The organism is Siccirubricoccus deserti (assembly GCF_014283215.1).
Taxonomy (GTDB): Bacteria; Pseudomonadota; Alphaproteobacteria; order Acetobacterales; family Acetobacteraceae; genus Siccirubricoccus; species Siccirubricoccus deserti.
In genome coordinates, this window is sequence record NZ_JACOMF010000032.1 from 1 (window position 1) to 54,170 (window position 54,170).

58 protein-coding genes, 1 tRNA gene and 3 pseudogenes (1 of these 62 running past the window's edge) are annotated in these 54,170 nt (G+C 69.6%); 41 read left to right on the forward strand and 21 right to left on the reverse strand.

Annotated elements, in window-relative coordinates; genetic code table 11:
• A pseudogene (locus H7965_RS32285) lies at positions 1-155 on the reverse strand (IS256 family transposase); the annotation flags it as partial.
• Positions 156-316: 161 nt separating this feature from the next.
• The gene (locus tag H7965_RS20175; RefSeq protein ID WP_229682661.1) at positions 317-1,261 is read right to left on the reverse strand and encodes an NAD(P)/FAD-dependent oxidoreductase; all 945 of its coding nucleotides are present in this window, start codon (positions 1,259-1,261) and stop codon (positions 317-319) included.
• 826 nt (positions 1,262-2,087) lie between these two features.
• Here H7965_RS20175 and H7965_RS20180 point away from each other — a divergent pair.
• Positions 2,088-2,285 (forward strand): con-10 family general stress protein, encoded by a 198-nt coding sequence (locus H7965_RS20180; protein WP_186772393.1) that lies wholly within the window; start codon positions 2,088-2,090, stop codon positions 2,283-2,285.
• A gap of 197 nt (positions 2,286-2,482) precedes the next feature.
• Complete coding sequence (locus H7965_RS20185) at positions 2,483-2,824, forward strand: DUF4267 domain-containing protein (RefSeq protein ID WP_186772394.1); 342 nt, start codon at positions 2,483-2,485, stop codon at positions 2,822-2,824.
• 88 nt (positions 2,825-2,912) lie between these two features.
• On the opposite strand, the gene H7965_RS20190 is transcribed toward H7965_RS20185, so the two are convergent.
• Both H7965_RS20190 and H7965_RS20195 read right to left on the reverse strand, forming a co-directional pair.
• Positions 2,913-3,137, reverse strand: a complete 225-nt coding sequence (locus H7965_RS20190) for a stress-induced protein (protein ID WP_186772395.1) — start codon at positions 3,135-3,137, stop codon at positions 2,913-2,915.
• 208 nt (positions 3,138-3,345) lie between these two features.
• On the reverse strand, positions 3,346-3,747 hold the full coding sequence (locus tag H7965_RS20195; RefSeq protein WP_186772396.1) for an SPW repeat domain-containing protein: 402 nt from the start codon (positions 3,745-3,747) through the stop codon (positions 3,346-3,348).
• 461 nt (positions 3,748-4,208) lie between these two features.
• Between H7965_RS20195 and H7965_RS20200 the strand changes: the two are divergent.
• Positions 4,209-4,412 (forward strand): annotated as a pseudogene (locus H7965_RS20200) (transposase); the annotation flags it as partial.
• Positions 4,413-5,171: 759 nt separating this feature from the next.
• Here the strand turns inward: H7965_RS20200 and H7965_RS20205 are convergent.
• Positions 5,172-5,245: transfer RNA gene (locus H7965_RS20205), tRNA-Gln, on the reverse strand.
• Positions 5,246-5,407: 162 nt separating this feature from the next.
• On the opposite strand from H7965_RS20205, the gene H7965_RS20210 reads away from it, so the two are divergent.
• The 3 genes from H7965_RS20210 to guaB all read left to right on the forward strand — a co-directional run bounded on the left by H7965_RS20210 (position 5,408) and on the right by guaB (position 8,835).
• Positions 5,408-6,511, forward strand: coding sequence for a Ppx/GppA phosphatase family protein (locus tag H7965_RS20210; protein ID WP_186772397.1), 1,104 nt, complete (start codon positions 5,408-5,410; stop codon positions 6,509-6,511).
• 15 nt (positions 6,512-6,526) lie between these two features.
• Positions 6,527-7,204, forward strand: a complete 678-nt coding sequence (locus tag H7965_RS20215) for an RlmE family RNA methyltransferase (RefSeq protein WP_186772398.1) — start codon at positions 6,527-6,529, stop codon at positions 7,202-7,204.
• A 116-nt stretch (positions 7,205-7,320) separates the two neighbouring features.
• On the forward strand, positions 7,321-8,835 hold the full coding sequence (gene guaB / locus H7965_RS20220) for an IMP dehydrogenase (RefSeq protein WP_186772399.1): 1,515 nt from the start codon (positions 7,321-7,323) through the stop codon (positions 8,833-8,835).
• Positions 8,836-9,006: 171 nt separating this feature from the next.
• Here guaB and H7965_RS20225 read toward each other — a convergent pair whose 3' ends face one another.
• Positions 9,007-9,792 carry an SDR family NAD(P)-dependent oxidoreductase gene (locus H7965_RS20225; RefSeq protein ID WP_186772400.1) on the reverse strand — a complete coding sequence of 262 codons (786 nt, stop codon included), beginning with the start codon at positions 9,790-9,792 and terminating at the stop codon, positions 9,007-9,009.
• 328 nt (positions 9,793-10,120) lie between these two features.
• On the opposite strand from H7965_RS20225, the gene H7965_RS20230 reads away from it, so the two are divergent.
• The 3 genes from H7965_RS20230 (at position 10,121) to guaA (ending at position 13,734) form a co-directional block, all read left to right on the forward strand.
• Complete coding sequence (locus tag H7965_RS20230; protein ID WP_186772401.1) at positions 10,121-11,455, forward strand: RsmB/NOP family class I SAM-dependent RNA methyltransferase; 1,335 nt, start codon at positions 10,121-10,123, stop codon at positions 11,453-11,455.
• A gap of 27 nt (positions 11,456-11,482) precedes the next feature.
• A complete protein-coding gene (locus H7965_RS20235; RefSeq protein ID WP_186772402.1) occupies positions 11,483-12,061 on the forward strand; it encodes a GNAT family N-acetyltransferase in 579 nt (192 codons plus the stop codon).
• Positions 12,062-12,156: 95 nt separating this feature from the next.
• On the forward strand, positions 12,157-13,734 hold the full coding sequence (guaA, locus tag H7965_RS20240; RefSeq protein ID WP_186772403.1) for a glutamine-hydrolyzing GMP synthase: 1,578 nt from the start codon (positions 12,157-12,159) through the stop codon (positions 13,732-13,734).
• Positions 13,735-14,192: 458 nt separating this feature from the next.
• Here the strand turns inward: guaA and H7965_RS20245 are convergent, their stop codons facing one another.
• On the reverse strand, positions 14,193-14,972 hold the full coding sequence (locus H7965_RS20245; RefSeq protein ID WP_186772404.1) for a family 16 glycosylhydrolase: 780 nt from the start codon (positions 14,970-14,972) through the stop codon (positions 14,193-14,195).
• Between the two features lie 352 nt (positions 14,973-15,324).
• Here H7965_RS20245 and H7965_RS32015 point away from each other — a divergent pair, with 352 nt between their 5' ends.
• The 4 genes from H7965_RS32015 to H7965_RS31120 all read left to right on the forward strand — a co-directional run bounded on the left by H7965_RS32015 (position 15,325) and on the right by H7965_RS31120 (position 16,681).
• Complete coding sequence (locus tag H7965_RS32015) at positions 15,325-15,687, forward strand: transporter substrate-binding domain-containing protein (RefSeq protein WP_390624585.1); 363 nt, start codon at positions 15,325-15,327, stop codon at positions 15,685-15,687.
• Positions 15,688-15,705: 18 nt separating this feature from the next.
• Positions 15,706-16,101, forward strand: a complete 396-nt coding sequence (locus H7965_RS32020; protein ID WP_390624586.1) for a M20/M25/M40 family metallo-hydrolase — start codon at positions 15,706-15,708, stop codon at positions 16,099-16,101.
• Positions 16,102-16,143: 42 nt separating this feature from the next.
• The gene (locus H7965_RS31115; protein ID WP_261394318.1) at positions 16,144-16,275 is read left to right on the forward strand and encodes a hypothetical protein; all 132 of its coding nucleotides are present in this window, start codon (positions 16,144-16,146) and stop codon (positions 16,273-16,275) included.
• Positions 16,276-16,480: 205 nt separating this feature from the next.
• On the forward strand, positions 16,481-16,681 hold the full coding sequence (locus H7965_RS31120; RefSeq protein WP_229682662.1) for a hypothetical protein: 201 nt from the start codon (positions 16,481-16,483) through the stop codon (positions 16,679-16,681).
• 360 nt (positions 16,682-17,041) lie between these two features.
• Here H7965_RS31120 and H7965_RS20260 read toward each other — a convergent pair whose 3' ends face one another.
• Positions 17,042-17,551 (reverse strand): cupin domain-containing protein, encoded by a 510-nt coding sequence (locus H7965_RS20260; RefSeq protein WP_186772405.1) that lies wholly within the window; start codon positions 17,549-17,551, stop codon positions 17,042-17,044.
• A 111-nt stretch (positions 17,552-17,662) separates the two neighbouring features.
• Positions 17,663-18,676: a cysteine synthase A gene (gene cysK, locus H7965_RS20265; RefSeq protein ID WP_186772406.1), complete on the reverse strand. Its 1,014-nt coding sequence runs from the start codon at positions 18,674-18,676 to the stop codon at positions 17,663-17,665.
• A gap of 292 nt (positions 18,677-18,968) precedes the next feature.
• Between cysK and H7965_RS20270 the strand changes: the two genes are divergently transcribed.
• Genes H7965_RS20270 through H7965_RS20285 form a run of 4 tightly spaced genes read left to right on the forward strand, consistent with a single transcriptional unit; the run spans position 18,969 to position 23,959 of the window.
• Positions 18,969-20,141, forward strand: a complete 1,173-nt coding sequence (locus H7965_RS20270; protein ID WP_186772407.1) for an acyl-CoA dehydrogenase family protein — start codon at positions 18,969-18,971, stop codon at positions 20,139-20,141.
• Between the two features lie 25 nt (positions 20,142-20,166).
• Entirely contained in the window at positions 20,167-22,266 is a 2,100-nt protein-coding gene (locus H7965_RS20275) for an acetate--CoA ligase family protein (RefSeq protein WP_186772408.1), read from the forward strand.
• Positions 22,263-23,219, forward strand: a complete 957-nt coding sequence (locus tag H7965_RS20280; RefSeq protein ID WP_186772409.1) for a Bug family tripartite tricarboxylate transporter substrate binding protein — start codon at positions 22,263-22,265, stop codon at positions 23,217-23,219. The genes H7965_RS20275 and H7965_RS20280 overlap by 4 nt, the downstream gene beginning before the upstream one ends.
• Entirely contained in the window at positions 23,216-23,959 is a 744-nt protein-coding gene (locus H7965_RS20285; protein ID WP_186772410.1) for an enoyl-CoA hydratase/isomerase family protein, read from the forward strand. Before H7965_RS20280 ends, H7965_RS20285 begins: the two co-directional genes overlap by 4 nt.
• Before the next feature lie 197 nt (positions 23,960-24,156).
• Here H7965_RS20285 and H7965_RS20290 read toward each other — a convergent pair whose 3' ends face one another.
• The 3 genes from H7965_RS20290 to serB all read right to left on the reverse strand — a co-directional run bounded on the left by H7965_RS20290 (position 24,157) and on the right by serB (position 26,369).
• Positions 24,157-24,438, reverse strand: a complete 282-nt coding sequence (locus H7965_RS20290) for a hypothetical protein (RefSeq protein ID WP_186772411.1) — start codon at positions 24,436-24,438, stop codon at positions 24,157-24,159.
• Between the two features lie 169 nt (positions 24,439-24,607).
• The gene (locus tag H7965_RS20295) at positions 24,608-25,390 is read right to left on the reverse strand and encodes an enoyl-CoA hydratase/isomerase family protein (RefSeq protein WP_186772412.1); all 783 of its coding nucleotides are present in this window, start codon (positions 25,388-25,390) and stop codon (positions 24,608-24,610) included.
• 85 nt (positions 25,391-25,475) lie between these two features.
• Entirely contained in the window at positions 25,476-26,369 is an 894-nt protein-coding gene (serB, locus tag H7965_RS20300) for a phosphoserine phosphatase SerB (RefSeq protein WP_186772413.1), read from the reverse strand.
• A 29-nt stretch (positions 26,370-26,398) separates the two neighbouring features.
• On the opposite strand from serB, the gene miaA reads away from it, so the two are divergent.
• From miaA to H7965_RS20340, 8 genes and pseudogenes are all read left to right on the forward strand, one after another.
• The gene (miaA, locus tag H7965_RS20305; protein ID WP_186772414.1) at positions 26,399-27,352 is read left to right on the forward strand and encodes a tRNA (adenosine(37)-N6)-dimethylallyltransferase MiaA; all 954 of its coding nucleotides are present in this window, start codon (positions 26,399-26,401) and stop codon (positions 27,350-27,352) included.
• 86 nt (positions 27,353-27,438) lie between these two features.
• Positions 27,439-29,232, forward strand: coding sequence for an acetolactate synthase 3 large subunit (locus H7965_RS20310; RefSeq protein ID WP_186772415.1), 1,794 nt, complete (start codon positions 27,439-27,441; stop codon positions 29,230-29,232).
• Between the two features lie 92 nt (positions 29,233-29,324).
• The gene (gene ilvN / locus H7965_RS20315) at positions 29,325-29,849 is read left to right on the forward strand and encodes an acetolactate synthase small subunit (RefSeq protein WP_186772416.1); all 525 of its coding nucleotides are present in this window, start codon (positions 29,325-29,327) and stop codon (positions 29,847-29,849) included.
• Between the two features lie 29 nt (positions 29,850-29,878).
• Positions 29,879-30,895, forward strand: a complete 1,017-nt coding sequence (gene ilvC, locus H7965_RS20320) for a ketol-acid reductoisomerase (RefSeq protein ID WP_186772417.1) — start codon at positions 29,879-29,881, stop codon at positions 30,893-30,895.
• Between the two features lie 91 nt (positions 30,896-30,986).
• Positions 30,987-31,919 (forward strand): allantoinase PuuE, encoded by a 933-nt coding sequence (gene puuE, locus H7965_RS20325; RefSeq protein WP_186772418.1) that lies wholly within the window; start codon positions 30,987-30,989, stop codon positions 31,917-31,919.
• A 210-nt stretch (positions 31,920-32,129) separates the two neighbouring features.
• Positions 32,130-32,726 (forward strand): annotated as a pseudogene (locus H7965_RS32025) (tripartite tricarboxylate transporter substrate-binding protein); the annotation flags it as partial.
• 17 nt (positions 32,727-32,743) lie between these two features.
• Positions 32,744-32,971 (forward strand): tripartite tricarboxylate transporter substrate-binding protein, encoded by a 228-nt coding sequence (locus H7965_RS31790; RefSeq protein ID WP_186772447.1) that lies wholly within the window; start codon positions 32,744-32,746, stop codon positions 32,969-32,971.
• Positions 32,971-33,285, forward strand: coding sequence for a cupin domain-containing protein (locus tag H7965_RS20340; RefSeq protein ID WP_186772419.1), 315 nt, complete (start codon positions 32,971-32,973; stop codon positions 33,283-33,285). The genes H7965_RS31790 and H7965_RS20340 overlap by 1 nt, the downstream gene beginning before the upstream one ends.
• A gap of 8 nt (positions 33,286-33,293) precedes the next feature.
• Here the strand turns inward: H7965_RS20340 and H7965_RS20345 are convergent, their stop codons facing one another.
• A complete protein-coding gene (locus H7965_RS20345) occupies positions 33,294-34,262 on the reverse strand; it encodes a hydroxyacid dehydrogenase (protein WP_186772420.1) in 969 nt (322 codons plus the stop codon).
• A gap of 309 nt (positions 34,263-34,571) precedes the next feature.
• On the opposite strand from H7965_RS20345, the gene H7965_RS20350 reads away from it, so the two are divergent.
• The gene (locus H7965_RS20350) at positions 34,572-36,164 is read left to right on the forward strand and encodes a 2-isopropylmalate synthase (protein WP_186772421.1); all 1,593 of its coding nucleotides are present in this window, start codon (positions 34,572-34,574) and stop codon (positions 36,162-36,164) included.
• Between the two features lie 245 nt (positions 36,165-36,409).
• On the opposite strand, the gene H7965_RS20355 is transcribed toward H7965_RS20350, so the two are convergent.
• The 3 genes from H7965_RS20355 to H7965_RS20365 all read right to left on the reverse strand — a co-directional run bounded on the left by H7965_RS20355 (position 36,410) and on the right by H7965_RS20365 (position 37,858).
• Positions 36,410-36,607, reverse strand: a complete 198-nt coding sequence (locus H7965_RS20355; RefSeq protein WP_186772422.1) for a NepR family anti-sigma factor — start codon at positions 36,605-36,607, stop codon at positions 36,410-36,412.
• 72 nt (positions 36,608-36,679) lie between these two features.
• Entirely contained in the window at positions 36,680-37,273 is a 594-nt protein-coding gene (locus H7965_RS20360) for a sigma-70 family RNA polymerase sigma factor (RefSeq protein ID WP_186772444.1), read from the reverse strand.
• Between the two features lie 69 nt (positions 37,274-37,342).
• Positions 37,343-37,858: a sigma-70 family RNA polymerase sigma factor gene (locus tag H7965_RS20365; RefSeq protein ID WP_229682663.1), complete on the reverse strand. Its 516-nt coding sequence runs from the start codon at positions 37,856-37,858 to the stop codon at positions 37,343-37,345.
• 147 nt (positions 37,859-38,005) lie between these two features.
• Here H7965_RS20365 and H7965_RS20370 point away from each other — a divergent pair, with 147 nt between their 5' ends.
• The 4 genes from H7965_RS20370 (at position 38,006) to H7965_RS20385 (ending at position 41,581) form a co-directional block, all read left to right on the forward strand.
• Positions 38,006-38,761 (forward strand): PhyR family response regulator anti-anti-sigma factor, encoded by a 756-nt coding sequence (locus tag H7965_RS20370; protein ID WP_186772423.1) that lies wholly within the window; start codon positions 38,006-38,008, stop codon positions 38,759-38,761.
• A gap of 102 nt (positions 38,762-38,863) precedes the next feature.
• The gene (locus H7965_RS20375; protein WP_186772424.1) at positions 38,864-39,028 is read left to right on the forward strand and encodes a DUF1328 domain-containing protein; all 165 of its coding nucleotides are present in this window, start codon (positions 38,864-38,866) and stop codon (positions 39,026-39,028) included.
• A gap of 79 nt (positions 39,029-39,107) precedes the next feature.
• On the forward strand, positions 39,108-39,731 hold the full coding sequence (locus tag H7965_RS20380) for a hypothetical protein (protein ID WP_186772425.1): 624 nt from the start codon (positions 39,108-39,110) through the stop codon (positions 39,729-39,731).
• Between the two features lie 8 nt (positions 39,732-39,739).
• Positions 39,740-41,581: an ABC transporter ATP-binding protein/permease gene (locus H7965_RS20385; RefSeq protein WP_186772426.1), complete on the forward strand. Its 1,842-nt coding sequence runs from the start codon at positions 39,740-39,742 to the stop codon at positions 41,579-41,581.
• Between the two features lie 13 nt (positions 41,582-41,594).
• Here the strand turns inward: H7965_RS20385 and H7965_RS20390 are convergent, their stop codons facing one another.
• Genes H7965_RS20390 through H7965_RS20400 form a run of 3 tightly spaced genes read right to left on the reverse strand, consistent with a single transcriptional unit; the run spans position 41,595 to position 44,546 of the window.
• Positions 41,595-42,080, reverse strand: coding sequence for a CinA family protein (locus H7965_RS20390; protein WP_186772427.1), 486 nt, complete (start codon positions 42,078-42,080; stop codon positions 41,595-41,597).
• On the reverse strand, positions 42,080-42,544 hold the full coding sequence (locus H7965_RS20395) for a phosphatidylglycerophosphatase A family protein (RefSeq protein WP_186772428.1): 465 nt from the start codon (positions 42,542-42,544) through the stop codon (positions 42,080-42,082). Before H7965_RS20395 ends, H7965_RS20390 begins: the two co-directional genes overlap by 1 nt.
• 31 nt (positions 42,545-42,575) lie before the next feature.
• Positions 42,576-44,546, reverse strand: coding sequence for a lytic transglycosylase domain-containing protein (locus tag H7965_RS20400; protein ID WP_186772429.1), 1,971 nt, complete (start codon positions 44,544-44,546; stop codon positions 42,576-42,578).
• A 190-nt stretch (positions 44,547-44,736) separates the two neighbouring features.
• Here H7965_RS20400 and dapA point away from each other — a divergent pair, with 190 nt between their 5' ends.
• From dapA to H7965_RS20420, 4 genes are all read left to right on the forward strand, one after another.
• Positions 44,737-45,615 carry a 4-hydroxy-tetrahydrodipicolinate synthase gene (dapA, locus tag H7965_RS20405; protein ID WP_186772430.1) on the forward strand — a complete coding sequence of 293 codons (879 nt, stop codon included), beginning with the start codon at positions 44,737-44,739 and terminating at the stop codon, positions 45,613-45,615.
• 20 nt (positions 45,616-45,635) lie between these two features.
• Entirely contained in the window at positions 45,636-46,121 is a 486-nt protein-coding gene (smpB, locus tag H7965_RS20410; RefSeq protein ID WP_186772431.1) for an SsrA-binding protein SmpB, read from the forward strand.
• 168 nt (positions 46,122-46,289) lie between these two features.
• Positions 46,290-46,964 carry a sulfite oxidase-like oxidoreductase gene (locus H7965_RS20415; RefSeq protein ID WP_186772432.1) on the forward strand — a complete coding sequence of 225 codons (675 nt, stop codon included), beginning with the start codon at positions 46,290-46,292 and terminating at the stop codon, positions 46,962-46,964.
• Complete coding sequence (locus tag H7965_RS20420) at positions 46,957-47,502, forward strand: glutathione peroxidase (protein WP_186772433.1); 546 nt, start codon at positions 46,957-46,959, stop codon at positions 47,500-47,502. The genes H7965_RS20415 and H7965_RS20420 overlap by 8 nt, the downstream gene beginning before the upstream one ends.
• Here the strand turns inward: H7965_RS20420 and H7965_RS20425 are convergent.
• On the reverse strand, positions 47,499-48,077 hold the full coding sequence (locus tag H7965_RS20425; protein ID WP_186772434.1) for a uracil-DNA glycosylase: 579 nt from the start codon (positions 48,075-48,077) through the stop codon (positions 47,499-47,501). The genes H7965_RS20420 and H7965_RS20425 overlap by 4 nt on opposite strands.
• A gap of 59 nt (positions 48,078-48,136) precedes the next feature.
• Positions 48,137-48,766, reverse strand: a complete 630-nt coding sequence (locus tag H7965_RS20430; protein WP_186772435.1) for a LabA-like NYN domain-containing protein — start codon at positions 48,764-48,766, stop codon at positions 48,137-48,139.
• Here H7965_RS20430 and folK point away from each other — a divergent pair.
• The 7 genes from folK to leuC all read left to right on the forward strand — a co-directional run.
• Positions 48,656-49,354, forward strand: a complete 699-nt coding sequence (gene folK / locus H7965_RS20435) for a 2-amino-4-hydroxy-6-hydroxymethyldihydropteridine diphosphokinase (RefSeq protein WP_315898705.1) — start codon at positions 48,656-48,658, stop codon at positions 49,352-49,354. The genes H7965_RS20430 and folK overlap by 111 nt on opposite strands.
• Positions 49,355-49,599: 245 nt before the next feature.
• Positions 49,600-51,000 carry a signal recognition particle protein gene (gene ffh / locus H7965_RS20440; RefSeq protein WP_186772436.1) on the forward strand — a complete coding sequence of 467 codons (1,401 nt, stop codon included), beginning with the start codon at positions 49,600-49,602 and terminating at the stop codon, positions 50,998-51,000.
• A 27-nt stretch (positions 51,001-51,027) separates the two neighbouring features.
• On the forward strand, positions 51,028-51,360 hold the full coding sequence (rpsP, locus tag H7965_RS20445; RefSeq protein WP_186772437.1) for a 30S ribosomal protein S16: 333 nt from the start codon (positions 51,028-51,030) through the stop codon (positions 51,358-51,360).
• A 22-nt stretch (positions 51,361-51,382) separates the two neighbouring features.
• Positions 51,383-51,901: a ribosome maturation factor RimM gene (gene rimM, locus H7965_RS20450; protein ID WP_186772438.1), complete on the forward strand. Its 519-nt coding sequence runs from the start codon at positions 51,383-51,385 to the stop codon at positions 51,899-51,901.
• Positions 51,898-52,635 (forward strand): tRNA (guanosine(37)-N1)-methyltransferase TrmD, encoded by a 738-nt coding sequence (gene trmD / locus H7965_RS20455; protein WP_186772439.1) that lies wholly within the window; start codon positions 51,898-51,900, stop codon positions 52,633-52,635. The genes rimM and trmD overlap by 4 nt, the downstream gene beginning before the upstream one ends.
• A gap of 25 nt (positions 52,636-52,660) precedes the next feature.
• Positions 52,661-53,032: a 50S ribosomal protein L19 gene (rplS, locus tag H7965_RS20460; protein WP_186772440.1), complete on the forward strand. Its 372-nt coding sequence runs from the start codon at positions 52,661-52,663 to the stop codon at positions 53,030-53,032.
• Positions 53,033-53,080: 48 nt separating this feature from the next.
• A protein-coding gene (gene leuC, locus H7965_RS20465; RefSeq protein WP_186772441.1) for a 3-isopropylmalate dehydratase large subunit crosses the window boundary here: on the forward strand, positions 53,081-54,170 show its 5' portion. Its footprint extends 341 nt past the window's final position; only the first 1,090 of its 1,431 coding nucleotides appear in the window; the start codon lies at positions 53,081-53,083; the stop codon falls past the right edge of the window.

Genomic DNA, 54,170 nt, shown 5'->3' on the forward strand with positions numbered 1-54,170 from the left:
CGTCTGCGCCCCAGCGCCGCCTCGAGTTCCTGCTCTACCAGTTCCTCGATCAGCCCGCGGATCCGGCCCCGTAGGCCTGCCTCGATTGGGTCGAACCAGGCCTCTCCAGCAAACAGCGCCTGCTCGGCAGGCCCCTTGCTGCTATCCTTGCCCATGGCGTGGTCTCCGCCGGCGCGCCAACGCCGGTCATGGCTCGTTGAACAAGCCGGAGACTACGCCACCCCGATTTCCTACCACACCCGCGACAGCACCCATGACCGGCCGCGCCTGTGGTGCTGCCCTCGGCCAGTGTCAGCGAGCATGCCAGCGCCTGGCCTCAGCCGCTGTCGTCGGGCTCGTCTTCGGTTGGCATTTCGCAGCGGTTGTGGATATGCGTCGCGGCAGTCGCAGCATGGCCCATTGCGACCACGATCTGGTCCAGCCCGTGCACGATGTCGCCCGCCGCGTAGAGTCCCTTCACCGTGGTCTGGTTGTGCCCATCCACCAACAGCGCACCGGAAGCGTCCTGCTCCGCGCCAAGCGCGCGGGCCAGACCGGACCGATAATCGAGACCCAGGGCAGAGTATAGCACCTCGAAGCGATGCTCGCTTCCGCCGATCCACAGCGCCGCGATGCGTCCTTCGGCAATGTCGAGCGCTGCAACCGGCTCCTCGACGATGCTGATGCGGTGCTGCGTCGCGACGTCGCGCTGCTTGGGATCCAGCTTCAGGCGCTGGCCGAGCGTCAGCAGCGTCACGTCGTTGGCGTAGGTGCGGGCAATGAAGGCGGCCTCGCCAAGCCCGCGGGCGCCGTGGCCGATGACCGCGATGCGGCGCCCCCGCGCCTCGAAGCCGTCGCAGATCGGGCAGTAGCGCACCAGCCCGCGTCGCACCGCATCCGGCAGATCGGGCAACTCGGGCTCCACGTCAACCGCGCCGGTGGCCAGCAGCACGCGCCGTGCCGTGATCTGCTGCTCGCGCCCGGTCGCCTCCGCCAGCGTCGCCACGAAGCCGTCGCGCGTCTTCCGCAACGCTGTCACGCTCCCGGCACGGATCGGCACGCTGTAGCGCCGGGCGGTCTCGACCTGACGGGCAAGAAGGTCGGGGCCGGCAATGCCATCGGCAAAGAACGGGATATTATGGCTGGTAGGGATCCAGGCGGCGCGTGGTTCGCCGCTGTCCACCACCAGGACGCGGCGGCGGAAGCGCGCGAGGTAGAGTGCCGCCGTCAGCCCGGCCGGTCCGCCGCCGATCACAAGGCAGTGCAGCGTGTCGTCGCTCATGGGTGTCATCGCTCGGCAGCCTCCTCACAGGATGCGCCATGCAACGCACCGGCGTGCGGTTCGGACCACGGTGCCGGCGAGGCCGGGCTGCGGCAGTGGCCATGAGCCGAGGCGCTGCCCTGCCGGTCGCCTCATCGGCGTGTTCCTTGCCTGCGCCCTGGTAGTTGCGGCCGGCCGAGGCGTCGCCCCGTCCGGGCCGGCCGAACCGCCTGCGGTTAGCGTCGCCGAGGCGGTGCGCCGCAGCGTCATCAAAAGCGACGAGTTCATCGGCCGTATGCAGCCATCCATCGGATCGGATTGGTGGCACGTCTCTGCCTTTCTGCAGGAGCGGTGCTTGAGGAGGGCGCCGAGGTGAAGGAGGGTGATCGGCTCTACCCGCCGGAGCGGGCGCCCTATGAGGCGGACGTCACGGTCAGCCAAGCTTCCGTCGCCCAGGCCGAGACGGAGCTCGCCAATGCGCGGCTCGCCCCTGCCCGGGCGCGGAAACCGCGGCCGACCAGCGCGGGCAAGCTGGTCGCGCTCGACAATGCGACGGCACAGGAACGTCCGGCAGCCGCCCAGCTGCTGGCGGCTCAGGCGCAGGTGCGCCAGACGCAGATCAACCCCGGCTGCACCGATATCCGCACCCCGATCGATGGCCGCAGCGGCCGCACCGCTGTCACCGTCGGCAACGGCGTCGGGCCGAATTCCGGCGTGCTGGCGACCGTCGTCAGCCAAATGGCGGCGCTGCACCCGCCGTGCTGCGCCGAACCTGCCAGCGCGGGAGGCGTTCCCCTCGGGCTGACCCAGCGGGTGCTCCCGCTCGCCAGGTTGATGGAGAAAGCCAATGGCACACAGCCAGTCGCACAAGCAGGACGCCAAGCACCACGGCAGCGGCCACGCCTCGGCCGAGGGCAAGAAGGGTGTGTCGCAGGAGACCGTGGGCAGCGGCAAGGAGCACGACCCGAACAACTTCGCCAACGATCCCGCCCGCGCCGCCGAGGCCGGCCGGAAAGGTGGCCAGAACAGCCACAAGGGCGATTAGGCCGGTGACCGCCGGCCGCTGGCCGGCGGTGAGGCGGACCATTCGCCGGGTTGGGATGGGCAGGCGCACGACCATGCGCCTGCCTCGGCATGGGAGGGAGGGCCTGATCGTTGGCGCGACCGCCACGACGATACCCGGAAGCGCCACCGATCCGGGATCCGGCCGCTTGGCCGGCCCTGGTTCCGGCAGTCGTGCTCATGGTCCTCGGTGTCGTCTTCATTGCCGCGCCGGGGCTGGGCGGCGCAATATTCGGCATGCCGGCCCCCGAGGGGGGAGGCGCCGCTTGGCTCGCGGTCGTCGGGCTGCGTGACCTTGCCTTCGGCGGCTACATCCTCGCGCTTGCGCGGCTCTCGACTCGCTGCGCCGTCGGCGTGGTGCTGGGCGTGACAGCGGTGATCCCGCTCGGGGACGTACTCATCCTTCTTGCCGTGCGCGGCCTTTCCTCGCCGGGACACCTGCTGCTGCACTTGGCCAGCGCCGGGGTCATGGCTGCCGCCGCGGCCTGGATGCTGCGCCACCAGCCATCGGCGGAGTTGTAGCCACACTCGCCGGGAAGCCTGGCCTTCGATGTTCGTCCAGCCTCATGTTCCTCACGCAGAGCACCAGAAAGCCCGAGTTGGCAAACGGTCAGCGGTCCGAACGCCGCGCCGAGCCCCCGCCGCCCTCGTTGCCACCGCTGATCTTGCTCCTCGTCTCGCCGGTGACCGGGCTGCTGTTGCCCGTCCCGAGGCGGTCGGACTCCTGTCCGCCGCTCCTGCCCGCCTCAGAGGCCCGGTCCGCCCGCTCCATTTTCTGGCGGCCCTGGTTCTGGCTGCCTGCCTGCTTGCCCTTGATCTGATTGTCGCGGGTCATGTGTTATCTCCTCGTCTGATCATCGGCACCTTTCTGCCGAACGCCGCCGGACCGCCGCGCCTTCGACGGGGCCTTCGCGCCGGATTACCGGGAGACATTCGTGGGCTTCCTAGAGGCCATCGAACGCCATCTTGGCCCCGCCGACCTTCCTGAGCAGATCATCCAGCAGCACTGAGCCGGGAACGCACGCACTCACGCCGATCGAGGCCTAGTGCCGCCGGTCGGCCACCGTGGCGGTGTGCCCCGCGGCCGTGGCTGCGGCCGTCTCTGGGGTCGTACGCGTCGTCAGCCCCGCGCCGATCTCGAGCAGGCCGAGGATCAAGTGTGGCCAGAACACCCGGTCGGCGAAGCCAAATAACCAAGGCGACACCGCCAGCAGCGCACCGGCCGCGACATCCAGGAAAAGGTGGACCGGCATCGGGATCATCTTGACGACCCCGAGTTCGTAGTTGGTCAACAGCGCGGCGCCGATCAGCGCGGCGCCGACGATCTGCGGGATCCATTGCGCGGTGGTGCCGTCGGCGAAGCCGAGGATGTAAGGCGCGACGATCAGCAGCGCCCCCATGAGGTAGTCGATCATGCCGTGTGTGCGCGTGGAGATGAATCGCATTTTGCGCTCCTCCGGCGCCCCAGCGCCGTACCTTAAGCAATCCAAACGCCCGGTGGATCGCCACAGTTCGTCACGTGCAGGCAACGCCCGGCGGATCAGCGGCCTTGGCGTGGAGGCTCGTCATGCGCCGGCCGTGGGGTGGAGATGCCGTCGCGTTGCCCGGTCCACTCCTCGCCGGCCAGCGCCAGCAGCGCGGAAGCTGCGGCCCGTGGCCGCGCAGTGCCTGGCAGGTCGCGTGCGCCATCACCCGCCGGCGCGGGGCGCGGCGAAACGGATGCAGGCTGGCGAAGACCAACCACAGATGGCGGCCCATGTCCGAGCAGCGCGCCTAATCGACGACAGGGTCCTGTCGCTGGGCGTGGTGTAGGACCTGACCGCCGCTGAGGCGGCGGTCACCGTGTTGGTTCATGGCAGGGTTGGGTTGCTGAGACCGACAACCCCTGGACCATGGACCAGCCACGATGACCGACGACACGATGGCCCTTCGGGGTCTCTTGGAGAAGTCTGCCGACGCCTCCTTCCTGCGCGAGATGATTGGCTTCGCCGCCCAGCGCCTGATGGAGCTGGAGGCGGGCGAGCTGACCGGGGCTGCCCATGGCGAGCGCAGCTCGGACCGCCTGGTGCAGCGCAACGGCTACCGGGACCGCGACTGGCAGATCGGGGCGCTGCGGCGGCTGGAGTTCCCCGAAGGCCTGTAGCGGCGCTATGGCTTCCCGGCACCTGGCACGGCGGACGGAGCTGGAAAGGGATTCGGTTCCGCGGGCGAAGGTGTGGTATGCGGCGGCCGGCGGGCAGCGGACTGATCTGACGTATGGGTATGTGACCTGCGGGAAGAGGCGGCGGGGGGACCGCACGACCTGGGACCTTGCTGGCGGATGTGAGCCTGCCGATTTCGGTCCGCTGGGCAGTTTCCGAGGCAGGCGAATAGCGAAGCCAGGACGCTGTCTACCACCCGTACTCGTGACGGAACCAACTGCTCTGGGCGGAGGTTTGGCTGACGGATCATCCGATGGACCCTATGCCATGCGGAAGTCGCTGCTGCCTCTCGCTCTGTGCGGCATCCTGGTGGCCGTTCCCACCCTTTCGCAGACCGGTCCGGGCCGGCCACCGGGACCACCGGGCGCCGGTTTCGAGGCGCCTTCTTCGCAATCGCCACATGTCGGTTCCGAACGCGCGGGTGCCGATCGTTCTTCGCCCGGAGCGCCGATAGACCTCGGCCCACAGACCCCGGATGCGAATCGGGCCCACAGGGGCGGGGGAGCTGTTCTGGAGGCTGCCCCAGGCGCTCCCGCACCCATGCCACAGCCGACCCCGCCGCATGACAGGCCGGAGCGGCGCTAAGGGCTTGAGGTTGCTGGCAGGAGGAATGGCTCCAGGCAATGCCGGAACCAAGAGGCCGAGCTTCGGAAGATGCTCAATGCAGGTGGCTGGGGGACCTGGATTCGAACCAAGACTGCCCGAGTCAGAGTCGGGAGTTCTACCGTTAAACTATCCCCCACCGGGACACCGCCAGGGCGTCAGCCCGTGCGGAGCGGCGTGCTACCACTTCAATCCGAACCCTGCAACCGCCCGGATGTGGAAAGCGCTTGCCCGGGGGACCACATACCCGGATCATGCGAATGTGCCGCGCCGCGGCGTAGCCCTTAAATTGGCTCTGACAATGCCTGATGATGCCGTTCCGATCAGCCTCCCGGCAGGGGGGCTCGCCGCGCCGCCCCGCCCGTCGGCGGAACGGGAAGGGCACAGCCATGGCCCAGCGCGCTACGGCGCCGCACCGGCCTATGCCGCACTCGACCTTGGCACCAACAACTGCCGATTGCTGATCGGCGCCCCGCTCGGCACCGGCTTCCGGGTGGTGGACAGCTTCAGCCGCATCGTCCGGCTGGGGGAAGGGCTCGCGGCTACGGGACAACTCTCCGAAATCGCCATGGAACGCGCCCTCGGCGCCCTCGCCGCCTGTGCCGACAAGCTGCTGCGCCGGCCGCTTCGCAGCGTCCAGGCGGTCGCCACCGAAGCCTGCCGCCGTGCCACCAATGGCGCCGCCTTCCTCCACCGCGTCGAGGTCGAAACCGGCCTCCGCCCCCGCATCATCTCGGCCCGCGAGGAGGCCGAGCTGGCGATGGAATCCTGTGCCCCGCTGCTGGAGGCCGGGGACCGCCGCGCCCTGCTCTTCGACATCGGCGGCGGCAGCACCGAAATCGCCTGGATCCGCATTCCCGCCGGCGGCCCGCCGGTCGCCGAGCTTATCGGCTACATCTCGCTCCCGCTCGGTGTCGTTACCCTTGCCGAGCGCGCCGGACATTCCTGCTTCACCGAAGAAGGCTTCGGCGCGGTGGTCGAGGAGGTGGCGGCGCAGCTCGAGGCCTTCGACCGGGTGCACTGCATCGGCCAGGAGATCCGGGCCGGCGGGGTCAGGCTGATCGGCACCAGCGGCACCGTCACCACCCTGGCCGGAGTTGCCCTCGCCCTGCCGCGTTACCGCCGGCCGCTGGTCGATGGCTGCCGCCTCGACGTACATGTCGCCGACCAGGCGCTGGGCGACCTCTTCGCCCTCGGCCGGGCGGGCTTGGCGGCGCACCCCTGCGTCGGGCCGGAGCGGGTGGAGTTCGTCCTGCCCGGCTGCGCCATCTACGCCGCCATCCGGCAGATCTGGCGGGTGCCAACCCTGACCGTCGCCGACCGCGGCCTGCGCGAGGGCATGCTGCTGCGCATGATGCGGGCCGACCGTCACGGCCTTCGCGGCGCGCCACGCCGCTATTCCTGAAGGACTGCCCGTACCATGAAAGCACCGACGCCCGGCGGGCGCGGCCTGACCACGCGTCTGAAGACCGCCAAGGGGCGCAGCACCGCCAGCCAGAAGTGGCTGGAACGCCAGCTCAACGACCCCTATGTGCGCGCCGCCCAGGCCCAGGGGCTCCGCTCCCGCGCCGCCTTCAAGCTGATCGAGCTGGATGACCGCTTTCACCTGCTGAAGCGCGGGGCACGGGTGGTGGACCTCGGCGCCGCTCCTGGCGGCTGGACCCAGGTGGCGGTGCAGCGCTGTGGGGCAAAGGTGGTGGCGCTCGACCTGCTGGCGATGGACCCGGTGGCCGGCGCCACCGTGCTCCAGGGCGACTTCCAGGATCCGGAGGCGGAGCAGGCGGTGCTGGCGGCGCTTGACGGCCAGGCCGATCTGGTGCTGTCCGACATGGCGCCCAACACCACCGGGCATAATGCAACCGACCATTTGCGGATCATCGGCCTGGCCGAGCTGGCGCTGGATTTCGCGCTGCGGGTGCTGGCGCCGGGCGGCGGCTTCGTCGCCAAGGTGTTCCAGGGCGGCACGGAGAAGGCGCTGCTCGATACGTTGAAGCGCAGCTTTGCCACGGTCCGCCACGGCAAGCCGCCGGCCAGCCGGAAGGACAGCGCGGAGCTCTACGTGGTGGCAACGGGGTTCCGCGGCGCCCCGCCCGCCTGAGGGCCGCGATCCTCCCTTGCCCCGGCGCGGCCAATGGGTCTAAGGGGACCCGCCAAGGTCGCGGATCGCGCCGCATTGGCGGGCGCAGAGCCCGCACGCTGCGAAAGGTTCCGCCCATGGCTTCCGAATCCCTGAATGACGCCTCGCCGCAGGCGCCACGCCGCGGCTTCACCATCGCGGAAGCCTATGCCTTCGACGATGTGCTGCTCGTTCCGGCCTATTCCGCGGTGCTGCCGCACCAGACCGACACCCGTACCCGGCTGACCCGGGAGATCTCGCTCCACATCCCCCTGGTCGCTGCGGCCATGGACACCGTCACCGAGGCGCCGATGGCCATCGCCATGGCTCAGGCCGGCGGCATCGGCGTGGTGCACAAGAACATGACGCCGGAGGAGCAGGCGGCGCAGGTCCGCCGGGTGAAGAAGTTCGAAAGCGGCATGGTGGTGAACCCGGTCACCATCCACCCCGACCAGACCCTGGCCGAGGTCCGCGCCATCCAGGACCAGCACCGCATCAGCGGCATCCCGGTGGTGGAGCGCGGCAACGGCCGGCTCGTCGGTATCATCACCAACCGCGACGTCCGCTTCGCCACCGATCCCGGCACCCGCGTCTATGAGCTGATGACGCGGGACAACTTGGTCACCGCCGATCCCGACATCACCGCCGACCAAGCCCGCGCCCTGCTGCACCGCCACCGGATCGAGAAGCTGCTGGTGGTGGACGAGGCCGGGCGCTGCATCGGCCTCATCACCGTCAAGGACATGGACAAGGCCCAGGCCAACCCGAATGCGGTGAAGGACACGCTCGGCCGGCTCCGCGTCGCGGCCGCCACCGGCGTCGGCGAGGACGGGATGAAGCGGGTCGAGGCGCTGGTCGCCGCCGAGGTGGATGTGGTGGTGGTCGACACCGCGCATGGCCATTCCGGCGGGGTGCTGGCCGCGGTCGAGCGCATCAAGCGGATGTCGAATGCGGTGCAGGTGGTCGCTGGCAATGTGGCGACGCCGGAGGGGGTGGAGGCGCTGATCCGCGCTGGCGCCGATGCGGTGAAGATCGGCATCGGCCCGGGCTCCATCTGCACCACCCGCATCGTCGCCGGGGTCGGCGTGCCGCAGCTGACCGCGGTGATGGAATGCGCCGCCGCGGCGCGCGAGGGCGGCGTGCCGGCCATTGCCGATGGTGGCATCCGCACCTCCGGCGACATTGCCAAGGCGATCGCCGCCGGCGCCGATTGCGTGATGATGGGCAGTCTCTTCGCCGGCACGGATGAGGCGCCGGGCGAAGTCTTTCTCTACCAGGGCCGCTCCTACAAATCCTACCGCGGCATGGGCAGCCTGGGTGCCATGGCCCGCGGCAGCGCCGACCGCTACTTCCAGCAGGAGGTGCAGGACACGCTGAAGCTGGTGCCGGAAGGCGTCGAGGGCCGGGTTGGCTACAAGGGGCCGGTTGGCGCGGTGATCCATCAGCTGGTCGGCGGGCTGCGCGCCGCCATGGGCTACACCGGCAATGCGACGGTGGCGGAGATGCAGCAGAACGCCCGCTTCCGCCGCATCACCGGCGCCGGGCTGCGCGAGAGCCACGTGCACGACGTCGCGGTGACGCGCGAGGCGCCGAACTATCGGCAGGACGGGTAGGCTCTCTGCCGGGAAGCAGGTAATTTCCCTTCAGAGGCAATGGCAAGCGGGACTCTGCCCCGCCCTCGCCATGAAGCGGTTGTCCGAACAGCTACGCCCGAACCCAGGCCGGGGGCCGGGGGGACGCTTGTCCCCCCAGCCGGAGTTCGGGGACAGCGTCCCCGATCTGCCTCAGGGCTGCATATGGCTGCCGCCGCTCACCGTCATGTTCTCGCCGGTGATGTAGACTGCGGCATTAGAGACCAGGAAGCAGATCAGCGGCGCCACTTCGGACGGCTCGGCGTAGCGGTTCAGCGGGATGCGGGCCATGGTCTGCGCCGCGAATTTCTCACTGCGGATGGTCTCGGTCATGGGCGTCACCACCGTGCCGAAGCCGACCGAGTTGCAGCGGATGCCGTAGCGGGCCCATTCCCGGGCGCCGGTCATGGTCATGCCGAACAGACCTGCCTTCGCCGCCGAGTAATTCACCTGGCCGATGCTGCCGCGCTTGCCGGCGGTGGAACTGATGTTGACGATGCCACCGGTGGTGCCGGCCGGCTGCGGCATGTCGGCCTTGGCGCGGTCGATCATGTGCCGGCCGACCGCCTGCATCATCAGGTAGCAACCGGTCAGGTTGACATCGATCACCGCCTGCCACTGCTGCATGGTCATCTTCGCGAACATCGCCGGGCGGGTGATGCCGGCATTGTTCACCAGCCCATGCACTGCGCCGAAGCGTTCCACCGCCTGGGCGACGCAGGATTCGGAGAAGCCTTCCTCGGCGACGTTGCCGAGCACGCCCAGGGTGCGGTCACGGTCCATGCTGCTGACCGCCGCGGCCAGCGTGTCCGGGTTGCGCTCGACGATCACGGCATTGCCGCCAAGGTCGAGTACCAGCTCCGAGATCGCCTTGCCGATGCCCTGGCCGGCGCCGGTGACGATGACGGTGCGCCCGGTGAGATCCATCGGGTTGCGCATGAACATTTCCTCCTTCTGGGCTACGCGGCGCGAAGTCTGCACGCGGAAGCCGCGCACGGCCAGACGGCCCGGACGATCGGAACGCATCCGACAGGAAATTTCGTGGTCTTCCGCCCCTTGATCGGGCCAAGATGGCAGGCCGGCGTGCTTCGGGCTAGGATGGCGGGGCGCTCGCCGGGGTGGTGCCCGCTGCCTAATCCGGAGACTCGCCCCGCCGCGGTCGCGCGCCGCCTCCGCGATGCCTGTGGTCTGATGCCCATGCCGCCTGGCCCGGCCTACAGGCTGCCACAATCCTCACCGACCCTGCCGTCGTGCCCCGGAAGACCCAATGACCCCTGCTGCCCGCCTCGCTGCTGCCATCGACCTGCTGGCGGCGCTGGAGGCCGAGTCCCGTCGCCCTGCCGACGCCATCGCCAATGATTTCTTCCGCAGCCGTCGCTACATCGGCGGTGGCGACCGTCGCGCCATTTCGGAACGCGCCTGGGGCGTGGTCCGGCAGCGCCTCCGGCTCGACTGGTGGCTCGGCCGCGTCGGTGCCCGGCCGACGCCCCGCCTGCTTGTTGCCGCGCAACTGCTGCTGGGGGAGGGGCTGAAGGTGGCCGAGGTGCTGGCCACCTTCCCCGGCGGGCAGTACGCTGCCCCGCCGCTGAACCCTCCGGAGGAGAAGCTGCTGCGGGCGCTCGACGCCCGCCGCCCCGGCAGCCCCGGCCTGGTGCATCCCGGCATGCCGGAGAACATCCGGCTCGACCTGCCCGAATGGGTGATGCCCGGCTTCCGTGCCCGCTTCGGCGACCGGCTGGCGGAGGAAGCCACGGCGATGGAGGTCGAGGCGCCGCTCGACCTCCGCGCCAATCTGCTGAAGGCTACGCGGGAAGCCGCCGCCGCCGCCCTCGCCGCCGAGGGCATCGAGACCGAGCCGACCCGCTACTCCCCTTGGGGCCTGCGGCTGCCGTCGCGCCGCCCGGTGACCCAGACCCGCGCCTTCACCGCAGGCATGGTCGAGGTGCAGGACGAGGGCAGCCAGCTCATCGCCCTGCTGGCGGATGCACGACCCGGAATGCGGGTCCTGGATTATTGCGCCGGCGCCGCGGGCAAGACCCTGGCGTTGGCCGCCAGCATGGCGAACCGCGGCCGGATTACCGCCTGCGATGTCTCCGTGCCGCGGCTTGAAGGGGCGGTGCGGCGGCTGCGCCGGGCCGGCGTCGACAATGCGGAACGGCATCTGCTGGTGGCCGGGGACCGCTGGGCCAAGCGCCGCGCCGGGCAATTCGACCGGGTGCTGGTGGATGCGCCCTGTACCGGTACCGGCACCTGGCGGCGCAATCCGGATGCGCGGCTGCGGACCGGCCCTGCCGACCTGACGGAATTATGCGTGAAGCAGGGCGAAATTCTGTCAACCGCGGCCGAACTTGTGCGTCCTGGTGGGCGACTGATCTACGCTACCTGCTCGCTGCTGCCGGAGGAGGATGAGGCACAGGTGAACGGCTTCCTGGAACGCCACCCCGACTATGCTCTGCTGCCCCTGGCTGCGGCCTGGGACGAGGCGCGCGGGCGTTTTCCGGAACTGGGGCCGGTGCCGGTCGTTGGCGACCTGCTGGTCACGACCCCTGTACAGCATGGCACTGATGGCTTCTTCGCCGCCGTTCTGCAACGGAGGTCCTGACTCAGGGCCTGGGAGAAAGCGCGCCGCATGATCTGCATCCGCCGTGCCCGGCCCGCCGACGCCCCCGCCATCGGGGCTGTCCATGTCGCCACCTGGCGCACGGCCTATGCGGGCGTGCTGCCGGATGACTACCTCGCCGGCCTGTCGCCGCTGCGCCATGCCGCCGGCTATGAGCAGGCGATCACCGACCGCCACAACGGCCATGCGGTCTTCGTCGCCGTCGTCAGCGGCGCCGACGCACCGGAGGGGACGCCGGCCGGCGAGGCGACCGTCGTCGGCTTCGTCTCCGGCGGCCGGGCACGCCGGCCGGGCCTGGCCCAGGGCGAGATCGAGACGCTTTACCTGCTGGAAGACTACCGGGAACGCGGCGTCGGCCGGCGGCTGATGCGGGCTATTGCGGCGCATCTGGCCGCCGTGGGCTGCCGCTCCGCCATGCTCTGGGTGCTGCAGGACAACCCGACCCGATGGTTCTACCGCCGGCTCGGCGGCAGGCCCGCGGCGCAGGAAGCAATCCGCTTCGCAGGCCAGACCATGGGGCAGCTTGCCTTCGTCTGGGATCCGATCGAGACGCTGCTGGCGGCGACGGCGCCGGCGGCGGAGGGATAGCCGTTCCGCTTCCGGGCGGCTCCGCCACCCGGCAATCCGCTTCGGGGCTGCCGCAACCCTTGCCTCGCGGCCGCCCCTATGGTGCAAGCTGCCCCATGGCCGACCCCACCGCCCCCGCCGCCCAGCGGCACGACCGCATCCTGATCCTCGACTTCGGCAGCCAGGTGACCCAGCTGATCGCCCGGCGACTGCGCGAGACCGGCGTCTATTGCGAGGTCTGGCCCTTCACCGCGAGCGGCGAGCCGATCCGCGAATTTGCCCCGAAGGGCATCATCCTCTCCGGCGGCCCCGCCAGCGTGACGGAGGGCGAATCGCCCCGCGCGCCCCAGGCGGTGTTCGACAGCGGCCTGCCGGTGCTCGGCATCTGCTACGGCCAGCAGACCCTGGCGGCGCAGCTCGGCGGCACGGTGGAGAGTGGGCATCCCGCGGAATTCGGCCGTGCCTTCATTGATGTCACCGCCGAATGCGCCATCACCCAGGGCCTCTGGGCCAAGGGCGCGCGCGAGCAGGTGTGGATGAGCCATGGCGACCGCATCACCAGGCTGCCGCAGGGCTTCCGGGTGGTCGCCGCCAGCGAGGGCGCACCCTTTGCGCTGATTGCCGATGACACCCGGCACTATTACGGCACCATGTTCCATCCGGAGGTGGTGCACACCCCGCATGGCGGGGCACTGCTGAGGAATTTCACCCATCTGGTCTGCGGCTGCCGCGGCGACTGGACCATGGGCGCCTTCCGCGCCGAGGCCATCGCCCGCATCCGCGCCCAGGTCGGCAGCGGGCGGGTGATCTGCGGCCTCTCGGGTGGGGTCGATTCCAGCGTGGCGGCGGTGCTGTTGCACGAGGCGATCGGCGACCAGCTCACCTGCATCTACGTCGACCACGGGCTGATGCGGGCGAATGAGAGCGAGCAGGTGGTCGGCACCTTCCGCGACCGCTTCAACATCCGCTTGGTCCACCGCGACGCCAGCGAGCTGTTCCTGGCCCAGCTTGCCGGCGTCACCGACCCGGAGCTGAAGCGCAAGACCATCGGCCGGCTGTTCATCGAGGTGTTCGAGGAGGAGCAGCAAAAGATCGGCGGCGCTGATTTCCTGGCCCAGGGCACGCTCTACCCGGATGTGATCGAGAGCGTCAGCGCCACCGGCGGGCCGAGCGTGACCATCAAGTCGCACCATAATGTCGGCGGCCTGCCGGCGCATATGCGCATGCAACTGGTGGAGCCGCTGCGAGAGCTGTTCAAGGATGAGGTCCGGGTGCTCGGCCGCGAGCTTGGCATGCCGGAGGAGATCGTCGGCCGGCATCCCTTCCCAGGGCCGGGCCTCGCCATCCGCATTCCTGGCGAGGTGACGCGGGAAAAGGCCGAACTGCTGCGCAAGGTGGACACCATCTATCTGGAGGAGATCCGCAGCGCCGGCCTCTACGACGCCATCTGGCAGGCCTTCGCGGTGCTGCTGCCGGTGCGCACCGTGGGGGTGATGGGCGATGGCCGCACCTATGACAGCGCCTGCGCGCTGCGCGCCGTCACCAGCACCGATGGCATGACGGCGGATGTCTATCCCTTCGACATGGGCTTCCTGACCCGCGTCGCCAATCGCATCGTCAACGAGGTACGCGGCATCAACCGGGTGACCTACGACATCACCTCGAAGCCGCCTGGCACCATTGAGTGGGAGTAGGGAAAGCAGGCAACCTGCATCCGTGCTCATGCACCGGCGCCACTTCGTGAAGCTGCTGCACATGCTCAATCCTGCGGCCTGGAGCCGCTAAGCTGAATTCACATCAGCTCGTCAGGAACGGGACCCTCAAGGTCACAAGGGCGTTCCGCACGGGATGTGCGCAACGCACGCCGAGGTCGTCAACCAGGACCTGCTCGCGTTCATCCGGGCCTGACAACCACCACGCTGGTGGAAGCGCTTTCGCAGCCGATCCGCGGCAATGTCGCAAGGTTGAAGCAGCAGGGTAGATCCGCCGTGAAGGCCGTCGCCGCACCACCGACGGGCGACTACGGCGCCCGCTGCGGCCGGCTCGTGATCACGGCCGGTTCTTCACGAGGCTGTCCTATGATGGCCTCTGGGATCAAGGCAACGCCCGTGTCGGGCATGGAGCGGTCCGTTCCCGGACCGCCCCGCGCCGTTCAGACGGCCCAGATGTCGCCACCGCTGGCCAGCGTCGACCAAAACTCGGCCTGCCAGTCGTCATTGCCATCAGTGTAGTTGTGGGCATTCCACGCCGCTTCCCAGGCCGGCCACCACGACTGCTGACCATCAAGCGAGGTCTCGCCAGCCGGCACGAAGCTGTCCTGCGCGTCCGCCTGCGCGACCGCATTATCCGCGTTCCGGCTGCCACCACCGCTGGCACCGGATGCGGTGTAGGACACCTCGTACACCGTAATCGAGGTGTCGTGGCTGCGGTTCATCAGCCCGATCACCTCGTTAACGCCGCCATTCGCATAATCGGCGCCGATGCCTTCATTGACCGAGCCCATCCGCTCACCATCGACGTAGTAGGTGATGCTGCCGGGCTGCCAGTCGAGCGTGTAGGTGTGGACCTGGCTTTCGTCGATGCCGTCGAAGTTCACCACATTGTAGCGATCTCCGCCACCGGACTCGAAGTGCACGGCGCCGTAGGCGCGACCGTGGATCACCTCGACGATGTCATATTCCGGCCCTGGCCACTTGTCATTGCCCGGCCACAGCAGTGCCGCGGAGCCTTCGGTGTCGCCGTGCAGTTCCGCGACGACCTCATAGGTGCCGTATCCATGTCCTGCCGAGGCACCGGACGGCTTCTCCATGATGCCGCCGGTCGCACCGCTGATCGTCACCTGGCCTCGCACGCTGGTGTCGATGTTGGCATTGCCCCAGACGTGGTTGAGCGCGCCAACCCCGTTGTCGAAACTCTCGACGAAATCCGCCATTATGCATTCCCCCATCAGGAAGCATGTCGGGGTCAGCGTGCCCACAGGCCTTCAGGCCGAGTGCGAGCCGCAGCCGGAGATGATCTCTCTCCGCACTCCCCGACATCCTCTGTCCGAAGCGCGCGTACCGCGTTCCGGGCCGGCAGGCGCTGCCGACGGGGCGTGGGTTACTCGATGAAAAATTCAGATACAAGCATTGAACATCATATACGTTACTGACTGTAAACTGTGAAACCCGCTTCACACTTGGGGAAACGACAGTTCGTTAAGATCTCGGAAACGAGTGCAGGCAGCGCTCGTGGCACACTGGCCGGCACACGGCAGCTCCACTTTGTAACAGGGAGAGACGATCATGGCGCCGATGCTAAGGGCCCCTTGGTGGCATAGTGGTGGCACTCGGCATGGCGAGGCCGCATCGACGCAGCCCGCGTCCGACACTCCCGCACGCAGCCAACTCATCTGCGACATCACGGTGAACGCGCGCGGCTTCGCGCTGCCGGATGCGCGCGGCGTGTTCCGCGGTTTGGATGCCGATGCGTGCCGCGCCGCCGCGATTCTGGGTGACGCAAGCAAGGTGCGCTTCGTGCCGACCACCACGCAGGTGCGCTTCACTGCGCTGCAATCCGGCGAGGTCGACATGCTGGCGCGCAACACCACTTGGACACTGGGCCGGGAGAAACAGCTCGGCTTGGCCTTTGCCAGCATCATTTTCTAAGATGGCCAGGGCTTCGTGGTGAAGCGGGCCACCGGCGTCACCTCGGCGCGGCAGCTGGATGGCGCGACGATCAGCGTGCAGCCCGGCACCACCACCACCGAGCTGAACTTGGCGAGCTACTTCTGCATCATCGATGTGATGTCGGAAAGCCCGCTCGAGATGTGGGCCTGCGAGATGTGGAGCTGGCCGCCCTACTGCGCGACCATCCACGATGGCTGGATGCACTGCCGCGGTGCGCATGACATGAAGTCCGGCGTCGCCGCTACGATCTTCGCCATGGATGCGCTGCGGACCGCCCGCCTCGCCCCTGCTGCCGACGTACACATCCAGACAGTGACGGAGGAGGAGAGCACCGGCAATGGTGCGCTCTCCACCGTGGTGCGCGGCGTACCGGTGCATGCCGCGGAGGCGTAATCGGGCTCCAACGTTATCCTCTCCGCCTATCACCTGATCCAGGTGCTGCAGGCCCACACCGCGCGGCTGAACGAGGCGGCGCGGGCCGATCCTTGGTACAAGGACATCGACAGCCCGCTGAAGTTCAACCCCAGCATCATCCGCGGCGACTGGGCCAGCTCTACCGCCGCCTAGTGCGAGGTGGATTGCCACATCGGCCTGCTGCTCGGCACCGAAGTCGCCGAGGCCCGCGCCGGTGTCGAGCGCTGCGTCGAGGCAGCGGCAACGCTGAATGATCTCCTCGCCAGCAACCCGCCACAGGTGGAGTGGCACGGCCTCCTCGCCGATGGCTATGTACTGGAGCCGGGCAGCGAGGCCGAGGCGGTGCTGGCTGCCGCCGATGCCGGCGCGCATCACCACGCCGGTGAACGACACCCGGTTCTACGGCCTCAATTTCGGCAGCCCCGGGCTTTGCTATCGGCTGAAGGGGGAGGGGGCGCATGCCTTCGACGAGCGCACCAGGCTGGCCCATCAGAAGCGGACGACGCTGGGCATTGCCGCCTTCATCGTGAATTGGTGCGGCACCCGGCCGGCAGTCTGATTCCAAAGGACCAGTTTTGCGATCGGTCCGAGGCCGCTTTTGCGGCCCGCCTCCGGTATGGTGAAACCAAGCAAACGGAGGTTTGCGCCTGGCGTTTGAAAGGGACTTGAACGTGTCACCAATCAGGGCCGCTGGCATGAATGCCACGTGTGGTGACCTGACGCACGGCGCCGGCAGGGGCGAGCGGCAAGGATGCGGGCTGGGTGGAGCCGGATGCACCGGGCGCCACCCGACGCCGGTCCGGCCCCCTGCGGGCGCAGGACCAGGCGTGTCGCGGCTGATGTCCCTCCCTCCAAACTTGGCCGAGGCCTTCGGGCCTCGGCCATTCTTTTGGGTGGGCGCGTCAGCCCGGGCGCGGAGTCACATTCCGCCGGTCTTGTGGATCGGGTCGATCCACAAGACCGACTCCGGCTTCTCCACCGGCTCGATGTCGAGGTTCACGACCACCGCTTCATTGTCCGAGCGCACCAGCACGCATTGCAGCGTCTCGTCGGAACTGGCGTTGATCTCCTGGTGCGGTACATAGGGCGGCACGAAGATGAAGTCGCCCGGCCCGGCCTCGGCGACGAATTCCAGCTTCTCACCCCAGCGCATCCGCGCGCGGCCGCTGACCACGTAGATCACGCTCTCCAGCGCGCCATGATGGTGCGCGCCGGTCTTCGCGTCCGGATGGATATGCACCGTGCCGGCCCAGATCCTCTGCGCCCCGACGCGGGCGGCATTGATCGCGGCGGCGCGGTTCATCCCCGGCGTTTGTGCGGTGTTGACGTCAAGGCTGTTGCCGGGAATGACGCGGACGCCACTGTGCTTCCAGCCATCGGGCGGGGTGTGATTCCCCTCGAGGGGGTGGTGGTGACCGTCGTGCGGCATGGCAGGGTCCTTCGGCGTGGTCTCGTTCCCCGAGCATAGGCCGGTTGCCGCCAACACTCCACTGGAGTGGTTCGGAATGATCCACCGTCCGGCCGCGTACCATCCGCCGCCCTACATCCCGGCGAACAGCTCGGTCGAGAGATAGCGCTCGGCAAAGGAGGGCGCGATGCCGACCACCAGCCCGCCCTGCAGCCCAGGCTCCCGCGCCACCTCCAGCGCCGCATGCAGCATGGCGCCCGAGGAGATGCCGACCGGAAGCCCCTCAAGCTGGGCGCAACGGCGGGCCGCGGCGATGGCTTCCCGTTCGGTGACCCGCACCACCCGGTCGATCACATCAAGGTCGAGCACCGCCGGCCGGAAGCCGGCGCCAATACCCTGGATGCCGTGCGGCCCCGCCTCGTCGCCCGAAAGCACCGCGCTTTCGGCCGGTTCCACGCCGATGACCCGAAGGCCCGGGCGGCGCGGCTTCAACGCCCGGGCGACGCCGGTCAGGGTGCCGCCGGTGCCGATGCCGCCGATAACCACATCGACCAGCCCGGCGGTATCCCCCCAGATCTCCTCCGCCGTGGTCTGGGCGTGGATGTCGGGGTTGGCCGGGTTGTCGAACTGCCTCGGCATCCAGGCCCCGGGGGTGGCTGCGACGATCGCCTCCGCCCGGGCGATGGCGCCGGCCATGCCGCGGCGGGCGGGGGTGAGCTCCACCTCCGTGCCCATCAGCCGCATCATCTTGCGCCGTTCGATGCTGGCGCCGTCGGGCATGACGACGATCAGGCGGTAGCCCTTGGCCGCGGCGACGAAGGCCAGGGCGATGCCGGTGTTGCCCGAGGTCGGCTCCACCAGGGTGGAACGGCCCGGGGCGATCAGCCCGGCCCGCTCGGCGGCTTCCACCATGGCCAGACCGATGCGGTCCTTGACCGATCCGAGCGGGTTGAAGAACTCCAGCTTAAGCGCGAGGTCGGCGACCAGCCCATCGGCCGCCTTCAGGCGCGGCAGGCGCACCAGGGGGGTGGCACCGACCACCTCCAGCACGCTGCCGAAGATTCGGCCTCGGGCGGGCAGCGGCGGCGAGGCCGGGACGGAGGGCTCGGCGGTGCGGCGGCGGCGTGGGTTTTCACCATCTGGCATAGGCAATCCGCTAGCACGGTTTGTCCCCGGCGTTCAGGGGCGTTTTTCGCTTTTTCGACCGCCGGGCGGCTTCTGTTCCGGACCCGCACGGGAGCCGCTCCGCTTTCGGGGCTTTTCCGGCAATCTGCGTCGCCCGGGTGAGCCGAACCGGGCGGAGTTCCCGATATGGCGGGCCGCGCTTGGGTCTGAATGCCCATCTGCCGCAGCCGGTTGGGTGGTGGGGCGGCTCCGGCTTCCGGGGCGTTCACGCCCGTCCCTGATCCGCCCTAGCCTGCCGGCCGGGAGGACACCAATGCTCTACACCGAGGACCACCACCGGCTGATGGCAACGGTTCGGCGCTTCGTCGCCGAGGAGATCGATCCCTTCGTCGACGCATGGGAGGAGGCGGAGCGCTTCCCCTCTCGCGCCCTGTTCCGGAAGGCGGGCGCGCTCGGCCTGCTCGGCATCACCAAGCCGGTGGCCTTCGGCGGCGGCGGGCTGGATTTCTCCTATTCGGTCGCGGCCGGGGAGGCGCTGGGCGGGATGAAGGCGCAGGGCGTCGGTATGGCACTCTCGGTGCAGTCCGACATGGCGACGCCGGCGCTCGCCGCCTACGGCAGCGACATGCTGCGGCGCGAGTACCTGGCACCGGCGCTGGCCGGGGAGGTGGTGGTGGCGATCGGCGTCTCCGAGGATGGGGCGGGCTCCGATGTCGCCTCCATTCGCACGCGGGCGCGATCCGACGGCGGCGACTACGTGGTCGACGGTGGCAAGATGTGGATCACCAACGGCATGGAGGCCGACTGGGTCTGCCTGCTGGCCAACACCGGGGAGGGGAGCGCGCACCGCAACAAGTCATTGATCGTGCTGCCGCTGCGCGAGACCCCTGGCGGGCCGGACCGGCCTGGTGTGACCCGCCGGAAGATCCGCAAATTCGGCATGTGGTGCAGCGACACCGCGCAGCTTTTCCTCGATGGCGTGCGGGTGCCGAAGCGCAACTGCATCGGCGAGGAGGGCATGGGCTTCACCTACCAGATGCGGCAGTTCCAGGAGGAGAGGCTGAACGCCGCCGCCCGCCGCCTGGCGATGACCGGCCTCATCGAGCACGTCGCGGACTACCTGCGGCAGCGCCCGGCCTTCGGCAGGCCGCTGCTCGACAATCAGTTCATCCAGTTCAAGCTGGCCGAGCTGAAGACCGAGATCGAGGCGCTGCGGGCGCTGGTCTACCGCACCACCGAACTCTACGTCGCCGGCGAGGATGTCACCGAACTGGCTTCGATGTGCAAGCTGAAGGCCGGCCGTCTCTCACGCGAGGTGGCCGATTGGTGCATGCAATTCATGGGCGGCCAGGGCTACGCCTGGGAGTGCTGGGTCAGCCGCGCCTTCCGCGATTTCCGCCTGGGCTCGATCGGCGGCGGCGCCGATGAGGTGATGCTCTCGATCATCGCCCGGCGCATGGGGCTGGACGGGAAGCGAGTACGGTAGTTTCCTGCCGCATGAGGAAACATCCATGATCGAACATCGAATCTGCCTGAGCCGCGTCGTCAATCCGCGCTCCGTCGCCGTCATCGGCGCCTCGGACGACGTGGGCAAATTCGGCGGTCGGGTGATCCATTACCTCATCAAGCACGGCTATCCGGGGCGGCTGCTGCCGATCAACCCGAACCGCGCGACGATCCGCGGCCTGCCGGCCTATCCCGGCATCGGCACCGTGCCGGAACCGGTGGATGTGGCGATCCTCGCCGTGCCGGTCGCGCATCTGCTGCGCCAGGTCGAGGATTGCGCCGCCGCCGGCGTCGGCGCCTGTATCATCATCACCGGCAAGCTGGCCGATGCCGGGGCGGAGGGTGCGGCGCTGCAGGACCGCGTGCTGGAGGTCGCGCGAGCGGCGGGCATGCGGCTGGTCGGACCCAACTGCCTCGGCATCTTCAACATGACCGATGCGGCGATGCTCTCCTCCTCCCTGGTGCTGGAGGCGGAGCGGGTGAAGCCGGGCGGCATCGGCATGGTCAGCCAGTCCGGCGCGCTGATGGGCACCCTGGTCTCGGTCGGGCTGCATCACGGCGCCGGCTTCAGCCGCTGCATCTCGGTCGGCAACCAGGCCGATCTGGAGCTGTGCGATTTCCTCGACTTCCTGATCGATGATCCGGCGACCCGGGTGATCGCCCTCTACATCGAGGGGCTGAAGGATCCCGCGCGCTTCGCGCCGTTGCTGCGGCGCGCCCGCGCGGCGGGCAAGCCGGTGCTCTGCGTCAAGGCCGGGCGCAGCGCGGCCGGGGCACAGGCGGCGCGCAGCCACACCGCCAGTTTGGCTGGCAGCTTCGCCGCCTTCGAGGCGGTATGCCGGGAAGCCGGCGCGGTGCTTTGCGACGACCCCGCCGTGATGGTGCAGGCGGCCGATGCGCTGGATCGGCTGCCGCGCCTGCCGCGCGCCGGCATGGGGCTCGCCGTCATCGCCTCCTCCGGCGGCAGCACCGTCACCACCGCCGACATGCTGCCGGCGCACGGGCTGCGGCTGGGCGAGATGGCCGAGGCGACCCGCGCCGAACTGCGCCGCTGGATGCCGGAAAGCCATGTCCACCTGCCACTCGACACCGGCAGCTTCGATGATGGCACCAGCGAGGACGGGCTCTCCGCCTGCATGCGCTCCTTCATGGCCGACCCCGATATCGGCGCGGTGGTGGTACCGATGACCACCCAGCCGGCGATGGCGGCGCGCGCCGCGTTGTTCCCTGAGCTTTGCCGGCAGGGCGGCCGGCCGGTGCTCTTCGTCATGACGGCGGCCGAGGTCGGTGATGCGGCGCGGCAGGCGCTGCGGGCGGCGGATTTCCCCTTCCTCGACCGGGTTGCCGATTCCCTGGCCGTGCTGCGGGCACTGGAGGCGGAGTCCGCGGGCCGAGACAGGGCGGCGCTGCCGCCGCCGGAACGTCCGCCTGGCGCCGGGCCGGCACCGGCGCTGCCCGGAGGCGCGCTGACTGAGGCGGAGGCGAAATCCCTCGCCGCGGCCTATGGCGTTCCGGTGACCCGCGGCGTGCTGGCGCAGGACGCCGATGCGGCGGTGGCAGCGGCCGAGGCCATCGGCTTTCCGGTGGTGCTGAAGGGCGTCAGCCGCGCCGTGGTGCACAAGAGCGACCTCGGCCTGGTGAAGCTGAACCTCGCCGATGCCGCGGCGGTGCGCGCCGCTTTCGCTGCCCTGCCCGACATCCCGTTGGACGGTGTGCTGGTGCAGGAGATGGCGCGCGGCGAGGCCGAGCTGATCCTCGGTGCCCGCCACGAGCCAGGCTTCGGCCCGCTGGTGCTGGTGGGCACCGGCGGCGTGCTGGTGGAGGTGCTGCGCGACGTGCAGGTGGCGCCGGCGCCGCTGCGCCCTGCCGACGCCGAGGCGATGCTGCGGCGGCTGGCGCTCTGGCCGGTGCTGGCCGGGGTGCGCGGGCGGCCGGCGCTTGACGTCGCGGCGGCGGTGGATGCGCTGGTGCGGCTGTCCTGGATCGCCGCTGATCTCGGGCCGCGGCTGGTGGAGATGGACCTCAACCCAATCCTGTTGCGCGCGGTGGGTGGCGGCGCCGTCGCCGTCGATGCGCGTGCCACGATACACGGAGATGACGCATGAAGTTGTTACGCCGTGCCCTGCTGGGCGCCCTGGCCGCACCGGCGCTGGCGCGGGCACAGGGCGGCTATCCCAACCGTCCGATCACCATAATCGTGCCCTACCCGCCCGGCGGCAGCACCGACAACATCACCCGGCCGGTCGCCGTGAAGCTGGCGGAGGTGCTGGGGCAGAATGTCGTCATCGACAATCGCGGCGGCGCGGGCGGCTCGATCGGCGCCGCAGTGGTCGCCCAGGCGAAGCCGGATGGCTATACCCTGCTGGCCTTCCCGACCGCGGTGATGACCATCAGCCCTCATATGATGCGGCTGCCCTATGACCCGGCGAAGGATTTCGTCCCCATCTCCCTGCTCTGCATGTCGGAGGGAGTGATGGCGATGCACCCGAAGGTGCCGGTGCGCGACATCCATGGGCTGATCGCCTATGCCAAGGCCAATCCGGGCAAGCTGCGCTTCAGCTCCGCCGGCAACGGCACCATCACCCAGATGACTGGCGAGATCTTCGCTGCCGCTGCCGGCATCCAGTTGGAGCACATCCCCTATCGCGGCTCGGCCCCGGCGCTGACGGCGGTGATGGCAGGCGATGTCGAATTGCAATTCGATCCCGTCGCCATTCCCGCGGTGAAGGAAGGCCGGCTCATCGGCATGGCCGCCACGGGCGAGTTCCGTTCGAGCGAACTGCCGGATCTGCCGACGTTGCGGGAGCTGCAGCTTTATGGCGATGGCGGCCTGTCCTTCCACGCACTGGCCGGGCCGGCCGGGATGCCGCCGGAGGTGATCACGCGGCTGACCACGGCGCTGGAGCAGGTGCTGGCCATGCCGGAGGTGGCGCGCATCGTGGCACCGGTCGGGTTGCGGCCGAGATTCGAAGCGGGCGAGACCTTCGCCCGGCGCATCGCGCGCGACCGCGAGATCTTCGGCGAAGCGGTGCGGCGGACAGGAGCGAAAGTGGAATGAGTACTGAACACATCAAGGTATGGGACGACGGCCCGGTGCGCATCGTCGCGCTGAACCGCCCCGACAAGGGAAATGCCATCACCAAATTGATGGCCGAGGAAGTCCAGGCGGCCATGCAGGATTTCGCCGCCTCCGACCAGCGCGTCGCGGTGCTGACGGCGATGGGCAACAAGGCCTTCTCCTTCGGCGCCGACGTGACCGAGCCGCCGGAGCTGTGGCGCGCCGTGCCCAATGTCGGCTGGCAGACCGACAAGCCGCTGATCGCCGCGGTGGAGGGCTGGTGCATCGGTGGCGCGCTGGTGCTGGCGATGATGGCCGACCTCGCGGTCTGCGGCGCCAAGGCCAAATTCTACTACCCTGAGGCCAAGCTCGGCCTCACCGGCGGCATGATCGCGGCGCTGCCCTCCCGCATCCCGCACAAGATCGCCATGGAGCTGATGCTGCTCTGCCGCACCTTCGATGCGGCGAAATCGGAGCGGGTCGGGCTGGTGAACGAGGTGGTGCCGGAGGGCGAGGCGTTGGCCAAGGCCATCGAATGGGGCAAGGAGATGGCCGGCTTCGCGCCGATGGTCACCGGCACGCTGAAGCGCATGGTGCTGGAGGAGATCCTGCCGCGCGGCCCGTCCGAACAATGGGCGCTGCATGGCGCGCGGCTGGCCAGCATCCGCGAGTCCGAGGATTTCAAGGAAGGCGTCGCGGCTTTCCGCGACAAGCGGCCCCCGGCCTTCCGCGGGCGATAGAGCGGAGGGGCGTGAAGCCGCTCTCCAAGCAACAGGCTACAGCGGGGCAGCGTCCAGACATGCACGCAATCCGCTGTAGGGTCGCGCCATCTTCGGGCGGCGGCGGGCACGCATGGGCACGCCCGCCGCTGTCCGGCATCAGGGCGCCTTGTGGTTCACCCGTGCGCCGCGCGGCGGGCGGGACCGCTCGGCGATCGTCATCGCCTGGGCCGACAGCGCCGGCGGCGGGTTGCGGTGGTCGAACCCTCCACCCGCACCCCCTGCGGCGCGACCGCCACGGCCACTGGCGGGGGTGGCACGGCGGTGTCCGACAATTGGGTGGTGATGCGCAGCCGGCTGCCGGCGCGGTGGGTGCTGCCGTTCAGCACGTAGCGCAGGCCGCGTTCCTGTCCTAGCTGACGCGGGTCCACCATGCGCCCGGCATAGGAATGGCTGGTTGCCGAAGCGATGACGAAAAGGCTCCCGATGCCGGCGGGCACGGCGACGATGCCTCGATCAGCCCTTCGGCGAACCAGGCGTCCTCGGCGCTGCCCGGCGGTACCCGGAAGTCCAGGTGGCAGGCCGTGGCAGCCTGCAGCCGGGCGCCGTGCCTTTCGTCACAGAGGCCGGGACGGCGGCGGCCGCAGCGCCGCCACCCGGCGCCCCGGGTCAGCGCCCCTGGAAGACCGGCTTCCGCTTCTCAAGGAAGGCGCGCATCGCCTCCTTGCTGTCCTCGTAGCGGCCGAGCTCGGCGGTCATCTCCTGCTCGAAGCGATAGCCGTCGCGCAGGCTCGACCACTCGATGGCGTTCGCCGTGTGCTTGGCCATCTTTGTCGCCACCGGGCTTTTCGAGGCGATGTCCCGCGCCATCGCCATGGCGGTGGGCACGAGCTGATCGGGCGGCAGCACCGCCTCCACCACGCCGAGCCGCAGCAGCTCCGACGCCGGCATGCGATAGCCGGTGAACATCATCCGCCGCACCGTCGAATGGCTGAACAGCCGCATCGCGTGCCGGCCGCCGCCCATCAGCCCGACATCGATCTCCGGCAGCCCGAGCACCGCAGTCTCCGAGGCAAAAAGGATGTCGCAGGAGGCGACCAGCGCCAGCCCGGCGCCAAGCGCGGCGCCGTTCACCGCGCCGATCACCGGCTTCCGGCATTCGTAGACGGCGTTGTAGCACTCGCGGGCCCGGCGCAGGTGCTGCAGCCCGTCACCCGGCTGGCGGGTGGCGGCGCCGGCGGCGCGGTCCTTCAGGTCGGCCCCTGCCGAGAACACCTTGCCGGCTCCGGTCAGCACCGCGCAGCGGATGTCGTCCCGCTCGGCGATCCGATCGAAGGCGAGCGACATCTCCTCGTTGAAGCGGCGGCCCTGGGCGTTGACGGGCGGGGCGTCCATCGTCACCAGCGCGACATGGTCGGCCACCGTCACCTTGATGAGTTGCAGATCGTCCATGGCTATCCTCCTTGATGCGGCGCGCAGGGTAGTGCGGCGGCGCGCCGCGTCGAGAGGCCGAACGGCGCGGGCGGCTGCCGGGGCCTCAGGCCGCGCTGATCTCCGCAGCGCGGTAGCCCTGGGCGAAGAGCAGGGCGCGCAGGTCGGCATGGTCCACCCGCGCCCGCGCCGCGGCGGCGACCACCGGCTTGGCACGGAAGGCGACGCCAAGCCCAGCGGCCTGCAACATCGCCAGGTCGTTGGCGCCATCGCCCACGGTCAGGGTCGCCGTCAACGGCAGCGACAGCTCCGCCGCCAGCCGCTTCAAGGTGGCGAGCTTGGCGTCGCGGTCGAGGATCGGCTCCCCCACCTTGCCGGTGAGCTTGCCATCCGCCACCAGCAGCGTGTTGGAGTAATGCGCATGGAAGCCGAGCCTGTCCGCGACCCGACCGGTGAAGAAGGTGAAGCCGCCGGAGACGATGGCGCAATGCGCGCCATGCGCCCGCATGGTGGCGACCAGCGCCCCGGCGCCGGGGGTCATCTCGGTCGCCTCCCAGGTACGCTCCAGCGCCTCGGCCGAGAGGCCTTCCAGCATGCCGACGCGCTCGATCAGCGCCTGGCGGAAGTCCAGCTCGCCGTTCATGGAGCGGCGGGTGATCTCGGCGATGCGCTCCTTCAGCCCGGCATAGGCGGCGATCTCGTCCAGCGTTTCCGAGGTGACGATGGTGCTGTCCATGTCGGCCAGCAGCAACGCCTTGCGGCGGCCCTCGGCGGGCTGGGCGATGAGGTCGATCGGCGCCTCACCGAGGGCGGCGCGGGCGGCGGCGATGGCCTGATCCGGCGCCAGCTCGGCGAAGGGCAGGTCGGCGGCCTCGGCCGGCGCCAGCCAGTCCGGGGTGCCGGCGGAGGCGCCCAGGGCGGCGAGCGCCTCGCGGGTGCGGGCGAGGTCGGGCGCGGCAAGGCCACCCGGCGGGGCGATCAGGGTCAGGATCTGCGACATGGGGCGCGGACCATGACGGGGCGCCCGGCATGACGCAACCATCGGCCGCTCCATTCGCCATCCTCCTGGCCGGCCCGACCGCCAGCGGAAAGTCGGCCCTGGCCCTGGCGCTGGCCGAGCGGTTCGGCGGCACCATCATCAATGCGGATTCGATGCAGCTCTACCGCGAGCTGCGGGTGCTGACCGCCCGGCCTACCGCGGAGGAGGAGGCGCGCGTGCCGCATCGCCTTTATGGAGTACGTCCGGCGGCGGAAGCGGCCAGCGTCGCATGGTGGCGGGAGCAGGCGCTGGCGGCGATGGCGGAGGCGTCGCTGCCGATCCTTTGCGGCGGCACCGGCCTCTATTTCGCGGCGCTGACCGAGGGGCTCTCCGCCATCCCGCCGGTGCCGCCAGCGGCGCGGGAAGAAGCGCGGGCGCTGTTGGCCGAGTTCGGTGCTCCGGCGCTGCATGCGCGACTGGATGCCGAGACCGCAGCGACGCTTCGTCCCGGCGACAGCCAGCGCATCGCACGAGCCTATGAGGTGCTGCGCGGCACCGGCCGCGGCCTGGCGGAATGGCAGCGGGAGGCGGCGCATACCGGCCCGGCCCCCTGGCGTTTCGCCGCCCTCCGGCTGGACCCGCCGCGGGAGGCGCTGCGGGCCGCCATCGCCGCCCGCTTCGATGCCATGCTGGAAGCCGGCGCGCTGGAGGAGGTGAGGGGGCTGGTGGCCCAGGGGCTCGACCCCGCCCTGCCGGCGATGCGGGCGCATGGGGTGCCGGAGCTGGCGGCCTATCTCGCTGGCCGGATGCCGCTGGCGGCGGCACGGGAGCGGGCGGTGCTGAACACCGGCCAGTACACCAAGCGGCAGGCGACCTGGTTTCGCCACCATCTTCTGGCTGCCGTGCCCGACACGCATATCATCCATGCGCGTATCGAGGGCAACGCGCAATTTCAGGAAAGCAGAATCGCGGAAATCTTGGCATTTATTGAACAGCGGCGTTGACGCGCCGCAGCAAGGGGGCTAACGCTCCCCGGTCGCCGTGCCCTGGGCTGAGACCCGGCACGGCGCCTGGTATCAAGGAAGCCGCCATGTCCGCCACCGCCCAGACCACGACCGAAGCTCGCACCATGAATGGTGCGGAAATCGTCCTGCAGGCGCTGAAGGACAATGGCGTCGAGGTCATCTTCGGCTACCCGGGCGGCGCGGTATTGCCGCTCTACGACGCGCTGTTCCAGCAGAATGCCATCCGCCACATCCTGGTGCGGCATGAGCAGGCGGCGGTGCATGCCGCGGAGGGCTACGCCCGCTCCACCGGCAAGGTGGGGGTGGTGCTGGTGACCTCCGGCCCCGGAGCGACCAACGCCGTCACCGGCCTGGTCGATGCGTTGATGGACAGCATCCCGGTGATCTGCCTGACCGGCCAGGTGCCGACCCACCTGATCGGCAATGACGCCTTCCAGGAGGCCGACACCACCGGCATCACACGCCCAGCGACCAAGCACAACTACCTGGTCAAGGACATCAACAAGCTGGCCGGCGTGGTGCATGAGGCCTTCTACGTGGCGAAATCCGGCCGCCCCGGCCCGGTGGTGATCGACCTGCCGAAGGACATCCTGATCGGCAAGGGCCCCTACACCGAGGCGCCGCAGACCGAGCACCGCAGCTACCGACCGGTGACCGAGCCCGATCCGGCGCAGATCCAGGCCGCGGTGCAGCTGCTGAAGCGGGCGAAGCGGCCGATCGTCTATGCCGGCGGCGGGGTGATCAATGCCGGGCCGGAGGCCTCGCGCCTGCTGACCGAATTCGTCCGCATGGCCGGCATGCCCTGCACCAACACGCTGATGGGCCTAGGCGCCTATCCGTCCAGCGACCCGCAGTTCCTCGGCATGCTCGGGATGCACGGGACCTATGAAGCCAATCTGGCCATGCATGGCTGCGATGTGATGCTCAACATCGGCGCCCGCTTCGACGATCGGGTGACCGGGCGGCTGAACGCCTTCTCGCCGGCCTCGAAGAAGATCCACGCCGACATCGATCCCTCCTCCATCAACAAGAACGTCAAGGTGGACGTGGCGGTGGTCGGCGATGCGGCGCGGGTGCTGGCGGCGCTGCTCGAGGCGTGGAAGGCCGATGACGCGGTGCAGGACCGCGCGGCGATCGCCGAATGGTGGCGGCAGATCGATGCCTGGCGCGGCACGGACTGCCTGCAGTACCGCCAGGAAGGCAGCATCATCAAGCCGCAGCACGCGGTGCGCCGGCTGTACGAGATCACCCGCGAACTGGGGCGGGAAACCTTCATCACCACCGAAGTCGGCCAGCACCAGATGTGGGCGGCGCAGTATTTCGGCTTCGAGAAGCCGAACCGCTGGATGACCTCGGGCGGGCTCGGCACCATGGGCTACGGCCTGCCGGCGGCGATGGGGGTGCAGATCGGCCATCCGGATGCGCTGGTCATCGACATCGCCGGCGAGGCGAGCATCCTGATGAACATCCAGGAGATGGGCACGCTCGCGCAGTACCGACTCCCTGTGAAAGTGTTCATCCTGAACAACGAATACATGGGCATGGTGCGGCAGTGGCAGGAGCTGCTGCACGGCAGCCGCTATTCGGAAAGCTACAGCGCCTCGCTGCCGGATTTCGTCAAGCTGGCCGAAAGCTTCCACGCCCATGGCATCCGCGTGACCCATGCCGACCAGCTCGATGCCGGCATCCGCGAGATGCTGGCGCATCCGGGCCCGGTGATCGCCGATATCGCGGTGGCGAAGGATGAGAATTGCTTCCCGATGATCCCTTCCGGCGCCGCCCATAACGAGATGATCCTGGCGGCCGGCCAGCAGGGCGGGGTCGCCGGGGTGACGGATGAGGGGAAGGTACTGGTCTAGCGCGTCACCGCCGCCCCGGCCCCCTTGCTTCCGGTGAGGGGGTGGACTCGTGCCGCAGCTTCCCCTACCCGACGCCTGATCGAAGAACCCACATGCCCGACGCATCCGACCCCACCTTCCGCAACGCGACCATCGCCGTGCTCGTCGAGAACGAAGCGGGCATATTGGCGCGCGTCGTCGGTCTGTTCTCCGGCCGCGGCTACAACATCGAGAGCCTGACCGTGGCGCCGGTGGATGCTGAGCGGCGGCTCTCGCGCATCACCATCGTGACCTCCGGCACCGACATGGTGATCGAGCAGATCAAGGCGCAGCTCGATCGGCTGGTGCCGGTGCACAAGGTGAGCGACCTGACCGTGGAAGGCCCGCACTTGGCACGCGAGATGATGCTCATCAAGGTTGTGGGACGCGGCGAGCAGCGGATGGAAGCGCTGCGCCTCGCGGATGCCTTCCGCGCCCGGGTGGTGGATGCGACCACCGGGAGCTTCGTCTTCGAGATGACGGGGGCGGGCGACAAGCTCGATGCCTTCATCGAGCTGATGCGGCCGATCGGGCTGGCGGAAGTGTCCCGCACCGGTGTCGTCGCCATCGCGCGCGGCGCGCGCAGCCTGCAATCCTGAGCCAACCCGAGTAGAGGAGAAGCGCAGCCATGCGCGTTTACTACGACCGCGATGCGGATGTGAACCTGATCAAGTCGAAGAAGGTCGCCATCATCGGCTTCGGCAGCCAGGGCCATGCCCATGCCATGAACCTGCGCGACAGCGGCCAGAAGGACATCGCCATCGGCCTGCGTCCCGGCGGCTCCGCCCAGAAGGCCGAGGCCGCGGGCTTCAAGGTGATGACCCCGGCCGATGCGGCGAAATGGGCCGACGTCATCATGGTGCTGACCCCGGACGAGGGCCAGGGCGACCTGTACCGCGAGCATCTGCACGCGAACATGAAGCAGGGCGCGGCGCTGGCCTTCGCGCATGGGCTGAACGTGCACTTCAACCTGCTCGACCCGCGCCCCGATCTCGACGTCTTCATGATCGCGCCGAAGGGCCCGGGCCACACGGTGCGCAGCGAGTACCAGCGCGGCGGCGGCGTGCCCTGCCTGGTGGCGCTGGCGCAGAACCCCTCGGGCAATGGCCTCGAGATCGCGCTGAGCTATGCCAGCGCCATCGGTGGCGGCCGCGCCGGCGTCATCGAGACCACCTTCAAGGAGGAATGCGAGACCGACCTGTTCGGCGAGCAGACCGTCCTCTGCGGCGGCCTGGTCGAGCTGATCAAGGCCGGCTTCGAGACGCTGGTCGAGGCCGGCTACGCCCCCGAAATGGCGTATTTCGAGTGCCTGCACGAGGTGAAGCTGATCGTCGACCTCATCTATGAGGGCGGCATCGCCAACATGAACTACTCGATCTCCAACACCGCCGAGTACGGCGAGTACGTCACCGGCCCGCGCATCATCACCGCCGAGACCAAGGCCGAGATGAAGCGCGTGCTGGCCGACATCCAGACCGGCAAATTCGCCCGCGACTGGATGCTGGAGAACAAGGTGAACCAGGCCAGCTTCAAGGCCACCCGCCGCAAGCTCTCCGAGCACCCGATCGAGGAAGTGGGCGAGAAGCTGCGGGCGATGATGCCCTGGATCAAGAAGAACGCGCTGGTTGACAAGGCGAAGAACTGAGCCTTCGCCAACGGCGGGATACCGGGGCGCCATCCGCAAGGGTGGCGCCCTTTCTGTTGCGCCGCCCGCCCCGCCCGGCCAGACTTCCGGCATGAGCGACGCGCCCCATCTGCTGGCTGCCGATACCGAACACCCCCGCGACTTCCGCGGCTACGGCCCGAACCCGCCCGACCCGCACTGGCCCGGTGGCGCCCGGCTCGCCCTCTCCTTCGTGCTGAATTACGAGGAGGGCGGCGAGAACACCGTCCTCAACGGCGATCCGCACAGCGAGGCCTACCTGCATGAAGTGCCGGGGGGGCAGCCGCGGATGGGTGAGCGTGACCTCTCGACCGAGACCCAGTTCGACTACGGCGCCCGCGCAGGGGTGTGGCGGATCCTGCGGCTCTTCGCCGAGCGCGGCCTGCCGCTGACCATCTATGCCGTCGGCCGGGCACTGGAGCTGAACCCGGATGTCGGCCGGGCCTTTGCAGATGCCGGGCATGAGGTGGCCAGCCATGGCTGGCGCTGGATCGACTACCGCCATGTGCCGGAACACGTCGAACGCGCCGAGATCGCCCGCTGCGTCGCGGTGATCGAACGGAGCACCGGGACGAAGCCGGTCGGCTGGTACACTGGCCGCATCAGCCAGCGCACCCGGCGCCTGGCCGCCGAGCATGGCGGCTTCCTCTACGACTCCGATTCCTATGCCGATGACCTGCCGTATTACGTCCGGGCGGCGGGCAAGCCGCTGCTGGTCATCCCCTATACGCTCGACAACAACGACATGAAGTTCGCCGTCCCGCCCGGCTTCACCGCGAATGACGGCTTCACCCAGCATCTCACCGATGCCTTCGGCATGCTGCGGCGGGAAGGGGGGCGGATGATGTCGGTCGGGCTGCATTGCCGCCTTGCCGGGCGTCCTGGCCGCGCCGCAGCGCTGGAACGCTTTCTCGACCATGTGGTGCGCCACCCGGATACCTGGGTCTGCCGGCGTGCCGATATCGCCCGCCATTGGCTGGCGACGCACCCGCCGGCCGCTGGCTGAAACCATCCCGGTTGACAGCGAGCGCCGGGGGCGGCGCATGCTGCGGAAAAGCCCAGCGGAGACGCCCATGCCCGCCCGACCCGCCGCGCCGCCCTGCGGCTGGCGCTGGCCACCCCGCTGGCGATGCCGGCGCTTGCGCAGCCGCGCGGCATCGCCCGCATCATCGTCGGCTTCCCACCCGGCGGCAGCGCCGACACCACGGCGCGGTTGATGGCGGAGCGGCTGCGCGGCAGCTATGCGCAGAACGTCATCGTTGAGAACCGCGTCGGCGCCGCCGGACGGATGGCGGTGGAGGCGGTGAGGGCGGCGGAGCCGGATGGCGACACCATCCTTCTCACCGCCGCCAGCATGCTGGTGATCTTCCCGCATATGTATAGCCGGGCGACGCTGCGCTACGACCCCTTCACCGATCTGCTGCCGGTGACGCCGGCCGGCGAATTCCCCTTCGGCATGGGGGTCGGGCCGCAGGCCGGCAGCGTCGGCACGCTGCGGGAGTTCATCGCCTGGGGCCGTGGCCGGCCAGAGATTCCCTATGGCAGCGCCGCCGCCGGCAGCATGCTGCATTTCCTTGGCGTGCAACTGGCCAAGGCGGCCGGGTTGTCGATGACGCATATCCCCTATCGCGGCAGTGCCCCGGCGATCCAGGACCTGATCGGGGGCCGCACCGCTTGCAGCTTCCACCCGATGGTCGATCTGGCGGCGCATGCCGCCAAACCGGCCGGGCCGGTGCGGCTGGCGGCGGTCTCCTCCGAACAGCGGCTGGCGCGCTTCCCCGATGCGCCGACATTTTCCGAGCGGGGCTATCTGCAGCTCACCGGCACCGAATGGTTCGGCCTGTTCCTCCCGGCCCGCCCCCCGGCGCGGTGCTGGAGGTGCTGCACCGCGCCGCCACCGAGGCGGCAGCGCAGCCCGAATACCGCGAGGCGATCGCCCGGTTGGAAATGCGGCCCTATCCGCTCTCCCCCGCGGAGTTCGGCCGCCGCCTCAAGGCGGATTACGACAAATGGGGGCCGATCGTCGCCGAAAGCGGCTTCAAGCCGGAGGAGGGTTGATGAACACCTACCCGTTGGAGAAACGCGAGCTGGTCGCCGAGGCGCCGGGATTGCGCATGCAGATCCTGACCCTCGCCGCCGGGCAGGAGGTGCCCTGGCACTGGCATTCGGAGGTGACCGACACCTTCTGGTGCATGGACGGCCCGATGGTCATCGAGACCCGCGCCCCGCGCGAAGTGGTCGAGCTGCGGCCTGGCCAGATGTATGCGGTGCCGGCGAAGCGCGCCCATCGTGTCGCCGGCAAGGATGATGGGCGCTGCCGATTCGCTATCCTGCAGGGCGTCGGCAGCTATGATTTCCAGCCGGTAGGCTGACGCCGGCCTCAGCGGGCGAGCTCGGCATTCACCATGAAGGCGGCATCGCGCCTTCCGTCGAGCACGTCCACGATGTTCTGCGCCGCCTGCCGCGCCATGCGGGCGAGGCCTTCCTCGGTGCTGGCTGCATTATGCGGGCTGACAACGAGGTTGGGCAGCTTGAACAGCGGGTTGTCGGGGCTGGAGGGCTCCACCTCCAGCACGTCCAGCCCGGCGCCGTGCAGCCGTCCGCCGCGCAGCGCTGCCGCCAGCGCATCCTGGGCGACCAGCGGCCCGCGCGCGGTGTTCACCAGGATGGCGCCCGGCTTCAGCGCGGCGAAGGCGGCCGCGTCCAGCAGGTGATGCGTCGCCGGCGAGAGCGGGCAATGCAGGGTCACCACATCCGCCTCGGCCAATCCTTCATGTAGGTTGCGGACCGGGGTGAAGCCATCGGCGGCGATGCGGGCGGGATGGAAGCCAGGGTCCATCACCATCACCTTCATCTGGAAGGCGCGGCAGTAGCTCGCCACCCGGCTGCCGATGCGGCCATAGCCCACCACCAGAACGCTGCGCCCCGCCAGGTCGACCATTCCCGGCCCCTGGGGGAACCACCAGCCGCCCTGCTTCACATGCCGGTCGGCATCGATCGCGCGGCGCGCCACCGCCAGCATCAGCATCATCGCGTGTTCGGCCACGCTCAGGTCATTGGCGCCATTCACCACCATCACCGGAATGTCGCGCGCGGTGCAGGCAGGGATGTCCACCGTGTCGAAGCCGACGCCGTAGCGCGAGACCACCTTCAGCCGCGGCGCCACCGCCAGCGCCGCCTCATCCACCCGTTCCAGCCAGCACAGCACCGCATCGGCCGAGGAGAGGTGCTGGTGGAATTCCGCCACTGGCGGGTCGTGCAGCGCAACGATGTCGAGGTCCTCCCGCTCGTTCAGCACGGCCATGCCGGCGGGGTGGAGGGTGCGGCAGAGCAGGATGCGGTGCGGCATGGCGTCGGTCTCCCTGGGGTTTTGCCGCATGGTGAAACCTGCGGTGGGGCGGCGCCAGGGGCATCTCGGCGCTTGCCCGGCCGCCGAGGCCCGGCTAGGGTGCCAGCCAGGATGACCCTGAGCGCGCCCCTGTCCGGTCCTGATCGCGGCCTCGCCGCCGGTCCCGGCGCGCGCCTGCCCATCGGCCTCCTTCTCCTTCGACTTAGCCGCCCCTGGGCGTGACGTCCGGCTGACCGGCCGGCCACCGCTCAGGGGGACCTGAGGCGTCTCGCGCGCATCCTCGGCTCAGTCACACAAGGACCGTCACCCATGGCCATCACCCATCCCAGCTTCGGCACGCTGGACGACAACCGCATCATCTTCTTCGACACCACCCTGCGCGACGGCGAGCAATCGCCGGGCTTCTCGATGAACATCGAGGAGAAGCTGCGCATGGCCGAGGCGCTGACCGACCTCGGCGTCGACGTCATCGAAGCCGGCTTCGCCATTGCCTCCCCCGGTGATTTCGAGAGCGTGCAGGAGATCGCCAAGCGCTTCGCCAAGGACGGGCCGGTCATCGCCAGCCTGTCGCGCGCCGCTGCGGCCGACATCCTGCGCTCGGCCGAGGCGCTGAAGCCGGCCGCGCGCAAGCGGATCCACATCGTCCTGGCGACCTCCGACCTGCACATGCGGGTCAAGCTGCGGATGTCGCGCGAGGAGGTGCTGGAGGCAGTGACCGGCAGCGTCACCCTGGGCCGTCAGCACAGCGACGACGTTGAGTGGAGCGCCGAGGACGGCAGCCGCAGCGATCCGGACTTCCTCTGCCGCTGTGTCGAGGCGGCGATCAAGGCCGGCGCCACCACCATCAACATCCCCGACACCGTCGGCTATTCGATGCCGGAGGATATGGAGCGGATCTTCACCGACCTGCGCAGCCGCGTCCCCGGGGCCGACACTGTCATCTTCTCGGCGCATAACCACAACGACCTGGGCATGGCGGTGGCCAACACCATCGCCGCCATCCGCGGCGGCGCCCGGCAGATCGAGAGCACGATCAACGGCATCGGCGAGCGGGCGGGCAATGCCAGCCTGGAAGAGGTGGCGATGGCGCTGCGTACGCGGCGCGACGTGCTGCCCTTCGCCAACACCATCCAGACGCCGAAGATCCTGAGGACCAGCAAGCTGCTGGCCACCATCACCGGCTTCGACGTGCAGCCGAACAAGGCGATCGTCGGCCGCAACGCCTTCGCGCATGAAAGCGGCATCCACCAGGACGGCGTGCTGAAGGACGCCTCCACCTACGAAATCATGACGCCGGAGAGCGTCGGCTGGAGCAACAGCAGCCTGGTGCTGGGCAAGCACTCCGGCCGCGCTGCCTTCCGCGACAAGCTCAGGTCGCTGGGTTATGGCGAGATCGGCGACAACCAGCTGAACGACGCCTTCCGCCGCTTCAAGGACCTCGCCGACCGCAAGAAGGTGGTCTACGACGAGGATGTCGCCGCGCTGGTCGACGATGAGGTGGTCCGTGGCCACGACCGGGTGAAGCTGGTTGGCCTGACCGTCGCCACCGGCCTCGGCGTCCGCCCGATGGCGACCCTGGCGCTGGAGGTGGATGGCGAGCGGCGCGACGGCATGGCGACCGGCGATGGCGCGGTCGACGCCACCTTCATCGCCATCCGCAATGCCTTCCCGCACGATGTCGCGCTGAAGCTCTTCGCGGTGCAGAGCGTGACCGGAGGCACCGATGCGCAGGCACGGGTGACGGTGCGGCTGGAGGAAGGCGGCAAGCTGGTGGACGGGCAGGGCGCCGACACCGACACCATCGTCGCTGCCGCCCGCGCCTATGTGCATGCGCTGAACAAGCTGCTGGTGAAGCGCGAGCGCACCGCGCCAGCGGAGTTCCGCGCAACGGCTTCGGCCTGATGCAGGCGGCCCTGGACGCTGACGCGTTCAGGGTCCGTCCCTCAGATGTCTGGTGTCGCGCTGGCGGTCCCATTGGTATGGCGCCAATGGGCAGGGCTGCGAGCGGCCGCGGACATTCATCTGCACTGCCACGGAGCAGGCAGCGCAACCGCAATAGCCATCAGCCCACCGGCGCAGATTACTAGCCGGGTTTTCAGCCAGTGATCTGCGCCGGTAAAGAGGTCTGGACCTCGCCGCAATTTGTGCTATTTTTTGCGTGAGTTCAGATCGTCCTCGATCAACCGGAGGAGATCTTCCGGGATCGGCTCCTTGGCAACGGTGTCGTAGAGCTGGTGCAGCCCACGCTGCAGCCATAGGTCGAAGGCATGATCCACGCCTTCCTCCTTTCGGCCGGCATCGGGTCTGGCGACCTCGCCCGACCCCGTCTGGTCTGCTTTGCTCATCGCCCCCGCTGCCAAGGACGGGTAGGCGGTCAAGCCTCGCAGCTTGACCGCCCCGAACCGTGTCATTGCACCCTAGACTCCAATGCGAGTTTCGCCAATGGCAACGAGCAGCTTGCTGTCCTCGATCCGGGGACCGCTGCGCTCCTCGCCGGCGAGCCAGGTCTGCAACTGGCGCCGGGCCCGGAACACCCGGCTTTTCGCCGTGCCGACCGCGCAGCCGGTGGCCTGGGCAACTTCCTCGTAGGACAAGCCCTGCAGCACCACCATGAACAAGGCCTCCCGCTGCTCGGACGGCAGGCGGCCCAGTGCTCGGCTGAGCTCCTTCAGCACCATCCGATCCTCATGCGAGGCGTTCACCGCGAAGGCCGACATCGGCAGATCCTCGATGTCGGTAGTCTCGCGCTGCCGCCGCAGGGTGCTGATGAAGCGGTTGCGCAGAATGCGATGCATCCAGGCAGCGAAATTCGTCCCTGGCGTAAAACTGTCCTGTGCGGCCAGTGCATTGGCCACCGCATCCTGCACCAGATCCTCGGCCGCGGCCCGGTTGCGGGTCAGGGCCAGGGCCTGCACCCGTAGCTTCGGCAAGAGGGCAATCAACTGCCCATGGAACTCACCACGGTCGCTGCGGCTGCGCTGCTCGGGCTGGATGCTGGTGGTGCCGTCCATGTAGCTGCTCCCTTCGAGTGACATGCGAAGGAATGATCGCCGGCACCACAGGGTTGCATCGCACCGTCATCATCGCATCACAGGATCGAGAGCCTCCGCCAGTTGCTTCCGGGCGCGCGATACCCGCGCCTTCATCGTGCCGACAGGCACGCTGCAGATCGCCGCCGCCTCGGCGTGCGAAAGCCCCTGCGCGCCGACCAGGATCACCGCCTCGCGCAGCAGGGGCGGCAGCGTCGCCAGGGCGCGGGCCAGGTCGCGCATATTGCCCGGCGTTTCCTGCGCGGCCGGCGTCAGCGGCTCCTGTACGGTATCGCGCAGCCGCGCGGCCTCGCGCCGCCGGCCGCGGAGCTGTTCATGGAAGGTGTTGCGGACCACCGCCAGGCACCAGGCGCGCAGGTTGAGCGTGCCGGCCTCGATTTCCGCAGTGCGGCTGTCGAGAGTGCGCAGGCTGCGCATGATCGCTTCCTGCACCAGATCATCGGCTTCCGCGCGGGATCCCGCGAGGTATCGGGCGAAGGCGCGCAGCTCGGGCAACAATCCCGCGAGCATGGCGCGCAGCCCGCCGTCCGTCACTTGTCCCGTCACGCCTGCACCAATATCAATTCAAATGGATGACCGCGAGGATGCACTACGTGTGCTACGAATGAAATCCCGAGGAATGGGTGAGACGATCCGGCAGGCCCGTCGGGCAGACCAGGGATTGAGCGCAGACTGCGGTAAGGAGTTCAGGCCATGAGCGCCATGGATCGTGCAGCACTGATCCGCGCCTTGCCTTATGCCCGGCGTTATGCACGCGCCCTGACCGGCAGCCAATCCACCGGCGATGCCGTCGTGGCCGATGCGCTGCGCCGCGTGCTCGCCGGGATCGGCAACGACCTTACCGAGGACGCTGCGGCGCGTGCCGCGCTCTATGCTGCGATCGGCGACGAGGTGCGCGCGGCGGAAGCCTCTCGGGTGCTGGACCTGCACGACATCTCCCTGCTGCAGCGCATGCTGCTGCTGCTGACGGCGCTGGAGGAGCAGCCGCTGACCAGCGCCGCCGCCGCTTGCCGGATCGCCCCGCAGGCGGCGGAGCTGGAACTGCGGCTGGCGCGCGATGGCTTGCGCAGCGGTGCCGCGGCGCGGGTCCTCATCATCGAGGACGAACCGATCATCGCCCTCGACATCCAGGAGCTGGTCGAACGTTGCGGCCACAGCGTGGTCGGCATCGCCGCGACCGAAGCCGAGGCGGTGGCGATCGCCCAGGCCGAACGGCCCAGCCTGGTGTTGGCCGACATCAACCTCGGCGCTGGCGGTGACGGCGTCAGCGCGGTGGCGCGCATCCTGCGCGACCTGACCGCGCCGGTGATCTTCGTGACCGCCTACCCCGAGCGGCTGCTGACCGGCGAGGCGGTGGAGCCAGCCTTCGTCATCACCAAGCCCTTTGACCCGACCACGCTGGCGGTGGCGACCTACCAGGCCGTGACCCGCGGCGTGCGTCCGTTGTAGCGAATACGCTTCGGGATCATTGGCGCCGGATCGTTGGCTGGGCGGTGCAACCGCCGCGCACCCCCTGGCGTTCTGCGCGGCGGACCCTGACCGGAGACCGCCATGCTCTATTGGACCCTGATCTTCCTCGTTGTCGCATTGGTCGCTGGCCTGTTCGGCTTCGGCGGCATCGCCTCGGCCTCCGCCGGCATTGCCAAGGTGCTGTTTGCCATCTTCATCGTGCTGTTCCTGGTTTCGCTGATCTTCGGCGCCCTGCGCGGCGCCTGAGCTCATGCCGGTGTCGCGGCGGCCGATTGGCCTTGGCGTACTCGGGGCCGCCCTCTGGGGCGTTCTGGGATTGGCGGCCTTGCCGCGGCCGGGTGCGGCGCAATCGCCCGCGACGGGCGGCCGGGCTGGCGAACTGTGGTTCGACCCGACCCAGCTGCCTTCCTTCACCGGTACGGTGGAGCGCTACCTGCTGAACCCTCGCGGCGAGACCGATGCGCTGATCTTCCGCGAAGGCCCGCAGGTGGTCTTCCCCCCGGACATTGCCGCCGCGGTGCGCCACATCGCCCCGCCCGGCCGGCCAATCATCGTTTGGGGCATCCGTGCGCGCAACGCGCCGGTCATTACCATGCTCGCTTTCGCCTCCGGCAATGACGCGACGCCTAGCGTGGTGGAGCGCTTCTACTGGCGCCTGTCCAGGCGCCAGGCCATGGAGCGGGCTAGGCCGGTTACCGTCGCCGGCACAGTGAAACAGCCCTATTACGCGCCGCAGGGCGATGTCGCCGGCGCCATACTGGAGGATGGCAGCGTGGTGCTGCTGCCGCAGGGCGCGGTGGAGGCGTTCCGCGACCTGCTGAAGCCCGGGGCGAAGCTTGCCGCCGAGGGCATGGGCCATGCCGAGGATGCCGGGCGCGCGGTGCTGGCCGCCCGGCTCGGCGAGGCGCCCGAGGCGCTGCGTCCGGTGCCCGCCGACCCTGGCCGCTGAGGCCGACGATGCCTCCCCACCCAACGCCGCCGCCGGAGGGCCCGCAGGAAGGCTTCCTACGCCGCTTCGGGCGCCTGACCACCGAGTATTTCAACGGCGAGGAGAAGGGGCGGGCCCGTGGCCTGGCCGCCGGCGTGCTGGCGCTGACCCTGCTGCAAATCGCCATCCAGGTGCGCTTCAACATCTGGAACCGTGACTTCTTCAACGCGCTCGAGACCCGCGACCGTGCCGCCTTCTTCGGCCAGATGGGGCTGTTCCTGGTGCTGACCCTCGGCAGCATGGCGACCGCGGTGTTCCAGCTCTATGTCCGGCAACTGCTGCAATTGCATTGGCGGCAATGGCTGGTGCTGCGGCTGCAGCATCGCTGGCTGGAGGATGGCCGGCACTATCAGCTCAACTTCCTGCCGGATGCCGCCGACAATCCGGATCAGAGAATCAGCGAGAACACCCGCTGGGCAACCGCCATGGCAGTGGAGATGGCGGTCGGGCTGATCACCTCGGTGCTGATGCTGATCTCCTTCGTGGGCATCCTCTGGACACTGTCGGGACCGCTGCATGTCGCCTTCGGCGCCAATGAATTCGACATTCCCGGCTACATGGTCTGGGCGGCGCTGCTCTATGCCGGCATCGGCTCCGGCCTAACCTGGTTCATCGGCCGGCCGATGGTTGAGATCAACATCCGTCGCAACGAGGCCGAGAGCGACCACCGCTTCGCGTTGATCCGGCTGCGCGAGAGCAGCGAGGGCGTGGCGCTGATCCGCGGCGAGCCCGATGAGGAGCGCGGCCTGGCCGGCGCCTTCGGTCATGTCGTCACGGTGATGAAGGATCTCATGCGCAGCGAGCGGCGGCTGATGTGGCTGACCTCGGCCTATGGGATGCTGCTGACGGTGTTCCCGGTGCTGGTCGCCAGCCCGCGCTACTTCGCCGGCGCCATCACCCTCGGCGTGCTGATGCAGATCTCCTCGGCCTTCGGCCAGGTGACCACCAGCCTCAACTGGTTCGTCGACAATTTCCCCCGCATCGCCGACTGGCGCAGCCATGTCGAGCGGGTGATCGAGTTGGAGGACACGCTGGAGGCGGCCGACACCGCCGAGGCCGACAGTCTCATCCATATCGAGGAGGGTGGCGAGACGCTGGCCTTCCGCGAGCTGCAGATCGCCCACCCGGACAGAAACGTGGTGATAGACGAGGCGAATGCCGAGATCGCCCCTGGCGAGCGGGTGCTGATCGTCGGCGAGAGCGGTACCGGCAAGAGCACGCTGTTCCGCGCCATCGCCGGCCTCTGGCCCTGGGGTTCGGGCGAGATCCGCATTCCCGACCGGGCCGGCATGATGTTCATGCCGCAGCGGCCCTACCTGCCGCTTGGCACCTTGCGCGCGGCGGTGAGCTACCCGGCGTCGCCGCGGAAATTCAGCGATGCCGTGGTGCGGGCGGCGCTGGAACGCTGCGGCCTGCCGCATCTCGTGCCGCGGCTCGACGAGGAGGAGCGCTGGGACCGCATCCTCTCGCTCGGCGAACAGCAGCGGCTCGCCTTCACCCGGCTGCTGCTGCACAAGCCGCGCTGGGTCTTCATGGACGAGGCCACGGCGGCGCTCGACGAGGCCAACCAGGATGCGATGATGGCGCTGTTCCAGGAGGAGCTTGCCGACAGCGCCCTGGTGTCGATCGGCCACCGGCCTGGGCTGGATGCCTACCATGCTCGGACCCTGACGCTGGTGCGCGGCGCCGAGGGTGCCCGGCTTACCGCACGGCGGCGGCGCGGCCCCCCGCGCAAGGCCCAAAGCGACGCCGCGCCGGCGGCGGTCGCCGGCCGGGGGGCGCTACGGCGGCTGCTGCGCGGGCGGTCGTAATGCCCTGCCGCAGTCAGGCCAGGGCGCGCGCCAGCGCCAGCGCCTCGGCCACCGTCGCGGCGCGGACCGCGGTGCGGTCCCCTGGATAGACCCGGCGCAGCACCTGCGTGGCGCCACCCCGCCGCGCCGCGCCGACGAACACCAGCCCGACCGGCTTGCCCGGGGTTGCGCCGCCCGGGCCGGCTATGCCGGTGCAGCTCACCGCCACATCGGCGCCGCTGGCGGCCAGCGCGCCTTCGGCCATGCGCCGCGCCACGCTCTCGCTGACCGCGCCATAGCCCTCCAGCACGTCCCAGGGCACGCCGAGCATGTCGCGCTTGGCTTCGTTGGAATAGGTGACGAAGCCGCGGGTCACCACGGCCGAACTGCCGGGGATGGCGGTCAGCGCCGCGGCGATCAGCCCGCCGGTGCAGCTTTCGGCGGTGGCGAGGGTCAGGCCGTGGGTCTCCAGCAGGGCGAGCAGGTCGCGGGCGGCGTCCAGGGTCGCTTGGGGCAGCATCAGAGCGGTATCTCCGGAAAGGCGGCACGAAGCAGCAGGACCAGCGCGGCGGCGATCACCCCGGCGACCAGGTCATCGAGCATCACGCCGACCGCGCCATGCCGGCGATCCGCCCAGCCGACCGGGCCGGGCTTCAGGATGTCGAGGAACCGGAACAGCAGGAAGGCCAGGACGATCCCCCAGAAGCCGGCCCCGGCGGGCAGCGCCGCCAGCACCAGCAGCTGGCCCGCGCCCTCATCCACCACCACCCAGGCGGGGTCGGCGGCGGTATCCTCGCCGAGGACGCGATAGGTCGCCCAGAAGCCTGCGACCGCCAGCACCACGGCGAGGGCGAGGCAGCCGAGCGACCCGAGCAGCACCGCCGGCAGCACCAGCGCCGAGCCCCAGGTGCCGGGCCCGGGTCGCAGCCGGCCGATGCCCCCCATCGTCGCCACCAGCATGGCCAGCGCAAGACCCGGCCGCATCACGGCGGTGCTGCCGCGGAATCGAGCTCCGTCATCCGCTGTCGCGCAGCCAGGGCACCATCGGGTGCTCCAGTGCCGCGGTGGCAGGCTTGCGGGCGCGGTAGATGGTCAGGTTCTCCAGCACGCGCTGGACGTAGTTGCGGGTCTCGCCGAAGGGGATCAGCTCCATCCAGTCCAGCATCGGCAGGGCGCCGCCGCGCGGGTCGCCGTAGGTGCCGAGCCATTCATCAACCCGCCTGGGCCCGGCATTGTAGCCGGCGATGGCGAAGGGCAGGGTGCCGGAGAAGCGGGCCAGCAACTGGTCCAGATAGGCGGCGCCGAGCCGCAGGTTGTGGGTGGGATCGCTGGTCAGCATGCCGGTCTGATGTCGCAGGCCGAGCCGCCGCGCCACCGCCTGGGCGGTGGCGGGCAGCAGCTGCATCAGGCCGCGGGCATTGGCGGAGGAGACCGCCTCCGGGTCGAAATTGCTCTCCTGCCGGGCGATGGCGTTGACCAGCGCGGCCTCGGGGGCTTCGGGCGGCGCGGGATAGGGGCTCGGCCAGCCCTCGGCCGGCAGCATCAGCCCGGTGGCGCCGGCCCGGCGCACCACCCAGACGCAATGGTCCGGCCGGCCGATCCGCAGCGCCAGCCGGGCGACCAGCGCCTTGCCGGCGGGGTCCGCCGCCAGTTCCTCCAGCCGCAGCAGGAAGATGCGGGCGCGGCGGGCTTCGCCGATATCGGCCAGCGCCAGGATGAGCTGGGCCAGTTCTCCCTGCTCCAGCGCCTGCTGCTGGGCCGGGGTGGGCTGCGGCGGCGGCATGGCGGTGATCCGCGCCGAAAGCCGGGCGGCCGGCTCGCCCAGCGCCACCGAAGCAAGCTGGCCATAGAAGGCGAGGGGGAATTCCGCCGCCGCCGCATAGCACTGCCGGGCCCGCGCCGCCTGGCCTTGGGCCGCCGCGGCGCAGCCCTGCCAATAGGCGCTGCGGGCGCGGGTGATGACGCTGCGGCTGTCCTCGCCGACCCGGGTGAAATGCCGCTCGGCGGCGGCAGGGTCGCCCAGCCGGCGGAGAGCGACGAAGCCGGCGAGGAATTCCGCCTCCTGCCGCGGCTCTCCCGCTGCCTCGATGCCGTGGCGGGCGCAGACCGCGTAGGCGGCGCGGGCATCGCCCAGCCGCAGCAGCTTGCGGGCCAGCAACTGGCGTTCCGGCCAGGCGGCGCGGGCGACCTCGGCGGAGGGCTTCGCCGTCAGGGCGGTCCAGGCGGCGGCGGCCTCGGCGTCTTGGTCGCGGCGGCGCAGCCAGCGGGCGCGTTCCAGGGTGAGTGCCGGATCGGCCGGTGCGGCGGCGGCGAGGCTGGGGGAATCGGCATCCGGCCGGTCCGCGGCATAGGCCAGCCGGCCGGCGGCGAGGCCCTGTTGCGCCGGCGCAAGATAGGGCACCAGCCGGGATGCGGCGGCCCCCTCCCGCGCCAGGGCCAGCCGGTCGAAGCGGCGCCAATGGGCCTCCGGCGTCAGCACCGGGGCGGCGCGGTCGAGGAAGCCTGGCTCGGCGGCGGGGTCGGCCGGCGCCTCGGCCCAGCCGGTGCGCAGAACATTGGCGGCCTCCTCGGTTCGGCCGGCGCGGCCGAGGGCATCGGCCAGCCGCTGGTAGCCATCCAGGCTGCGCGGCGCGCGGGCGGCGAACCACAGCACGGCCAGTGTGTCGTCCGGCTCAAGCAGCAGGGCTTCCTCGACGCGGCGGCCGAGCAGCGCCTGCCCTGGCCATTCCGGGTTGCCGAGAGCGAAGCCGGCGATCTCCGCCGCGCCGGCGCCGCTGCTGCGCGACTGCAGCCGCATCCAGGTGATCATCCGGCGGATCGGCGGGTCCGCGCCCAGTGCGGCGGCCTCAGCCTCCGGCCAGCGCTGGGCATTGGCGAAGGCGATCGCCTGCCGGCCGGCGGCACGGGCAAGCGTGTCCTGGGCCGCGGCGGGGCGGGGCAGGGTGGGCGGCAGCAGGGCGAGGGAGAGCAGGGCGCGACGGCGCATCCCCGGCTTCTAGACCAGATCGACCGCCACCGGGATCGGCTAAAGCCGAAAATCGGCGCATGATCGCCACCGCGCCGGCTTTCGTTGGAGGGGAACGAATTCCACCGCCTGTGCGGTTCCACCCAGACGGCGTTTGCTCTAGCCTCTGCGGTCCCGCGCGGGGGCGCGGCCGGTCTCGGAGGAAGCCAGGATGTTCACAGGATCGTTGGTCGCGCTGATCACGCCGATGCGCCCGGACGGGTCCTTGGACGAGAAGGCATTCCAGGAGCTGGTCGAATGGCAGATCAGCGAGGGCACCGAGGGGCTGGTTCCGGTCGGCACCACCGGCGAGAGCCCGACCCTCTCCCACGCCGAGCACAAGCGCGTGGTCGAGCTTTGCGTCGAGGTGGCCAGGGGCCGGGTGCCGGTGATGGCCGGCGCCGGCAGCAACAGCACCGCCGAGGCGATTGACTTCGCCCGCCACGCCAAGAAGGCCGGTGCCGACGGCACGCTGGTGGTGACGCCCTACTACAACAAGCCGACGCAGGAGGGGATGTTCCTGCACTTCTCAGCCATCGCCGATGCCGTCGACCTGCCGATGTTCATCTACAACATCCCGCCGCGCAGCGTCGTGGACATGTCGGTGGAGACCATGGCGCGGCTGGCGAAGCACAAGAACATCATCGGCGTGAAGGATGCGACCGCCAACCTGACCCGGCCGCTGCACACCCGCCGCGCCTGCGGCGAGGATTTCATCCAGCTCTCCGGCGAGGACCATACAGCGCTGGCGTTCAACGCCGCCGGCGGCGTCGGCTGCATCAGCGTGACCGCGAATGTCGCGCCCCGGCTCTGTGCCGAGATGCAGAAGGCCTGGCGCGACGGCCGGCTCGGCGAGGCGATGGCGATCCAGGAGCGGCTGGTGCCGCTGCACGACAGCCTGTTCGCCGAGACCTCGCCGGCGCCGGTGAAATATGCCGCCAGCCTGCTCGGCAAGGGCAGCGACAAATGCCGCCTGCCGCTGGCCCCGGTTTCCGAGCCGGTGCGCAAGCGGGTACGCGAGGCGATGGTCTCCGCCGGCCTGCTGAACTGAAGGGGTAGCTTCCACCCGCCATGGCGGAACCACGCAAGAAGGGGATGATCAGCCACGGCGTCGCCTCGACCAATCGCCGCGCCCGATACGACTACAGCATCGGCCAGACGATCGAGGCCGGGCTGATGCTGGTCGGGCCGGAAGTAAAGTCGCTGCGCGCCGGGCGGGCGACGCTGGCCGAGGCCTGGGCAGGCGAGCGCGACGGCGAGCTCTGGCTGTTCAACTGCACCATCCCGGAATGGCAGGCCGGCAGCACGGTGGCGAAATTCGAGCCGCGTCGGCCGCGCAAGCTGCTGTTGCACCGGAAGCAGGTGCGGGAGCTGATCGGGACCATCACCCGGGAGGGTGCGACGTTGGTGCCCATGCAGATCCACTTCAACGACCGCGGCCGGGCCAAGGTGCTGCTCGGCGTGGCCGAGGGCAGGAAGAAGCACGACAAGCGCGCCGCCATCGCCGCCCGCGACTGGCAGCGCGACAAGGCGCGGCTGATGCGGGACCGCGGGTAGAGCGGATCGCGGAGGGGCTGAACGCCCCGGAGCGTGAATCCGCTCTACGAGTAAAATGGTTAGAGCGGATCGCGGAAGGGCGTGGATGCCCCGGAGCACCGATCCGCTGTAGCGGCATTCTTGCATCCGTGGCGCCCACGGCCACCTAGGGCGGGTGAGGAGACAGGAATGGCCGAGGACGACGAACAGGTGCCCCTGACCGGCAAGCTGCGCGACAAGCTGGTCGAGAGCAAGCAGGCCTGGGCGCGCGAAGGCCGTCTGCTGACCGGCACCCATGCCGACCCTGCCCGCGACCGCCTGCCGCCCGGCCAGACGCTGGTGAAGGACTGGCCGGTGCTGGATCTCGGGGTGCAGCCGGAGGTCACGCCGGACCGCTGGCGGCTGCGGGTCGAAGGCTTGGTGCAGGCGCCGGTGCGGCTCACTCTGGAGGAGTTCATGGCGCTGCCCCAGGAGGAGCGGGTGAACGACATCCACTGCGTCACCCAATGGAGCCGCTACGACAATCATTGGCAGGGTGTGCCGGCGCGCGACCTGGTGGCGCTGGCCCGGCCGAAGGATGAGGCGCGCTTCGTCTCCTTCACCAGCTACGATGGCTACACCACCAACGTTCCGCTGGAGGAGTTCATCCGCGACGAGGTGTTGCTCGCCCATAGCTGGGAGGGCGCGCCGCTGACCCGGCAGCATGGCGGGCCGGTGCGGGTGGTCCTGCCCCGGTTGTATTTCTGGAAGAGCCCGAAATGGGTGACACGGATCGAACTGCTGCGCGACGACCGCCCTGGATTCTGGGAGGTGCGCGGCTACCACAACAACGGCGACCCGTGGCTGGAGGAGCGCTATGGCTGAGCCGACGCGACGGGCGGCCCTGGCGATCGGGGGGATGCTGATGGCGGGTGATGCGGCGGCTGCGGGCCCGACGGCCTTCGACTTCCGGCTGGAGGCAATCGAGGGCGGGCCACTCGACCTCGGCCAATGGCGTGGCCGGCCGATGCTGGTGGTCAATACCGCCAGCTTCTGCGGCTATACGCCACAATATGCCGGGCTGCAGGCGCTGCACCGGCGCTATGGCATGCGCGGGCTGGTGGTGCTCGGCGTGCCGTCGCAGGACTTCAATCAGGAAAGCGGCGATGCCGCGACCATCAAGCAATTCTGCGATGCCACCTATAGCGTCGAATTCCCGATGACCAACCTGGCGCATGTCCGCGGCGCCCAGGCCAGTCCCTTTTTCGCGTTCCTGGCCGAACGCGGCGGCGGTCCGCCGCGATGGAATTTTCATAAGTACCTTGTGGCACGGGACGGCCGGAAGGTGCAGGGTTTCAGCACCCAGACCGGGCCGGAGGCGCCGGCGCTGGTCCAGGCAATCGAGGCTGCGTTGGCCGCCTAACCCTGCGCCCGGGCGAGCACTTCGGCCACCACGGCCTCGAACATCGCCGCCGTCAGCCGCCGGGTCGAAGTGTTGTAGCGGCTGACATGATAGCTGTCGGCCAGCAGCAGTCCGCCCGGCAGCGCATGCATGGCGCCATGGGCGAAGGCGATACGGGAGGGCTTCAGCCCCAGCGCCCGCAGCAGCGCCGCATGCGCCAGCACGCCGAGCGCCAGCACCACCCGAAGATTCGGCATCGTCCGCAGCTCGCCGGCGAGGAAGCCGTTGCAGGCCCTGATCTCCGCCGTCTCCGGCAGATTGGCCGGGGGAACGCAGCGCACCGCATTGGTCACCCGGCAGCCGGTCAGCGCCATGCCGTCATCCGGCCGTTCCTGGTACTCGCCGGTTGCCAACCCGAAGCGCAGCAGCGTGGCGTAGAGCAGCTTGCCCGCATGGTCGCCGGTGAAGGGGCGGCCGGTGCGGTTGGCGCCGCGCTGGCCCGGTGCCATGCCGAGCACCAGGATTGGCGCTTCGCGCGGGCCCCAACTCGGCACCGGCGCATTATGCCAGTCCGGGAAGGCGGCACGGTTCGCCATGCGCAGAGCCGCCAGCCGGGGGCAGAGCGGGCAATCTCGGCCCGGCTCGGCCGCCGCGCTCACTCGGGCAGGTCCGGCGTCTCCCGGAAGGGCTCGGCCGGGGTGGCCCGGCTCAACGCTGGGCGCCCTGCCGCGGCGGGCGGCCGCGGGCGCGGCTCCACCTGGCGGCGGGTGATGTGCTCTGCCAGATCGGCCAGGTCGAGGAAGGCATCCGCCTGGCGCCGCAACTCATCGGCGATCATCGCCGGCTGGGTGCGAATGGTGGAGATCACCGTCACCCGGACCCCACGCCGCTGCACCGATTCGACCAGACGGCGCAAATCGCCGTCGCCGGAGAAGATCACGACGTGGTCCAGGTGCGCACTGAGGTCGAGCACATCGACCGCCATCTCGATATCGACGCTGCCTTTCACCCGGCGCCGGCCGGTGGCGTCGGTGAACTCCTTCGCCGGCTTGGTGACAACGGAATAGCCATTGTAACCGAGCCAGTCGACCAGCGGCCGCAGCGGCGAGTATTCCTCGGTTTCCAGCAACGCAGTGTAGTAGTAGGCGCGTACCAGATAGGCCCGCTGGCGGAAGTGGCCCAGCAGGTTCTTGTAGTCCACGTCGAACCCCAGGCTGCGGGAGGCGGCGTAGAGGTTTGCGCCATCGATGAAGACGGCGACGCGTTCGATCCGGTCGGGCTGCAAGCTAGGGAACTCTCGAAATATGGTTCATGCCAATGCGGCCCTTCAGATAGTAGGCGGGTATTGAAGATTAGGAAGCGAGAAATCACCGTTCTTATCGCCCTTGGCGCGAATTTGCCCGGCCGGCGGGGCGAGAGTCCGCTGGAAACCTGCCGCTCGGCAGCGGCGGCGCTGGATTCGCTGCCGGGCCTCAGGCTGCGGGCTTTGTCCAGATGGTATAGGACAGCCCCGGTTGCATCGGTTCCGGGGGCGCCGGTGTTTGTCAACGGTGTTGCGCGACTGGAAGGTCTCGCCAGCGATCCGGCGACGCTGCTGGCAGCGTTGCACCTCATCGAAGATGACGCGGGACGGCAGCGCCCGTTCCCCAACGCGCCGCGCCGCCTGGACCTTGACCTCATCGACATCGAGGGGCTGGTCCGCCACTCGCCCGACCCGATTCTACCGCATCCACGGGCGCATCTTCGCCGCTTCGTCCTCCAGCCGCTGGCCGATGTCGCACCTGACTGGGTCCATCCGGTCCTGCGGCGCGACGTGGCGGCGCTGCTGGCGGCGCTGCCGACCGAGGACCTGCCGCAACCCATCGGAGGATGAGATGGGGGCTTCCTGGCAGGTGCCAAGGCTGGGCATTCCGACTCGATGCGCCCGGTCGGCGGTGCCCTCGCGACCGGTACTGCTTGACCCGGGCCGGACCCCGGCGTAATGGGCACGACCCGGTCCAGGCCGGTTTCGCGGTCCCCCGTTGATGGGGGGCTCCGCCGCTCCGCGATGGCTCGCGCAGCGGCGCGTTTCGTTTTGGGGGCATCCCTGCCCCGCAGGCAAGGGTCAAGGCAGCCGCGATGTTCGAGGCGTTGTCCGGCAAGCTGAACGGGGTCTTCGACCGGCTGCGCCGCCGCGGCGCGCTGTCCGAGGCCGACGTGACCGAGGCGCTGCGCGAAGTGCGGGTGGCGCTGCTGGAAGCCGATGTCGCGCTGCCGGTGGTCAGGGATCTCATCGCCAAGGTGCGCGAGCGGGCAGTCGGGGTCGAGGTGCTGAAGAGCGTCTCCCCGGCGCAGCAGGTCATCAAGATCGTCCATGACGCGCTGGTCGAGGCGCTGGGCGGCGGCGCGGCCGATGCCGGGCAGCGCGGCATCGACCTGGCCGCGGCGGCGCCGGTCGCCATCCTGATGGTCGGCCTGCAGGGCTCGGGCAAGACCACCACCTCGGGCAAGATCGCGCTGCGGCTGAAGGGCCGCGAGAAGAAGAAGGTGCTGCTGGCGTCGCTCGACGTGCACCGTCCGGCGGCGCAGCTGCAGCTGGAGACGCTGGCGAAGCAGGTGGGCGTCGCCAGCCTGCCGATCGTCGCCGGCCAGACCCCGCTGCAGATCGCCGCTCGCGCCATGGACCAGGCGCGGCGCGAGCTGTTCGATGTGGTGGTGCTGGACACCGCCGGGCGCCTCGCCATCGATGAGACGCTGATGGACGAGGTCGCCGCGGTGAAGCTGGCGACCCAGCCGCATGAGACGCTGCTGGTCGTGGATGCCATGACCGGACAGGATGCGGTGAATACCGCCCGCGCCTTCCAGGACAAGGTCGGCGTCACCGGCATCGTCATGACCCGGATCGACGGTGACGCCCGCGGTGGTGCCGCCTTGTCGATGCGTGCCGTCACCGGCGCACCCATAAAATTGCTCGGCGCCGGCGAGAAGCTGGATGCGCTGGAGGATTTCCACCCCGACCGCATCGCCGGCCGCATCCTTGGCATGGGCGACATCGTCAGCCTGGTGGAGCGCGCGGCCGAGACCATCGACCGGGACGAGGCGGAGAAGCTCGCGGCCCGGATGCAGAAGGGCCAGTTCACGCTGGAGGATTACGCGTCCCAGCTGAAGCAGATCGGCAAGATGGGTTCGCTCTCCGGCATCCTCGGCATGCTGCCGGGCATCGGAAAGATGAAGCAGCAGATCGAGGATGCGAACCTCGATAACACCATGCTGAAGCGGCAGGCGGCGATCATCGGCTCGATGACGCCGAAGGAACGGCGGACACCGGACATCATCAAGGCGTCGCGCAAGCGCCGCATCGCCGCCGGCAGCGGGACCTCCGTGCAGGAGGTGAACAAGCTGCTGAAGAGCTTCGACGACATGTCCGTGATGATGAAGCGGATGAACAAGCTCGGCCAGAAGGGGCTGATGCGGGGCGGGCTCGCCGCGCTGATGCCGAAGGGAATGCAGGGACCCGGCGGTGGCCGGCGTCCCTTCTAGACACAAGCACGGAGTGACAGTGACACCATGGGCCTGAAGATCCGCCTCGCGCGCGCCGGCGCCAAGAAGCGTCCCTACTACCACATCGTGGTGGCCGACAGCCGCAGCCCGCGCGACGGCCGCTTCATCGAGAAGCTCGGCAGCTACAACCCGATGCTGCCGTCCGATCATGCCGACCGCGTCCGTTTGGTCGAGGAGCGGGTGAAGCATTGGCTGGGCCAGGGCGCGCTGGCCACCGACCGGGTGGCCAAGTTCCTGGGCAAGACCGGCCTCGCGCCGATGCCGGTGTTCCCGGAGCAGCCGAAGCAGTCGGCGCCGAAGAAGAAGGCGCAGGAGCGCGCCGCCGCCGCCGCGGGTTGAGGCATAGGTCGGGGCCACTGACGTGTCGGACAAGCGGATACTGGTGGGGGAGATCGGCCGGCCGCACGGCGTGCGCGGCCTGGTGAGGCTGCGCAGCTTCACCGCCGATCCCGGCGCCATCGCCGATTACGGCCCGTTGACCGACGCCACCGGGACCCAGCGCTACGCCATCACCGTGTTGGCCGATGGGCTGGCGCGGATCGAGGGCGTCACCGACCGCGACGCTGCCCAGCGGATGACCGGCACCAAGCTCTATGTCGAGCGGCGGCAGCTGCCGCCGCCCGAACCAGACGAGTTCTACCTCGCCGATCTGGTCGGGCTGCGGGCGGAGACGCCAGCGGGCCAGCCGCTCGGCGCTGTCCGGGCGGTGGAGGACCACGGCGCCGGTAGCTTCCTGGTGCTGGATGGCCCACCGGAGCGCCTGCTGCCCTTCAACCGCGCCGTGGTGCCGGAGGTTGATCTGGCCAGAGGCCGGCTGGTGGTGGTGCCGCCCGATGAGGTTGTTGTTCCGCCCGCCGCCGGGGAGCGGGCCGCTGAATGAACTGGCACGCCTCCGTCCTGACCCTCTTCCCCGAGATGTTCCCGGGGCCGCTCGGCCATTCCCTGGCCGGGAAGGCGCTGCGCGAATCCCGCTGGGCGCTCGATGCCATCGACATCCGGGGCTTCGCCACGGATCGTCATCGCAGCGTGGATGACACGCCCTGCGGCGGTGGGGCCGGAATGGTGCTGCGGCCGGATGTGGTGGACGCCGCGGTCGGCGCCGCACTGGCAGCCGGACCTGACCGGCCGGCGGTTGTGCTGACGCCGCGCGGCACGCCGCTCGACCAGTCGACGGTGCGCCGGCTGGCCGAGGGGGCTGGCGTGGTGGTGCTCTGCGGTCGCTTCGAGGGCATCGACCAGCGGGTCATCGAGGCGCGCAACCTGCAGGAGATCTCGATCGGCGACTACGTGCTGTCCGGTGGCGAGCCGGCGGCCATGGTCCTGCTCGACGCCTGCGTGCGCCTGCTGCCCGGTGTCATGGGCGCCGCCGACAGCGCCGTGGAGGAAAGCTTCAGCGGCGGCCTGCTGGAATACCCGCACTACACCCGTCCCGCCGAATGGAACGGCCGCGCCGTGCCGCCGGTGCTGCTTTCCGGCCACCACGCCGAGATCGCGCGCTGGCGCCGGGCCGAGGCGGAACGCATCACCCGAGAACGCCGGCCCGACCTCTGGGCCCGGCTGCATCCCAATGCCGCGGAGGCGGGGGCCATGGACGGCCGCCCCGCCGCCGCCTAAACCGATTGACGAAAGGACCACCCTCATGAACCTGCTGCAGCAGTTCGAGACCGAGCAGCTCAACCGCCTCGTTGCCGCCCGCGCCGTGCCGGAATTCGCCCCGGGCGATACCGTCCGCGTGATGGTGAAGGTGGTCGAGGGCGAGCGGACCCGGACCCAGGCCTATGAGGGCGTGGTCATCGCCCGCTCCAACCGCGGCGTGAACAGCAATTTCACCGTCCGCAAGCTCTCCTACGGCGAGGGCGTGGAGCGCGTCTTCCCGCTGTACTCCCCTTCGATCGCCGAGATCGCGGTGGTGCGGCGCGGCAAGGTGCGGCGGGCGAAGCTGTATTACCTGCGTGGGCGCACCGGCAAGGCCGCGCGCATCCAGGAGAAGCAACAGGACAGGCAGGGCTGATTGCCCGGCGCCCCCGCGCGGGGCGCTTTCGGTGAGGTGAGGGACGCAATGTCAGCGCAGAAGCCGCGCACACTGTTCGACAAGATCTGGGACGCGCATGTCGTCGAGACGCTGCCCGACGGCACCGCACTGCTCTACATCGACCTCCACCTTACCCATGAGGTGACCACGCCGCAGGCCTTCGACGGCCTGCGTGCCGCCGGCCGCAAGCTGCGCCGGCCGGATGCGACGCTCGGCGTCATCGACCACAACATCGCCACCGACAGCTCCCGCTACACCGGCATCATCGACCCCGAGAGCCGGCTGCAGGTGGAGACGCTGGAGCGGAACGCCGCTGAATTCGGCATGCCGCTGATCCCGCTGCTGGATGAGCGGCAGGGCATCGTCCACGTCATCGGGCCGGAGCTTGGCCGTTCGCTGCCGGGCATGACCATCGTCTGCGGCGACAGCCATACCTCGACCCATGGCGCCATGGGTGCGCTGGCCTTCGGCATCGGCACCTCCGAGGTCGAGCACGTGCTGGCGACCCAGACCCTGCTGCAGAAGCCGGCGAAGAACATGCAGGTGTTGGTCGAGGGCAACCTCGCGGTCGGCTGTTCCGGCAAGGACATCACCCTGGCGGTGATCGGCAAGATCGGCACCGCGGGCGGCACCGGCCATGTGATCGAGTATTGCGGCGATACCATCCGCGCGCTCGACATGGCCGGGCGCATGACGGTGTCCAACATGGCGATCGAGGGCGGGGCGCGGGCCGGGCTGATTGCTCCCGACCAGACCACCTTCGACTACATCGCCAGGACGCCGGATGGCCCGAAGGGCGCGTCCTTCGAGCGGGCGCTGGCCTGGTGGAAGACGTTGCCCTCCGATCCCGGCGCGCATTTCGACAAGGTGGTGAAGCTGGCGGCGCATGAGATCGCGCCGCAGGTCACCTGGGGCACCAGCCCGGAGGACGTGCTGCCGATCACCGGCGTGGTGCCGGATCCGGAAGAGGCGGCGGACGAAGCCCGCCGCGCCCAGCTGCGGCGCATGGTGGAATACATGGGGCTGACGCCAGGCCAGCGACTGCAGGACCTGCCGGTCGATGTCGTCTTCATCGGCAGCTGCACCAACAGCCGGATCGAGGACATCCGCATCGCCG

Bases quoted from the DNA above. Each gene is read 5' to 3' on its own strand.
- H7965_RS20175 (WP_229682661.1), bottom strand. From the start codon at position 1,261: ATGAGCGACGACACGCTGCACTGCCTTGTGATCGGCGGCGGACCGGCC.
- H7965_RS20180 (WP_186772393.1), top strand. From the start codon at position 2,088: ATGGCACACAGCCAGTCGCACAAGCAGGACGCCAAGCACCACGGCAGC.
- H7965_RS20185 (WP_186772394.1), top strand. From the start codon at position 2,483: ATGGTCCTCGGTGTCGTCTTCATTGCCGCGCCGGGGCTGGGCGGCGCA.
- H7965_RS20190 (WP_186772395.1), bottom strand. From the start codon at position 3,137: ATGACCCGCGACAATCAGATCAAGGGCAAGCAGGCAGGCAGCCAGAAC.
- H7965_RS20195 (WP_186772396.1), bottom strand. From the start codon at position 3,747: ATGCGATTCATCTCCACGCGCACACACGGCATGATCGACTACCTCATG.
- H7965_RS20210 (WP_186772397.1), top strand. From the start codon at position 5,408: ATGCCTGATGATGCCGTTCCGATCAGCCTCCCGGCAGGGGGGCTCGCC.
- H7965_RS20215 (WP_186772398.1), top strand. From the start codon at position 6,527: ATGAAAGCACCGACGCCCGGCGGGCGCGGCCTGACCACGCGTCTGAAG.
- guaB (WP_186772399.1), top strand. From the start codon at position 7,321: ATGGCTTCCGAATCCCTGAATGACGCCTCGCCGCAGGCGCCACGCCGC.
- H7965_RS20225 (WP_186772400.1), bottom strand. From the start codon at position 9,792: ATGCGCAACCCGATGGATCTCACCGGGCGCACCGTCATCGTCACCGGC.
- H7965_RS20230 (WP_186772401.1), top strand. From the start codon at position 10,121: ATGACCCCTGCTGCCCGCCTCGCTGCTGCCATCGACCTGCTGGCGGCG.
- H7965_RS20235 (WP_186772402.1), top strand. From the start codon at position 11,483: ATGATCTGCATCCGCCGTGCCCGGCCCGCCGACGCCCCCGCCATCGGG.
- guaA (WP_186772403.1), top strand. From the start codon at position 12,157: ATGGCCGACCCCACCGCCCCCGCCGCCCAGCGGCACGACCGCATCCTG.
- H7965_RS20245 (WP_186772404.1), bottom strand. From the start codon at position 14,972: ATGGCGGATTTCGTCGAGAGTTTCGACAACGGGGTTGGCGCGCTCAAC.
- H7965_RS32015 (WP_390624585.1), top strand. From the start codon at position 15,325: ATGGCGCCGATGCTAAGGGCCCCTTGGTGGCATAGTGGTGGCACTCGG.
- H7965_RS31120 (WP_229682662.1), top strand. From the start codon at position 16,481: ATGCCGGCGCGCATCACCACGCCGGTGAACGACACCCGGTTCTACGGC.
- H7965_RS20260 (WP_186772405.1), bottom strand. From the start codon at position 17,551: ATGCCGCACGACGGTCACCACCACCCCCTCGAGGGGAATCACACCCCG.
- cysK (WP_186772406.1), bottom strand. From the start codon at position 18,676: ATGCCAGATGGTGAAAACCCACGCCGCCGCCGCACCGCCGAGCCCTCC.
- H7965_RS20270 (WP_186772407.1), top strand. From the start codon at position 18,969: ATGCTCTACACCGAGGACCACCACCGGCTGATGGCAACGGTTCGGCGC.
- H7965_RS20275 (WP_186772408.1), top strand. From the start codon at position 20,167: ATGATCGAACATCGAATCTGCCTGAGCCGCGTCGTCAATCCGCGCTCC.
- H7965_RS20280 (WP_186772409.1), top strand. From the start codon at position 22,263: ATGAAGTTGTTACGCCGTGCCCTGCTGGGCGCCCTGGCCGCACCGGCG.
- H7965_RS20285 (WP_186772410.1), top strand. From the start codon at position 23,216: ATGAGTACTGAACACATCAAGGTATGGGACGACGGCCCGGTGCGCATC.
- H7965_RS20295 (WP_186772412.1), bottom strand. From the start codon at position 25,390: ATGGACGATCTGCAACTCATCAAGGTGACGGTGGCCGACCATGTCGCG.
- serB (WP_186772413.1), bottom strand. From the start codon at position 26,369: ATGTCGCAGATCCTGACCCTGATCGCCCCGCCGGGTGGCCTTGCCGCG.
- miaA (WP_186772414.1), top strand. From the start codon at position 26,399: ATGACGCAACCATCGGCCGCTCCATTCGCCATCCTCCTGGCCGGCCCG.
- H7965_RS20310 (WP_186772415.1), top strand. From the start codon at position 27,439: ATGTCCGCCACCGCCCAGACCACGACCGAAGCTCGCACCATGAATGGT.
- ilvN (WP_186772416.1), top strand. From the start codon at position 29,325: ATGCCCGACGCATCCGACCCCACCTTCCGCAACGCGACCATCGCCGTG.
- ilvC (WP_186772417.1), top strand. From the start codon at position 29,879: ATGCGCGTTTACTACGACCGCGATGCGGATGTGAACCTGATCAAGTCG.
- puuE (WP_186772418.1), top strand. From the start codon at position 30,987: ATGAGCGACGCGCCCCATCTGCTGGCTGCCGATACCGAACACCCCCGC.
- H7965_RS31790 (WP_186772447.1), top strand. From the start codon at position 32,744: ATGGTTCGGCCTGTTCCTCCCGGCCCGCCCCCCGGCGCGGTGCTGGAG.
- H7965_RS20340 (WP_186772419.1), top strand. From the start codon at position 32,971: ATGAACACCTACCCGTTGGAGAAACGCGAGCTGGTCGCCGAGGCGCCG.
- H7965_RS20345 (WP_186772420.1), bottom strand. From the start codon at position 34,262: ATGCCGCACCGCATCCTGCTCTGCCGCACCCTCCACCCCGCCGGCATG.
- H7965_RS20350 (WP_186772421.1), top strand. From the start codon at position 34,572: ATGGCCATCACCCATCCCAGCTTCGGCACGCTGGACGACAACCGCATC.
- H7965_RS20355 (WP_186772422.1), bottom strand. From the start codon at position 36,607: ATGAGCAAAGCAGACCAGACGGGGTCGGGCGAGGTCGCCAGACCCGAT.
- H7965_RS20360 (WP_186772444.1), bottom strand. From the start codon at position 37,273: ATGGACGGCACCACCAGCATCCAGCCCGAGCAGCGCAGCCGCAGCGAC.
- H7965_RS20370 (WP_186772423.1), top strand. From the start codon at position 38,006: ATGAGCGCCATGGATCGTGCAGCACTGATCCGCGCCTTGCCTTATGCC.
- H7965_RS20375 (WP_186772424.1), top strand. From the start codon at position 38,864: ATGCTCTATTGGACCCTGATCTTCCTCGTTGTCGCATTGGTCGCTGGC.
- H7965_RS20385 (WP_186772426.1), top strand. From the start codon at position 39,740: ATGCCTCCCCACCCAACGCCGCCGCCGGAGGGCCCGCAGGAAGGCTTC.
- H7965_RS20390 (WP_186772427.1), bottom strand. From the start codon at position 42,080: ATGCTGCCCCAAGCGACCCTGGACGCCGCCCGCGACCTGCTCGCCCTG.
- H7965_RS20395 (WP_186772428.1), bottom strand. From the start codon at position 42,544: ATGCGGCCGGGTCTTGCGCTGGCCATGCTGGTGGCGACGATGGGGGGC.
- H7965_RS20400 (WP_186772429.1), bottom strand. From the start codon at position 44,546: ATGCGCCGTCGCGCCCTGCTCTCCCTCGCCCTGCTGCCGCCCACCCTG.
- dapA (WP_186772430.1), top strand. From the start codon at position 44,737: ATGTTCACAGGATCGTTGGTCGCGCTGATCACGCCGATGCGCCCGGAC.
- smpB (WP_186772431.1), top strand. From the start codon at position 45,636: ATGGCGGAACCACGCAAGAAGGGGATGATCAGCCACGGCGTCGCCTCG.
- H7965_RS20415 (WP_186772432.1), top strand. From the start codon at position 46,290: ATGGCCGAGGACGACGAACAGGTGCCCCTGACCGGCAAGCTGCGCGAC.
- H7965_RS20420 (WP_186772433.1), top strand. From the start codon at position 46,957: ATGGCTGAGCCGACGCGACGGGCGGCCCTGGCGATCGGGGGGATGCTG.
- H7965_RS20425 (WP_186772434.1), bottom strand. From the start codon at position 48,077: ATGGCGAACCGTGCCGCCTTCCCGGACTGGCATAATGCGCCGGTGCCG.
- ffh (WP_186772436.1), top strand. From the start codon at position 49,600: ATGTTCGAGGCGTTGTCCGGCAAGCTGAACGGGGTCTTCGACCGGCTG.
- rpsP (WP_186772437.1), top strand. From the start codon at position 51,028: ATGGGCCTGAAGATCCGCCTCGCGCGCGCCGGCGCCAAGAAGCGTCCC.
- trmD (WP_186772439.1), top strand. From the start codon at position 51,898: ATGAACTGGCACGCCTCCGTCCTGACCCTCTTCCCCGAGATGTTCCCG.
- rplS (WP_186772440.1), top strand. From the start codon at position 52,661: ATGAACCTGCTGCAGCAGTTCGAGACCGAGCAGCTCAACCGCCTCGTT.